The sequence below is a fragment of the Pseudomonas sp. FW300-N1A1 genome (genome assembly GCF_058789115.1).
The window spans coordinates 1-43874 of the sequence record NZ_JBYTBK010000041.1; the positions used below are offsets into that span (position 1 = coordinate 1).

The following is a 43874-nucleotide window of genomic DNA, read 5'->3' on the forward strand; positions in this document are numbered from 1 at the left end:
CCCAGGTTGTAGCTGAACTCGCGGGTCAGCTGGTCGATGCGTTTTTCTTCGATCAAGCGGTCCGACGCGTCGTAGGCGAACTGGTACGCCGCGTTGTTTTCGTTGACCAGCGCGGTCAGGCGAATGGCCTTGTCGTACTCGTAGCGGATGCGCTGGCCCTTGGCGTCCTGGCGGCTGCTCGGCAGGCCCCTTGCGGTGCGCAGCAGGCGCGTGGTCTGGCCTTTGCCGTCGGTGTGCGTCAGGACCTGACCGAGGGCGTTGTAGGTGAACGACTCGGCACTGCCGTCCGGGTGCTGGATGCGCAGCACTTCGCCATCGGGTTTGCGTTCCAGTGTGGTGACCTGGCCCAGCGCGTCGGTGACGGCAATCAGGTGCTGGCGCTCGTCGAAGCGGTAGGTGGTGTTTTTGCCCGAGCAATCCTGGAAGCGTTCGACCTGTGCCAGGGTGTTCCACCACAGGTATTTGGATTTGTGGCTGGCGTCGATGATGGTGTGTGGCAGGCCGTCGTCGCTGTTGAGGTATTCGGTTTTGTTGCCGAGGGCGTCGACCTCGGCGATGAGGTTGCCTTTGTCGTCGTAGCGGGCTTTCCAGGTGCTGCCGTCGGAGTAATCCACCTGGGTGACCAAGGTGGTCAGGTGATGATGCCGGTATTTGATCTTGCGCCCGAGCGGATCGGTTTCTTCGACCAGGCGCGAATATTCGTCGTACTTGAGCTTGACGGTATTGCCGTCTGACAGTGTCAGGCCGGTCATGTTGCCGGTGTCGTCAATCTCAATGGCGTAGTGCTCGCCACCGAAGTCGCGGCTTGACGTGACGCGATGATCGCCGTTGTAGTGAATCTCGGCTTCGCGCCCGAGCACGTCGGTGACCCAGGTGGTGCGGGCCTTCACGTCATAGCGAAAATGAAAGTGTTCACCATCGCTGGTCCAGTGCTCAACCACGCGGGGCTGGCCATTGATACCTTCCCAGCGGTAATGGCAGCTCAGGCCCAGGGCGTTGCTGTGACTGGCCATCACGCCGTCGCTGTAGCTGAAGCGCCGTATCGAGTCACCGTTGCGATTGATCACTTCGATCAACTGACCGTTATCGTCGTAGCGGTACTGCACCAGTGTTTCTACCGCCTGGTGGTCGACGACACGCTTGACATCGGTCAGCCGCCCCAGGGGGTTGTCGTAATGCAGGTGGACACGCACCCCACCGGTGGCGCTGATGTCGGTCAGCGTGCCTTCGGCCGTGCGGGTGAAGTGCAGGAAATGGCCGAGGGCGTTTTCCAGGCGCTGCAACGGGACAGGGACGTTGTCGTCCGGCACCTCGCCGAAATAGAAGAACAGGTTGTCGAGGGTTTGCAGGAGGTAGTGACCACCTTCGGTGCAGACCAGGTAGACCTGTTCGTGAGGGTTGTAGACGCGTTCGCCTGGTTGCAGGTCCACGAACGGCACACTGCGTCCCTGGTTGTCGGTGAGGTACACGAAGCGACCGCTGCGCCGCAGGCTTTGCTCCCAAGGCAATACCCAACCCTTGCCGAGCGCACTGTCGACGCTCAGGTCGCTGGCGTAGAAGCGTGACCATTGAATGGGCATCAGGCCAGGCAGGCTGAAGTCGGTTTCGTCAGTGATGACCTTGCGGCCGGTGGTGGTGTCGACGGGGTTGCCCACCAGGCCACCCACCGCACGCTCGATGGCCGGCCCCACGACGTAGCGGCTGGCGACCTCGCCGGCGACGAAGCCGGCCGTGAACTTCAAGGCACAGGGCATGACCGCCTTCATGCCTGCCTGGGTGCCGGCCTTGAGCAATTGGGCGATGCCGCCCGCCGCGCCCGCAACCGCCATGAGGATGTCGACGGTGGTACGCAGCCAGCCAGGAATCTCGTCGTCTACCGGCAGGTAGCGATGAGTACCGCCGCCGATGAACACATTCCCCGAGCCACTGGAGATGGTTGCCCCACAGGTGAGTTTGTCACCCTTGCGCGCGGCCGCCGTGCCGTTGATGAAGACGTTGGTCGAGCCCTCCGCGACTTGCACCGGCCCGGGGTGTTTGTCGCAGGCACCGATACTTTTTTCAACATGGGCCGCCTTGCGGCTGTTGATGAACACATTGCTCGACGCAATGACGAGGGTCCCGGAAGGCGAGGAAAACTTGCTTCCTATCGCCTCCCCGGCGGCGGTGAGCACGCTACCTCCGATGCCCGCCAGAAGACCTGCCAGCAATGCCACGCCGAAACCACAGGTGAACGTCGCGATTGCAACGGTGGCAATCAGCGCAATACCGAGCGCGGCGCCAATCAGGAACCCACCCAGGGCACTGGTATGCGAGATCTCATCGCCAAACCTGGCAGCTTCGAACATGATCGTTACTCCTGTGCGCTGGAGACGGTCGTGGTCGTACCCGGTTGGCGAGGCTGAAAGCTGGCCAGCAGGTCCATCCAGTTCTGATTCTGTTCAGGACTGAAGTCGGCCTGGGCCGTGGTGGAGAAAATGATCGCGCGGCCCGGTTCGATCAAAAATGCTGCCTGGCGTTGATAAAACGGCCGACCGTCGGTCATGTAGTACGCATCGATCTGGATACCTTCGATCGGCGCGGAGGTGGACAGTGAAACGGCTTTTTTGCCCAGCAGCGTGTAGCCGCGCAACTTGGAGGCGAGCATTTTGATCTGGCGATCGACATATGCCTTAAGGGCTTCGGCGGGCAGCAACATGTCCCTGGCGATGGTGATGCTCAACGGCGCTGGAACGCTTGCCCCCAGCACAAACATGTTCACCGTACGGTCCTGAAAACCTTGTGGCAGCGCGATGCTGCCTTCCTGCAACTCGTAGTCCATGTGGTGTACATTCCTGGAATCAAAAAAAGATAAACGTTCAGCCGATAACAAGACCGTCGAGCATGCTGTCGAAATCCAGCAGCCAGTGACTGAGGACGGGCCGGGTCGGATCAATCGCGCACGAAATACTCAGCCACTGCACGTCGTCATTCCCGGCAACCGGGACAATGGCGCCCACAAGACGTCCGTGACGATCGGCGTGACCCGTTTTGAAATGGAAATCCAGCGACTTCGCCGCGCTACCGGCCACGCGGCCATCGCGCTGGCGGATGATGCGCAACTCAGGATAAAGCGTGCGATACCCCTGCACCGAGGTCTCGAACAGTGCCTCCAGTGTTTGGCCGAGCTGCACATCACGACGATTGATCGTCAGGACGATCGGCTCCCCTTCGTGCTCGAGGGTGACCTGGATATCGCGGAACCTGTACCCCGCTGCAAAGGCCAGGTTGAACCCGCCGAAGGTGAAGCTGCTGGGAGTCTCTTGCAGCGGGACCACCGCTTCGGGTTCCGGCTCGGGCTCTGGCACGATGATGGACGCCGCCTGCTGCTCAAGGCGCGCCGCTTCCTCCCGCGCTATGCGCTTGGCGGAAATACGATCGTAGATGCAGGTTCTGGTCATGGGCGCGCGACCTCAGTCATTGACTCTGACCTCGGCACCGGTGATCTGGGTCGTGCCGGTGCTGTTGGTGTTGATCGTCTTGCCTCTGATCTCGATGCCGTCCGGAGTGAGGGTGATGCTGCTCTCCCCCACCTGAAGGATGATGTGCTGTTTGGCGCTGACCTGGATGAACTGGTTATCGACCTGAATCGTCAGCGAGCCTTCCTGGACGTTCATCACCGTGTCTTTCTTGATCATCTCGGTGTGCGTACCGCCGACCGTGATCGTGCGGTTGCTGCCGACACTGTGGGTCTCGTCGACCTCGATCTCGGTGTCCATGTTGCGCTCGGCATGCACGATGACCTGCTCGGCACCGGCCTTGTCTTCAAAGCGGAAGAAGTTTGCCGTACCGCCATCGCCCTTCATCGAGCGCGTCAGAAACCCGCTCTGGGTCTTGTTCGCCGGCAGCGACCACGGCGGGGTGTTCTGGCTGTTGTAGAGGCTGCCCATGATCAGCGGGCGGTCGGGGTTGCCATCAAGGAAGACCACGACGACCTCGTCTCCGACTCGAGGGATCAAGATACTGCCGAAGCCGCCGCTGGCACCGGACTGGGCGACACGGACCCAGCAGGAACTCTTGTCGTTGAACTCGCCGTAGCGGTCCCAGTGGAATTGCACTTTTATCCGGCCGAGTTCGTCGGTGTAGATTTCCTCTCCCGGCGGGCCGACGACAATGGCGGTTTGTGGGCCGGAAATCGTTGGCGTCAGAGTGTCGAGCTGCGGTCGGAACTTAATTTTTTTGCGTACACAAAAGAAGTTGTTTGCATAACCCGCCTGCCCACCCGACAGATAATTATTACTGCCCCGGTGCTGAATGCTCATCAACAAAAACTGGCGATCTTCGATTGAGCCACTGTCGTGTTCATAGTGCTGTGTGAGTTCGAATGTGTAGCCGGGCCGCATCGCACGGCAGTTACTCGCTCCTGCAAATTCCTTTCCCTTGAGCTCCAGAGCCTCTATACGATTTCGCACCAGCACTTCGCCGTCGTCGTAGTTCCCATGGGTGTACTGACCCATGAAATCGTAAATCTCGTAAGCCGGTACATCACCCTGCTGATTTAGGCTGTTCATGGCCACTGGAAGACGGTTTTGAGGCTGGCGGTAGTCGAAGGTCTGAACCGCTATCTTGCTCGACTGTAACTCCCGTTCTGCGTTCCAGTGGGTGATCGAATCCGCTGCTTCAGTAATGGACGCCGTATGAAAACGCACTTGCGGCTGCTCTGGCAGAGCAGGCAACTGGGTTGAGTCATCCATGATGATCAACGTATGACTGTCAGCGGTGTGCTCGAAGTAAAAGAACAGTCCTTCGTGCTCCAGCAGTCGCGTCACGAAATGGCGATCACTTTCCCGATATTGAGTGATGTAACTATGGGGTTTGAGCGTGCGGTTGATGCGAAACTCGAACTTGGCCAGCCCTTCATAACGACTGAACACTTTGGTAATCACTTGTTCGACCGTTTGGTCCTGGAAAATCTGCGAGTCGAACCGCTGCTCAAGCAAACTGAGCCAGGAGCCGATCAGCGCCGAATAACGACACATCCCACCGTCGCTGCCATTACTGCCGAAACGCAATACATGCCCGTTGATGTAGCGACTTGCGCCCGTAGACAGTTCGATCTCGATCGTCGCCGACTGCCCCATGGCGGTTTTGAGTTTTACGCTGGCATCATCGGACAACAGGTCCAACTGGAAGCCGAACTCCATCGACAAACCTTCGTGCCCGACGAAAGACTCAAGCAGCAGTTCCTGGCCACTTTTGAGCGGCATGTTCAGTTTGAACAGGCGCCGGTTCTGCGCGGTAAACAGGGATGAAAGGTCCATTGTCATGTGCAACTCCTGGAATCAATGTTCGAGCAACCGCCGCATTAACGTTTGGCCGTCAGGACCCTGTCGACTGGCGCAGGGAACCCACCCACTTAAATAACCGGCCCAGCCACCAGCGGCTGCGGGCTTCGCGTATTTCGTCTATTTGCATGAAGGTGTAGGGGGTGGGCATTTTGCGTTCCCGAATGCGTAGGGTACGTAGACCGCGGATGCTGTGGCGTAAGTAGAACAACATAAATAAAGAACCCCCCGTGCAGAGTACTATCGCAACCATGCCGCCCGTTTCTGCACCCACCGACTTCAGAAACATACTGCCTGTGAGCGTCGACACACCGGAAATTAATCCGAGATTATAATCCTTGTAGTTCACAGCTTTTTTTGGCCGGGCTGCAACCCTATTGCCTACGCATTCGAAAGGTAAAAACGATGCCTTACTATAAAAAATCACTAAAAACATCAGAAATACGATGGTGATCGGTGCTATCCCAACGGCTACAGACCTGAAGTCCCCCTTACCAAAAAAATCTGAAGCAATCAAGTATGCCAAATTGCCGGAAATATAAGGAAGAGCAAGCAACCCAGTTATAAATACCGTTGATAAAAATACAACAAACCTCTCACAGCTATAAATAAAATACAAACTAAAACCAAAATAAAAAACCACAACAACAAAATAACACCACCAAAAATACTCCAAAGCAAAGGGTCCAAAAGCGCCAAAAAAAGCAACCAGAAGAAACGTAAAAAATATTTGCTTTTTTATAATTTTCGCGTCAATCATGAAAATCTCACTCAATAGTGCCCGCCTACATCACACCGAAGAATGCAGGGAAGTCAGCCATTTTAACGACCTGGCAACCCACCATTGGTTTCGAGCTTCGCGAATCTCATCAATTCGCATGAAGGTGTAAGGAGTTAGCATCTGGCGCTCTTGGTTTCGGAGAACACAAAGGCCTCGAATGGATTTACGAAAATAAATGATCAGAGCTACACAGCCAGATGTACCTACCAAAACCCCAACAAACCCTCCATTTATTTGGCCTATTAAATTTAAAAGACCTCCGCCCGACAAGGTAATCAATCCCGCGACGAAACCACTGCTATAGTATTTTTGCTGTTTTGTTGGAAGTGCAACCCTATTATCTATTCTTTGAAAATCATTAACCGAGTCTTTACCCAAAAAAACCAAACCAATTGCTGCTACAACTAGAATTAATGGCAACAACCCAAGCACAATCGACTCAAAGGTACCGAGACCAAAAATATTCGACACCAACAGATACAACAAACTAGACATAAAAAACACCAAAGCACCAACAACACTAAAAAAAATCGACGCCACAAAAACCAAGTATCTTTCGCAAACTGCAACCAAGAAAACGGCCAACACAAAAAACAAAATCAGCACAGCAGCATATCCATACCAATAATACGAAACACCAGGAGGGCCAAACATTCCAAAAAAAGCAACCATAAAGAACATCATCCACGGCCCTTTTTTAACAGTATCTACAGCAGGATCAAAAAGCATAGATTTTCACTTCGTCCAATAATCGCCAATTTTTTTGCCAGTACCCGTTTCACTCATATATGCTTGCACACCTACGCCAAAACCCCAACCGACCAGTAACACAACTACTAACGGAGCCCCAACCAACGAACCCAAAACGATAGATACTGCTGCACCGGCTGTGAACGATGCAATGTTCGTGGGCTGGCTATAAACAGACTTTCTATAAAACTCATCCATAGATGCCGAACTTGTATAGTCGAAATAAGCCTGCGGCCCAACGGCCAAGGCAATGCCTACGGTATTACCTGTCATGAACTTTAGCCCGCGCGTTGCACCTTCGGCATGAAGCATCGCGCGTTGATTGAGCGCCCCCTTGGTCCCATAAGCCGGAAGATGAGCCACTTGCCCTCCAACCTGCCCCAGCACCTTATAACTTTGTGCCTGAGCAGTAATCGGCACTTCAAAATGCAATTGCCCCGCAACCCGAATCAGTTTTATCCGGCCCTTGAAGGCTTTTTTAGCCGAGGTCGAGCTCGCTGTTCCACGACTATTGGCCCACTTGATCAGCTTTTTCTTGTCGGCCGCGGAGAGATCCAGCAAGTCTACAACCGACTTCGACTTGGAAAATGCTGCCACGCTGGTACCGGCACTGACCAAGGTCCCAGGCAAGTTCGCCGGAGAAAACATCAAGTCCCCTATCTCCGGGATTGATTGGGCGGCTTTTTGCAGTTCTTTCAGCGCCTCAACGGAAACATTCGCTGCCGTACCCAGGTTCCTGATTAACGAACGCAGCAACTGTAAGGACTCTTGCGCCTCACTCGGCGACATGTCCAGTTCGGGCGAAGCCAGTTCATGGGCAAGAAACATCGCCGCGTTGTAATCGCTGGTTGCGTAGTAACCGGCAAAATTTTGTGGCGTCGGAAAAGACCGCGAGGCGATCTCGCTGGGAAATGAAAAATTGCCGCCAGCAATCAATCCGGCTTGCTGGCGCGTTCCACGAGGGTTGGCCACTGTGCAGGGTAAAAATCTTTCATCCATGTTCCTTTCTCCTGATACCGCCTTCCCGAAAAGACCTTCGGTAAAACCAGCTCCGTGCAACAACCAACCAACCTTTCATGGGCCATGCTCCATGCAAAGAGCATTACCCCACCAACTACCACGAAAAAACTGCCGTTGCGATTGTCTTCCTGAATCACAAACGGCGGAAAATTACCCGTGGGTGCGACAACCACCATGCGGAAAAAGTGCCGAAGGAATTCAACAAAAATAGATCTGCGTCACATTTTTTAATCGCCATCTGAGCACGTGCGAAAGGAAACACCTATGCAACACCAAGTGTCAAGCCGGTATTTTTATTCAGGAATCCATCATCTGCCGAAACCATTGAATTGGCTGAATTTCAGAACTACCCGACAGACGCACCCCACAAGCAGTGGCAAGTAGACATCATTATGGCAAGTAATAAACCCCGGAAAAATCCGTCCCATGGATACCGAAAAACTGAAAGAAAAAACCCTGAAGCTACGGTCGGCAATCGATGCATTGAAGGCAAAAGACCCTGCTGTAGCCAAGCTGGATCTAGAGCTGGCGCCCCTGATGGACCAGGCTGAACGTGGTCAAATCCGTACTCCTCTGGAGTGGCGAGATATTCCTGGACGCTATTTGTTCACTGAAGGCGGCTTGCAGCAATACGCAGAACTTGAGCTGGCTTTTGCCGAGTTTAAAATCGAACTGACCGGCGGAGAATCCCCGACGCTACTCCGACTGAAAGCCCAGATGGCTCCGTCGCCCGGAACAGCCTGACGAAATCCGCGAAAAGAACGCCTGCCGTATTCCCGACAAACGCCAATGCCATCATCCCCTCCCGATTAATATGACACTTGCACTGCAATAACTCCGTAACACCAATCAATCCGGATTTGGGTGAACCGTTTCACCTTTTTTAAATTATTTTCAATTAAAAATCGGATCCACTACGTACCTGAAACCATTGAACCGACTGGGTTTCAGAGCGCTCTGTAAGTAATATCCTACAAGTAATAGCATGTAGACATCATTGCGATATGTAACAAAAACGATAAAAAATCCGCATCCAACGGAACTTACCAGTCGATACGCTGCCATACAGGACATTGCTGGCTACTCGATATCTATATGCCAGCAACCCACTCCCACTTATCGTGGCAGTGTGATTTTTTTTGATTGCAAACATCAGCGGTCGCACACATAAACAGTGTGCAGTCGAGAAATTAGTGGCTCTTCGCCAGCCCTGTATTCGTTCGGGAAACAACCGCGAAGAGTTCAAGGACGATGTACCAATGACTCAGACGTTTGATGTTGAAGCCTTGATCAAATTGCGACGCCAGACCCGGGCCATTTCCGATGCGCTCAAGGCGCAGGCGGCGGATTATCTGTCGACCCTGGCGTTGCTGATTCGCCCGCAGGCGCTGTTTGGCGAATACCTGCAAGGCGCGCAACGCAGCAGCGGCCGTGAAACCCAGCACCATTTCAAGGAGCTCAAGGAGCTCTACGACCGCATTGGTTCGGCGGCCCCCTTTCAGTTGGTCAACGAACTGGAAGTGCCGCTCAACCTGATCAGCACGACACCGCAATTGTTCCCGCTGGAATACGACAAGGTGCTCTCCCAAAGCGGCCAGACCATTCGCATCACCAGCCCTGTGCGCTGGGTCGTGGGCTTCAGCTCGTTCGATCTGGCACGGTTTCGCAAAGTCATCAAAGACCCCAACCGCAGCAGCGCCGAGTTGTACCGCTTCGTGGTGCATTACCTGGTGTTGTTCTACTGCTTGAGCAAATCACCTGGATTGAGCCGCCTGCTCGAAGGCCTGCGATTTCCGGTCAGTTTCGAGCGCTTGAAGGATTTTGGTGACCTGCCCTTTTGCGTCATCAGTTCGCCGGTACGCTCTGAACTGCCTGACGAGTCTGTCATCCGCAGCAGTACGCAGATAGCCGGCAATACCAGCTTCGAAGAGTTGGTGGGGCGCGAGAACATCTTGGAAATGAACGATGAAATCCGTCAGCGCCTTCTGCTGACGATCGAAGGATTGTAACGCGCTCGGCCAACCGCAGCGCCGACCCGCAAATGACTTGCAGCGAATGGTTCGCACAGGAGATCACGATGGCGAAGAAGGAAAGTACCCAGCACAAACTCGACCGCGTTCGCGCGCCTCGAGTCCATATCACCTATGACGTGGATATCGGTGACGCTCAGGAAAAGAAAGAGCTGCCCTTTGTCGTCGGTGTGCTGGGCGATTTCTCCGGCAACCCGCTGGAGCCGCTGCCGAAGCTCAAGGACCGCAAGTTCATCTTCATCGACCGGGACAACTTCAACGGCGTGCTCAAGGGCATCAAGCCGCGCCTGACCTATCGGGTCGACAACACGCTGGCCAGGAACGGTACGCAACTGGGCGTCGAACTCAACTTCAACGCCCTTGAAGACTTCGAGCCGCAGAACGTGGTCAAGCAAGTCGAGCCGCTGCGCAAACTGCTCGAGGTGCGCAACAAGCTGGCTGACCTGCGCAACAAGATGGGCGGCAACGACAAGCTCGAAGAGCTGCTCATGGACGTGCTGCAGAACACCGAAAAGCTGAAAACGCTCGGCAAGGAATTCGGTCGTGAAGCCGCCGTTCCAGCCACCGCTGGCAAAGAACAAGCAGGAGCCTGACGATGAACGACAAGCAAACCGTGACTCAGCAGGACAGCAATCTGGTCGAAGTGGAAACGTTCGCTCCGCAATCCTCCCTGCTGGACAGCATTATTTCCGAGAGCCGCGTGGCCCGCTCCGAAACCGAGCGCAGCCGTACTCGCGACCTGATCGGTGAACTGGTCAGCCAGGTACTTGAAGGCGAACTGACGCCCAGCAAGGACCTGATCGCCGTGCTCGACGCGCGCATCGCCGAAATCGACGCGATGCTCTCCGAACAGATGAACGAGATCATGCATGCTCGTGAATTCCAGCAACTGGAAGCATCCTGGCGCGGCCTGAAGTACCAGGTAGACCAGACCGAGACCAGCACCACGCTGAAGATTCACCTGCTCAATGCGTCGAAGAAAGACTTGGTACGCGACCTCAAGGCCTCCTCCGAATTCGACCAGAGCGCCCTGTTCAAAAAGATCTACGAAGAAGAGTACGGCACCTTCGGTGGTGCGCCGTTCGGCATGTTGCTGGGTGACTACGAGTTCAACCGCAACCCGGAAGACATGTACTTGCTCGAAGAGATTTCCCATGTCGCCGCCGCGGCCCACGCGCCGTTCATCTCGGCGGCCTCGCCTGAGCTGTTCGGCTGGGATTCGTTTACCGACATGGCCGGCCCACGCGACCTGATGAAGATTTTCGACACCGTCGAGTACGCCAAGTGGAAGTCGTTCCGCAGCAGCGAAGACTCCCGCTATGTGGGCCTGACGCTACCGCATGTACTGGGTCGCCTGCCTTACGGTCCGGATACGACTCCGGTTGAGGAATTCAACTTTGTCGAGAGCGTCGATGGACGCGACCACAACAAATACTTGTGGATGAACGCCGCCTACGCGCTGGGCACCCGTGTTACCGACGCGTTTTCGCGTTACGGCTGGTGCGTGGCGATTCGCGGAGTCGAAGGTGGCGGCCTGGTTGAAGGCCTGCCGACCCACACGTTCAAGACCGATGACGGCGAAATCGCCCTCAAGTGCCCTACCGAGATTGCCATCACCGACCGTCGCGAAAAAGAGCTGTCGGACCTTGGCTTCATCCCGCTGGTGCACTGCAAAGGCACTGACTACGCCGCCTTCTTCGGCACGCAGTCGACGCAAAAGCAGAAGCACTACAACACCGATATCGCCAATGCCAATGCCCGGCTTTCCGCCCAGTTGCAATACATCTTCGCCACCTCGCGTATCGCTCACTACATGAAGGCGATCATGCGCGACAAGATCGGCAGTTTCGCGTCCCGCAAGGACGTCGAGCTGTTCCTCAACAAGTGGCTGTCGAGCTATGTACTGCTGGATGACACCGCCAGCCAGGAAGCCAAGGCCAAGTTCCCATTGCGCGAGGCGCGGGCCGAAGTGTTCGAAGTCCCGGGCAAGCCGGGCGTCTACAAGGCCGTGACGTACCTGCGTCCGCATTATCAACTGGACGAATTGACGGCTTCGTTGCGTCTGGTCGCTGAACTGCCGCAATCGACCCGCGGCTGACCAACACCATTGCCAGGGAGGCAATATGACCCGTCAACACAAGCTGTTGCCATCACTGCTGGACCGATTGCTGGACGATCGCCCTCATCAATCCCTGGAGGCGTCATCGCAGCGCTTGTGTTCGCTGGCTGATTACAAGGCCAGCATCGTTCGCGACCTGGAGGTTCTGGTCAACACCCGCCAGTCTCTGGTCGCCAACGAACTGGAGGGTTTCGCCAATCTGGGCGGAACCATCCTCGACTACGGCATGCCGGACTTCACCAGTAAAAGCGTGCTTGATCCGCAGGATCGCTTGCTGATCCAACGACAACTGGAGAAGGCGATCACGGTCGGGGACCGGCGCTTTCACAGCGTAAAAGTACAACTGCTCGCACAACAGACCGGCCAACGCATGCTGACCTTTCGCGTTGACGCGGTACTGCGCCTGCAAGACATCACCCGTCAGGTGTCCTTCGACGCGGTGCTGCAGGTCAACACTCAAGAATACAAAGTGCAGAACCTCAACTGATGCTCGACGATCTGCTGCCCTATTACGAAAAGGAACTGTCGCACCTGCGCTTTTTAGGGCAGGAGTTCGCGAGCCAGTACCCGAAAATCGCTTCGCGGTTGCTCATCGAGGGCGATAACTGCGAAGACCCACATACCGAGCGGTTGATCGAAGCCTTCTCGTTCCTCTCTGCACGGGTGCACAAGAAGCTCGACGATGAATTTCCCGAAATCGTCGAATCGTTTCTGGAAGTGCTTTATCCGCATTACCTGCGCCCTACCCCGTCGATGTCGATCGTCGAGTTCAACCTGGGCAAACAGGAAAAAGTCACCGAAGCGTATCGCGTGGCCCGGCACACCGGGCTCCATGCCAACCCGATCGATGGCGTGGTGTGCAAATTCCGTACGTGCTACCCGGTCGAGCTCTGGCCGATCGCGGTGCGACAGGCCTCGTTCGTTGAAATGGAGCGTTCGGCGTTCAACGGTCACAGCGCCGACCTGGTCGCGCGCCTGCGCATTGGCCTGGTGGCTACCTCCGATGTGATGTTCGGGAAGATGGAGCTGGACAGCCTGCGCTTTTTCCTCGACGGCGAAAGCACACTGATGCTGCAACTCTATGAGCTGCTGTTCAACAACCTGGCCAAGGCCACGTTGTCGTTCGAGGATCAGGGACGTACGCGTGAAGTCGCGTTGCCCGCGGGCGCATTGAAAGCCGTCGGCTATGGCCTGGACGAAGGCCTGGTGGACTACTCGGAGCGCTCGTTCCTGGGTTATCGATTACTGCACGAATATTTCACCTTCCCGGACAAGTTCATGTTCTTCGACCTGTCGGGTTTCGCTCGCATTCTGGCGGGCAAGGACATCGCCAATGTCGAGGTCAACTTCTACTTTTCCGATTACGACCTGACCGATCGCCTGGCCCGCCTGACACAAAACATCGGTCGCAATAACTTCAAGCTCAATTGCACGCCGATCATCAACCTGTTCCGCCAGCAGGCAGAGCCGATCAAGTTGACCCACGCCCAGCACGAGTACGCGGTGACGCCTGATGTGCGCCTGCAAGCTTCAGCCGAAGTGGTGTCGATCGATCGCGTTCGTCGTGTGAAGAAAGTCGGCGGCATTGATCAGGTTGGCACCTGCCATCCGTTTTTCGAACCGCGCGGCGACCAGGGCCCCGGCAACAGCTTCTGGATTGCCCGACGCCGTGCCGTACAGACCCGGCAGCGCGATGGCTCGCAGGTGTTTATTCGTGTCGTGGATCGCGAGCTGGAACTGATCGACGCCAACAACGACACCTTGAGCATTCGCCTGACGTGCAGCAATCGTGACCTGCCGACGTTGCTGCCGTTCGGCGGTGAGCGCGGCGACTTCCATATGCCGTCCAACTCGGTGATCAAGGACATCCGTTGCTTGCGCAAACCCACGGCAACGGTACGTGTCCCGCTCGGAAACGGCGTGATCTGGCGCCTGATTTCCCACCTCTCGCTCAACCATATGTCGCTGGTGTCGCAAGGCCGCGAAGTACTGCTGGAGCTGCTGTCGCTCTACAACTACCGCAACGTTTCGGCGATCCGCAAACAGATCAACGGCATCGTCTCGGTCAGCAGCGAGCCCGTGGTGGCGCGTATCGGCCACCCTCGCCCGAACTTCGTGCGCGGGGTTGGCATCACCCTGAATTTCGATGAAAGCCAGTACACCGGCAGTGGCGTGTTTTTGTTCGGCATGGTGCTGGACCACTTCTTTGGCCAGTACTGCACCATGAACAGTTTTACCCAATTAACCCTTCGCACCTTGCAGCGCGAAAAGAGAGTGGTCCAATGGCCCCCGCGAACCGGCGATCAACCCCTGGTCTGATTGACCAGGCAAGGGCTGAGCCGCACCGATTCGGGTTTTTCCAATTGGTGCGTTTGCTCCGCCTGCATTACAGCAGAACCGGGCGCATGGACCTGGAAACCCGACCGCATGAAGACCCTTTGCGTTTTCGTTCGCAGCTGTCGCTCAACTTTCCGGCCAGTGAAGTCAGCGATCTGCAGTTTGAGCGCGAAGGCAAGGTTTCCACGGCGGGCCTGCCGCTGTCTGAAGTGCAAGTGACGTTCATGGGGCTGGTCGGGCCATCCGGCGTTTTGCCGCGTCCGTACACTGAGTTGTTGATGGAGCGGCATATCCAGTACCGGGATGACGCGGCCCATGCCTTTCTCGACATTTTTTCCCATCGCATGACCACTCTGTTTTACGAGGCCTGGCAGAAATACAAGTTCTACATCGAGTACGAACGCAACGGCACATCGGATTTCGACCGCTATTTGCTCAATCTGGTGGGTTTCGGCCCTGAAGCGCAGAAACATAAATTCGACAAAAGCGGCTCGCCCCTGCGTCGCGAACTGTTCAGTTATTTTTCCGGCATGTTCGCCCAGAAGCCGCGCAATTCGCTGAACCTCGAAGTGATGCTGGGCTTCTATTTTTCGCTGCCGTTCAAGGTCAAGCCATTTGCCGGGCGCTGGCTGAAACTCGACGCCAGCCAATGCACCCGGTTGGGTCGCCAGAACGCGGTACTGGGGCAAAGCGCCGTCGCCGGGAACCGTGTCTGGGACTATCAGTCGTGCGTGCGCATCGAAATGGGTCCACTGGACCTGGTCGACTACCAGCGCTTCCAGCCGGGCACCGTGGATTACCAGAAGCTGGTGGAGCTGGTGCGTTTCTACGTCGGCGCGGAACTGGACTTCCAGTTGGCGCCCAGGCTCAAGCCTGACGCGGTACCCGTTGCCCGCCTGGGTCGCCAAGGCAATGTTTCCCTGGGCTGGCTGGGCTGGCTCAAACGCCCCGGCGTCGACGTGGAGCCTTCCCGTTGCGCCCTCTTCCAAATTCCTTTTGAAGGGGTCTCCCTGTGAACCTGAAGTCCCTGTTTGCCAAGTTGAACGACACCAGTCGCACTGCCACCGAAAGCGCCGCGGCCTTGTGCCTGTCGGAGCACCACTACGACGTCGAAGTCGAGCACCTGTTGCTGCAATTGCTGGACAACCACGACAACGACCTGCCGGCCATCCTGCGTCATTACGACGTGGTGCCTGATCGCCTGCAGGCTCAGTTGGTGACGGCGCTGGGGACCTTCAAAAAAGGCAATACCCGGACACCCGCGCTGTCCCCGCACATTACGCGAATGATCGAGCAAGCCTGGCTGCTGGCCTCTATCGAGTTCGGGCAGGGGCAGATACGTACGGGGTATCTGGTGCAGGCATTGCTGGATGACGACGAACTGCGCCGGGTAGTGGTGGCATCGGCCCCGGAGCTGGAGAAGATCAATGCCGACGATCTGCGCGTCAACCTGGCCGCGCTGGTCGAAAACAGCCCAGAGTCGAAGCTGGCCAAACCGCTGGGAACCGCGGACGCCGCCACCGGCAGCGCAGCCAAAGGCAACGGCAAGACCCCGGCCCTGGATCAATACACCATCAACCTCACGCAAAGTGCTCGCGAAGGCCGGATCGATCCTGTGCTGGGACGCGAGTTCGAAGTTCGGCAGATGGTCGACATCCTGACCCGCCGCCGCCAAAACAACCCGATCCTGACCGGTGAAGCCGGCGTGGGCAAAACCGCCGTGGTTGAAGGTCTGGCTCTGCGCATCATTCAAGGCGATGTGCCTTCAGTGCTCAAGGACGTGGCCATCCATACCCTGGACCTTGGCCTGCTGCAGGCCGGTGCCGGGGTGAAGGGTGAATTCGAAAACCGCCTCAAGTCCGTCATCGAAGAAACCAAACGCAGCCTGCACCCGATCATTCTGTTTATCGACGAAGCCCACACCTTGATCGGTTCGGGTGGCCAGGCCGGCCAGAACGATGCCGCCAACCTCCTCAAGCCGGCATTGGCCCGAGGGGAGTTGCGCACCATCGCGGCGACCACGTGGGCGGAGTACAAGAAGTATTTCGAGAAAGACGCCGCCCTGGCGCGTCGCTTCCAGGTGGTGAAGGTCGAAGAGCCGGATGAGGACAAGGCGATCCACATGCTTCGCGGCCTGTTGGCCAGGATGCAGGACCACCACAAGGTCACGGTGATGGATGAAGCCCTGATCCAGGCCGTGCGCTTGTCCAATCGCTACATCACCGGACGCCAACTGCCGGACAAGGCGGTCAGCGTGCTGGATACCGCCTGCGCGCGGGTCGCCCTGGGGCAATCGGCGCAGCCGGGGCCGCTGGAAGACTGCAAACGCCAGATCGATAACCTCCAGGCTGAAATAGGCGTGCTGGAACAGGAAGCGGCCAAAGGCAGTGACCATGCACGGCGCCTGATAACGCTCAATGAAGAGTTGCACGCACAACGGCAGGTCCGCGAAGCCCTGGAGCAACAGTGGCAGCGCGAGTTGCAACTGGTGGAAAAACTGGGTGCGCTCAGCACACCGGACAACGACGCGCCGGATGCCCGCGAGATTGCCGCCGTACGCGCCGAACTGGCCAGCGTCCAGGGTGAACAGCCCCTGGTGCACGCCCTGGTGGATGGCGGGACCATCGGTGAAGTGATTTCCGGCTGGACCGGCATCCCGTTGGGCAAGATGCTGCGCGACGAGATCGAAACCGTCCAGCGCCTGCCCGAGCTGTTGGGCGAACGCGTGCTGGGGCAAGACCATGCGCTGCATGAAATCGGCAAGCGCATCAAGATTTCGCGCGCCCGCATGGAAGACCCGAACAAGCCGATTGGCGTGTTCCTATTGCTCGGCCCGAGCGGCGTCGGCAAAACCGAAACCGCGCTGGCCCTGGCCGACACCCTGTACGGCGGCGAGCGTAACGTCATCACCATCAACATGTCCGAGTACCAGGAAGCCCACACGGTATCGAGCCTCAAGGGGTCTCCTCCGGGCTATGTCGGTTATGGCGAAGGCGGTGTACTGACTGAAGCGGTGCGACGCAAGCCGTACAGCGTGGTGTTGCTCGATGAAGTGGAAAAAGCCCACCCGGACGTACTCGAACTGTTCTTCCAGGTCTTCGACAAAGGCGTACTGGATGATGGCGAAGGACGGGAAATCAACTTCCGCAACACCGTGATCATCCTCACGTCCAACACCGGTACCGAGCGCATCATGCAGTGGTGCCTCGATACACCGCAGCCACCGGCTCCCGATGACATCGTTGATGGACTGCGAGACGAATTGAACCAGGTGTTCAAGCCCGCCTTCCTCGGCCGCCTGACGATCGTCCCGTATTACCCGGTCAAGGACGCCATTCTGGAGCGCATCGTCGCGCTCAAGCTGGAGCGTATCCGCCGGCGTTTCGAGCGCAACCATCAAGCCGTCCTGAGCTACGACGACGCCCTGGTCAAGGCCATTGCCTCGCGCTGCACGGAAGTCGACAGCGGCGCACGCAACATCGACAACATCCTGTCCAAAACCCTCATGCCGGAACTTGCCCAGCGGGTACTGGAACGGATGGCACAGGACAAACCGATTCAGAGTTTGAACATCGAGCTGGCCAGCGACGGCGATTTCGCCTATCGCCTGTGCTGATCGGGCACCTACAGGTAGCGGTCATGGAAAACAGACATAAAGGGAATTTTCCCGCGAAGCCGGCATTGGCAAAATGCCTGGGCGCGGTGGCAATGATGATGGTGCTGACGGCCTGTGGCGTCACCGAACGGGTCACCAAGCGGGTCGACGATACGTGGGCCGGCGACATGCTGTTCGGCGACAGCGAGAAAATCATCCTGACCTCCGACGGGGGCAATCAGCTCAACCCCGATGAGTCCGGCAAGCCGCTTTCGGTGGTGATCCGCGTGTACCAACTGACCTCGCTGGAACGCTTCGCCTCGATCGACACCGACACGCTCTGGGACGACCCGAAAAAAGCCCTTGGCAATACGTTGATCGAGAACCGTGAGATCACCCTGCTGCCGGGGATGGGGCAGATCGACCAGTGGCCGCTGAACAAGGCGGCCGGCTATGTGGGCGTCGCCGCTTTTTTCCGCTCGGACGAGAACAGCCGCTGGAAGGTCGCGTTCGACGCCGACTCGCTACGTAAAGACAGCATCTGGTTTTCCGCCAAGGGCCTTCGCGTGCTGGTGGACAACAACGCCGTGCTGGCAGTCGACGGTGTCGATGTACTGAACAAGCCAACGCCCGACGCACAGCTTGCCACCGCCGACGCCCTCCCCGACCCAGCGCCCGGCAAAACCCTCTCGCAACGCGTCCAGAACGCGGCCGTGCAGCAGGCCGAAGATACGGCGACGCAGTCCGCACAAAAAGCCGTGGACTCAAAACTCAACTCTCTATTGGAAGGCGTTCATGAGTAAGCAAAGCCGGGTGATGTGGTCAGAGGGGATGTTCCTTTTGCCACAACATTTCCAGTATCAGGACGAGTTCCACCAGCATCAGCTGGCAGAGTCGACGCTGCGCAACACGCCTTTCCATTGGGGCGTGCAGATACTGCACGTCGATGAAGAAGCCCTCGCAACCGGCTCTCTGCAGCTCAAGCGGCTGAAGCTGGTGTTTCCCGACGGCAGCCTGTTCGACGCGCCGCAGCATGATCCACTGCCCGCGGCCCGTGATTTGAAGGACCTGCTCAAGGGCAATGACCTCAAGGTCTACGCGGCACTCAAACTGCCTGAGCCCTTTGGCATGAATTACGTCGAGGACGGCCAGGAGCAAAAGAGCGCACGCCGTTTTCGCAAGCAGTTCGATACGCTGCCAGACCTTAACGAAGGTGACCTGGAGAACGAAATCACCAGCCTGCGGCTGAACGCCGTGATGCTGATTGACGGCGACAATCTGGACGGCTACACCTACTGCCCGATCGCCCGGTTGTCACGTAACAACATCGGCGGCTTCAACCTTGATTCGCAGTTCGTGCATCCGACGCTGCATGTGGGCACTCACGAAACCCTGATCGGTCTTGGCAAGCATTTGCTCGGCGCCTTGCAATCCAAGAGCAAGGCACTGTCGGGTCGCCGCCGCGAACGCGCGGACCAGATCGCCGAGTTCGGGTCCAGCGACGTGACCTTGTTCTGGTTGCTGAACACGGTGAATCGTGCGTACCCGAATCTGGCGCACCTGCTTGCGCACCCACGCTTGCACCCCGAACGCCTGTATCTGTTTCTTGCAGAACTTGCCGGCGGCCTGCTGACGTTCTCGCTGGACACCCAGCTCAACGACATTCCCGAGTACGACCACCACGACCCGGCGACCTCGCTGGTCAAGCTCGACGAAATGATTCGCGTGCTGCTCGACAACGTGATTCCCAACCAGTGCGTCGTGATCAACCTGATCCAGACCAAGCCTTCGTACTGGCAAGGGCAGTTGCTGGACCCGCGACTGGCCGAAGCGGATTTCTATATTTGCGTGCATGCCGACATGCCGGGCGCAAGCCTCCTGGAACTGGTGCCACGCGCCTTCAAAGTGGGCTCGCCGGAAGACATCGAAGTGGTGGTCAACAGCGCCATGCCCGGCGTCACGCTCAACCACTCGACCCGCCTGCCCAACGCGATTCCGGTACGACTGGACAATCACTACTTCTCCATCGAACCCCATGGCCGGGTCTATGAGCGAATGATGAGCGCTCAAGCGATCTCTTTCTACGCACCCAGCGCCTTTACCAACCTCAAGCTTGAACTGATGGCGGTGCTCAAATGACCGAAGCCGTAATGCAAGGCGCCGTGACGGCCGCCACCGAAAAACCGGTACTCAAGGACCTGGTGCAAGACTTCATCAGCATGGCACTGATCGTGCGCAGGGGTCGCCAAGTGACCTCGGTCAGCGCCTTCGAAGCCAGTGTCGACACCTTCTTCGCCCATCTGGAACGCGAGGCCCGCCTCGCCAACTACAGTGTCGAGCAGGTGAAAGACACCCAGTACGCCCTGTGTGCGTTTCTCGACGAAAGCGTGTTGCGCTCGGGAGATAACGAACTGCGTCGCCACTTTGAATTGCAGCCGCTGCAATTTCGCTATTTCGGTGTGCACCTGGCAGGTGAAGGGTTTTTCGAGAAAATCGATGCGTTGCGCAGTGACGTGAAACAGAACCTGGATGTGCTCGAGGTGTATCACCTGTGCCTGGCACTGGGTTTCGAAGGCAAATTCAGCCTCGGCCAGAAAGACCAGTTGCGCTATCTGGCCAATACCCTCGGCCAGGACATCGCCCGGTACCGCAAGACCCCCAAGGCTCTCTCGCCCGACTGGGCGTTGCCCGATCAGGTCTCGCAGATGCTCCGCCATGAAGTTCCCCTTTGGCTCTATCTGGCGCTCATTGCGCTGGTCTGCGCAGGTGTCTACCTGACGCTGGACTGGTTGCTGGCCAAGGATGTAGCCGCTTTGTCCGAACACATCAGCCAGCTGTTCAGTGCCTGAGCACAGGTCAGGTAACCGAGTCAGGAAGACATGAAGACATTATTGCGCTTGGTAAAAAGTTTCTGGTTCCTCATCCCCGTCCTGTGGCTGGCGAGCCTGGCGGTCTGCTGGTTGCTAGCCCCGCGGTTGAACTGGCTGCGTGGCCATACGCTGGAAGCGCTGGCGATCGTCTGTGCCTTCTACCTGCTGATCATTGTGCTGCGTCAGTACAAGCGTATCCGGGCGGAGCACAACCTTGAGAACCTGGTGCAGATCGAAGTGGATCGCTCACTGAAATCGACGGGCGAATTCCGCGACCAGCAAGTGCTGCGTGAACGGCTCAAGCATGCCATCGCGATGCTGCGCACCGATCGCTCGGCGGGCGGCGGCGGCTCCTCGGCACTGTACGATCTGCCGTGGTACCTGGTCATCGGCATGTCCGCCGCGGGCAAGACGTCGTTGCTGACCCGTTCCGGTCTTGGCGCGAGCATCGCCAACAGTGCCAACGACCATGAAGCCGGCACTCAGCATTGCGACTGGTACTTCAGCCCCGAGGCGGTGATGATCGACACGGCCGGCCGTTACCTTCGCGACGACCCATCGGCCAGCGAGTTCGCCGCGTTTCTGCGGGTGCTGAAAAAGCAACGCGGCAAGGCGGCCGTCAATGGCCTGGTGTTGGTGGTGAGCCTGCCTGAGTTGCTGGCCGCCAGTGCGACCGAACGTAACGAGCTCGCCGCCCAGTTGGTTTCACGCATAGAGGAATACACCGATTGCCTGGACGCTAACCCGCCTATCTACCTGATGTTGAGCAAGACCGATCAACTGCCGGGCTTCAACCAGGCGTTCGAAGGCCTGGATCTCAATGAGCGCCAACAACCACTGGGCATGACATTCGGTTTGTCAGAGATTCGCAATCAGGGCTTGCGTGCGGTACTGGACGCCAAGCTGGCCAACCTGCATGGCCATATTCGCCGTCACGTCGACGCGCAAATGATTGCCCTGGGGGCGGATGCCAACAACGCGCTGCTGAGCTTCCCGAACTACTTTGCCGAACTGTCGGTGGTACTGGAGCAATTTCTCCAGCACTTCGCCCAGACCCGTCACAACGGCACGCAACTGTTACTGCGCGGTCTTTACTTCACCAGCGCCCTGCAGACCGGCCAGCAACTTGGCCTAGTGTATGAAGATGACCTCGCCGAGTCGTTCGCGCTGAAACCTGAACCCGACCTCGATGAACAGGCGCAAAGCGACGGCAAGCACACCAGCGACCGCAGCTACTTCATCACCGATACGTTTCGCCGGGTCATTTTTCCCGATCGGGACCTGACGCTTTACCAGTCGCGCTCCGGACGCAACAAATCCCTCAACCCTGCGCTGATCGCCTTGGCGTTGTTGGCCGGGCTGGTGTTCGTTGGCTGGGAAGCCCTGTCATTCCAGAACAACCGTCAGTGGCTGGCATCGTTGCGCCAACAGTTGACCGAGCTGCAACAGTCCCCGGACCGTGCCCAATTGCTTGCCTCCGGCCAGGGCCTGGAACTGCTGCGCGACCAACTGACTGCCATCGAGAAGTACCGCGCCAAAGGCGTCCCCCTGCAACTCGGCGCCGGCCTCTATCGTGGCGACGATATCTACCTTGCGGTGCAGACGGCGTATTTGCAGCAGCTGCGCACACAGGCGCTCGAGCCGATTGCCCTGCAACTGCAGTTGCAGATGCGCGCCTTCAACGAGTTCGCCAAGACCATGGACGCGCAGAACAGCTTCGCGCCAGCGCCGTCAAAGGCACGAAACACATCCGCTCAAGCCCGCGTACAAGGGCAAAAACTCCTGGATCGCGGTGCCCAGGCCGTGGCGTCCGATACCCGCTTGAGCAGCCTCCCGCGCAGCCCGGGCGAGGTGGTCAATCGCTTGAGCGGTGCGGCAAAGGATGCCGCGAACAAGACTCGCGGCGATGCGCTGGCAGCCCTGCGCAATCCGGCGACCGTCAACGATGCGGCGCAGCTGTCGGCGACCACGGGCGGCCTTTCACTGTCCGAGGAAATGCTGGGGCGCCTGGATGAGCGGCAGGTCGCTTCCATCATCGAGTCCTATAACGCCCTGAAGCTCTACTTGATGCTGACTCAACCCCAGGCGCATCCAGAGCCGGAGTTCGTGGCTGCCGCATTACCGGTTGCCTGGGCCAACACCGCGACACTGGAAAACCCTGTCAGTGCCAGCGTTATCCAGGACAACTCGCCGGTCTACGTGCAACTGCTCAAGAATGGCCGCGCCCCGTCCCTGCCACGTAATGAACAGCTGATCAGCGAAACCCGCAATAGCCTGAAGTCCTTCATGATTTCCAGCTCGCTGGTCGATCGTGAGTACTTGCGCCTGCAACTGGAGTCCAGCCGGCAGTTTCCGGCCATGAACCTGAGCGACCTGGTGCCGCTGCCGGGACGCCAACTGTTGTACGGCACCGAAGCGGTCCCGGCGATCTTCACCCGCCAGGGCTGGGAAACGTTCGTCAAGCCCGAACTGATCAAACTGGTCTCGGGCAACCTGAACAACGAGTCGGATTGGGTGCTCGATGGCGACGGCGGTGACAGCATCGTGCAGAAAGCCAACTTCATCCGAGAGTTCATGACGCGTTACAAGCGCGACTACGCGCAGGCCTGGTACACCCTGATCGGCAGCGTTGGCATTCGCCATTTCACCGACATGGCCCATGCGACACAGCAATTGTCGCTGCTCAGTGACGTGCAGAACTCACCCGTGAAGATCTTGCTGGCTGCCGTCAACGACAACACTCAGTGGGATCTGCCTGCACCTCGTGAAACACCGCAACCGGGCGTCGCGCGCGATAACGGTATCTGGGGCAAGGTCAGGGGTAATTTCGACGAGCCTGATGCCTCGCCAAGTGCCCTGACCTCTCCGTTGCCGGCGGTCGATGACGGCAGTCTGGCGAAACGCTTCGAACCTGTCGCGCGGGTCTTCGCCGTGCAAAATGCCGAAGGCGCCGACAGCACGATCATGGACCGCTACTTGGCGGCGTTGCGCAAGCTCAAGGTCCGGATGAACAACATCCAGCGCTCTCAGGACGTCGGCAAAAGCAGCAAGCAACTGATCAGCGAGACCCTGGAAGGACAGCCGAGTGAAGTGACCAGCGTGCGCAATTATGTCGAGACCACCGTCGATACCAGCCAAGGTGGCTTGTCGACATCGCTGCAGGGGCTCTTCAGCGCGCCGATCCAGTTTGCCTGGGAAACCCTACGCGATCCCGCCGGCCAGCAGATTGCCAAGGCCTGGGCGCAACAGATTGCCAAGCCTTGGGAACAAGTCATGGCGCACCGTTACCCCATCGCGGCCGGCAGTCGCAATGAAGCTTCGGTCAAGGACCTGCAACGCTTCGTGGACCCCGAGTCGGGGCTGCTGCCCAACTTCAAGCGCAACGAAATCGGCAACCTTTCCGGTGGCGAAGGGCTGGGCATGAGCAGTGGCAGCAAAACCCCGCCGCTGGTCAATCCGAGCATGGTCAACAGCATCGACAAGGCCAGCTCGTTGGGCCAGGTGATTGCCAGCTTGTCGGATCGCGACAACGGCTTCGAGATCATGCTGGAACCCTCGGCCTACTTCACCGACATCATCTTCACGCTCGATGGCCAGGTGCAGCACTACCGTAACGGCAAGACCAGCTGGAGCCGCTTCTCCTGGCCGGGCACGACCACGACCCCAGGCGCACGCCTGGACGTGGTCACGCTGAGCGGTGAACGGGTCACGGTGTTCGACTACCCAGGACGCTGGGGTCTGTTGCGCATGAACGACAGCGCGCGCGTCAGTGATCTGGACGGTATCCAGCAACGCTTCAGCTGGAACACCGCCAAGGGTCAGGTCAGCCTCGCGGTTCGCAACTACGGTGGCGTCAAGCTGACCGACCTGGCCAACGTCAAGGCTCTGAGCGCGCTGAACAGCACAGACGGGCGGACCCAGTGAGCATGCACGCAGTGATTCAGGGGGCTGGCCGATGATTGGCTGTTTCGGAAAGATCCCCGCGAGCCCGGACTTTATCAGCCTGCACGGCGCAGCCGACGACGTCTGTGAGTTTGACGCCTGGCTGCAAGGTGCACTGGCCTCCTTGCAGCATCGCGACGACTGGCGGGAGTTGTTCGACCGCTTGCCGGTGTGTTTTTTCTGCTACCGCGCACGCAGCGGCAACTGGTTGCTGGGCGGGCTGATCAGCTCGAGGGACTCGAGCCTGCGACGCTATCCGTTGTTCATTTTCCAGACGCTCAAAGCCAGCGAAGCCGAGCCATTGGTCAACCCCTTCACGCTGGGCGAACTGTTCAGCGCGCAAATCAAGCCATTGCTGCACAGGGCTGTCCAGGGCGAAAGCACAGCAGTCCTGTTCGAACGCATCAAGGCCTTGCGCCCGTTGCAAGGGCAGGACTTCGAGTTGTTTCGACGCGTACATGACAAATTCCTCGTGAACTTCAACCTTCGCGACATAGTCGAGGCGCTCGAAAGTTCATACCCGGAATTCGTCACTAACGCCGTGCTGACCCGGCTGCAGGCATTGCAAGGAAACCTGCACCACGCCACGCCGATCGGTATCGCCCTGCCCTTGCCGGCGCAAAGGGGGTTGAAGAATCCGACAGCCGATTTATGGATCACCTGGCTGGCGCGCATGACCGCTGGCCGTGGCGCACCGCACATCAGCCTGCTGGCCGACGATTTCATGCGCCCCCGGCTGTTCTGCTTTGCATCACGCCATGCCAACGACGCCTATCGCGTGCTGACCGACATGGACGACCGTTCGCAAAGCTATGACGTGCTGGCGCCCTTCGATGCGTTTGACGAACACCACCGTGTACCTGATTTCCCCGAAATCGACCGCCCTCTTTATGACGTAATCGACCGATTTGTCGACGCGCTGGATGCGAAGTCTGTATGAACAAGATCAAGTATTACTGCTTGCGCTATCAACCCTACCTGCTTGGGGTGTGTTTTTTCCTGACGATCTTCGTCGTCTGGGGCATCGGACGTGCATTTGACTTCAGCTCGCTCAACAGCCTGCTGAGCGGCATTGGCGTGTTCCTGCTGCTCTCGGCGGGCTACGTGCTGTTGCTTTATCGGGGCGTGTCCCGCCATCACAACCTCGAAGGGCTGTTGCGCGACGATGCCGATCAGGCGGTGCTGAACGCAAGCCCGGCGGACCGCGAGGAAGTCAGCCTGTTGCGAGAGCGCCTGCTGCAGAGCATTGAACGGCTGCACAGCAACAAGCCCCACGGCGGCAACCCCAAGGATGCGCTGTACGCCCTTCCCTGGTATCTGGTAATCGGCCAGCCAGCCGCGGGCAAAAGCACCATGCTGTATCAATCGGGCCTCAGCTTCCCCTATGCGGAGCGTGAAGGCGCACGTGTCGCCGGCCTGGGCGGAACCCGCAATTGCGACTGGTTCTTCAGTTCCGAGGCCGTTCTGCTGGATACGGCCGGTCGCTACATGAACAATCAGGAAGAGGCCGGAAAATGGCGGGCATTCCTCCAACTGCTGCGCCAACACCGCCAGCGCCGGCCGCTCAATGGCTTGATCGTCACTGTCAGCATCCACGACATCCTGCAAGCATCGCTGGAAGATCAGGAGCGTATTGCCAAACGCCTGCGCGAACGCATCCAGGAAACCCATGCGTTGCTGGAAGTACGCCTGCCGGTCTACCTGGTATTCACCAAGTGCGATCTGGTACCGGGTTTCACCCACTTCTATCGCCAACTGGACGATGTTGCCCGCGGCGAAGTCATGGGCAAGACGTTTGCCCATAAAGGCTACGAGCAGGCGGACTGGGGTCAGCGATTCGGCGTGGCAATGGACGAGTTGGTCAACTATTGGCAACACGTGGCGAACCAGCAACTGGTGCTGCAAGACATCCAGATCACCCGTCAGGACTCGGCGGTGTATCGCTTCCCTCTGGAGCTGGCGGCGCTCAAGCCCAGACTCCTGTTGTTCGTCGACGCCCTATTGCGCGCCAACCCTTATCAGAACGCGGAACTGCTGCGCGGTTTCTATTTCACCAGTGCCCTGGACGCGGACCAGCCGGAAATGGGTGGGCACGCGCGACAGGTGAGTGAGCGCTTCGCACTGGAAACCGATCAGGAACGGGTCAGTGCCAATGCCCAGCCACGGCCGCTGTTCATCAACAGCCTGTTTCGCAAAGTCATCATTCCTGACCAGCATCTGGTGGCGCTGTACACCACCAACCATCGCGAACGTCGGCGCAAGACGGCATGGGTCGGGGGCGCCGGACTGGTCGCGGTCGTGCTGTGCAGCCTGTGGGGTTGGTCCTGGTGGAACAACACGCACACGATCCAGACGATCTCTGGCGAACTGGCCAAAGCCGCCGCCGATGACCGCTCGGCGACAGGGCAATACACCGCCTGGCAAACACTGGACCGGATGCGCGTCTGGACCGCTCACTATTACGCACAGCACCACGACGAAGGTGTGCCGCTGCGCATGCGCCTGGGGCTTTATCAGGGTCACAATGTCGAGCCCCTGCTGCGTAGCCCGTATTTGGCCCGGCTGGAGAGCGTGATGCTCAAGCCAACGGCAGATAACCTGACCCGCTCGCTCTATCTGCTGACCACCCTCAAAGTGTACCAGCGCAACACCAAGGAGTTGATGCCGGTGACCGGCGTGGACAGTGTCGAACCCAAGGCGCTGCCTGCCGACAACCGGGCACAATCGATCGCCGCTTTCGGCAAGGCGACGCTGGACACCTACCTCATGCTTTCGCGGTCGCAGCGGGAAAAGGCCGACCCGGCCTTCCTGAAAGCAAGGATCCCGGACTACTGGTACCCGGCGATCGCCCGCCAGACCGGCAAGACCCTCGCGGCCACCCACAGCGGCTCGGGCTCGAACCAGGACTACGAGTTTGCCAGCCGGCAGATCGAGTTCTACAGCGACCAGATTCACGAACCAGACGTGCCGCGGATACTCGACAACGCGTTCCTGACCTCCAGTTCTCGCAACTACATCAACAGTCTGTTGACGCAATCGTTGCGCTCGATCGAGACCATTACGCTGGAGTCGGACACCTTGTTCGCCTTTGCTCGTGCCGATTTCCAGAGCCTGAAAACAGAAGGCCAGCGCCAGTTGAGCGCGATCGCCGGCAAGCTGCTAAGCACCCCCAACATCGGAAAAGTCATCATCGCCGGACACGCCGACCAGTTGGGCGATCCGCAGGGCAACCTGCAGGTTTCCAGACAGCGGGCACAAACCATCAAGACCTATCTGGTGGGCAAAGGCGTACCCGCCGAGCTGGTGGAAGCCGTCGGCGAAGGCAGCACCAAGCCCTTGGTCAAATGCAATATGCAACTGCCAAGAGCCCAGCTCATTGACTGCCTGGAGCCTAACCGGCGTGTAGAAATCGAAGTGCGGGCACTCAACTGAGGCCGTCCCGCAGCTTGAAGCAAACCGGCGCCTGGGCCGTCTCAACGTGAGGCCGAGGCAGCGGTAAGACACCTCTCTTGATCGTTTCAAAGAGGTTAATACGAAGGGTTGTGATCTGTTCGCAGGTTGATGCACCCCTTAAATGAAGGAATGGAGAGTTTAGAAATGGCATTTGACGCATACATTCAGATCGAAGGTATTCCAGGTGAAGTACTGGACGACAAGCACAAGGACTGGATCGAAGTGCTGGGGTACGAGTTCAGCGCAACCCAGGCGACCTCCATGACGGCGAGCTCTTCGGGCGGTGCTTCCTCCGAGCGCGTGGCATTGAGCGATTTCAGCATTCGCAAAGCTGTGGACAAGGCTTCTGCAAAGCTGTTCGAAGCCTGCTGCAAAGGCACTCACATTTCCAATATTCAGCTGAACGTCAACCGCGCGGGTGGTGACAAGGTGACCTACCTGACCATCAACCTGGAAGAAGTCGTGGTGTCTTCCGTCAAGGCCGTTGCCGGCGGCAGCCAGACGGGTGAAGACAAAGCGGTCGGCGATCTGCCAATCGAAGAAATCAGCTTCAACTTCGCTCGCATCAAAACCACTTACACCCAACAGAGCCGCGGCGATGGCCAAGGCGGCGGTAACGTCACCGGCGGCTGGGATCGCGCTGCCAACAAGGTGTTCGCTTAAATCTTTGGCGATAACGGACCGCGCACGCGGTCCGTTCCAGGCACCGTGCTGGCAACACAGGCACGGTGTTCTTTTATCCTGATCAGAGTTCCCTATGTCTGAATTTCTCAACGACCTTTCACTGGCCGACCTGACATCCCCCATCAATGGGGGGAGCGGCGAAGACTTGAGCTTTTCCACCTTGTTCGACCAGGTCAAGGAAGCGCGTCGAGCAGACCCCGATTATCTTACCCAAGGTGACTGGCAAACCGATCTCAAATCCTCCGATTGGGACCTGACCATCACGTTGGCGGCACAAGGCCTCGCTCAGCAGAGCAAAGACTTGATGCTCGTCGCCTGGCTCAGTGAGGGCCTGGCGCATAAGTACCATTTCACCGGTATCACGTTCGGTCTCACGCTGACCGAACGCATTCTGGACAGATTCTGGGACGGCCTTCACCCTTCGCTCGAAGACGGCGCGGAAGAGCGTGCAGCACGATTGGCCTGGCTCAAGACGACCCTTGCCGATGTGGTTGGCGGGCTGCCCATTACCCAGGGCCAGCACTTGGGCCTGCTTCGCTATGACGAATCACGTCACGTGGAAAACCTGGCCCTGCAAAATCCCAAGGCCATGCAGACGGCCGTAGAAGAAGGCAAGATCAACGCGGAGATCTTCCAGCGTTCGGTAGTGCTGACCGACTCGGATCACCTTCGCCTCAAAGCCACGGAAATCGCCGCGAGCCTGGCGGCGTGCCAACAGCTGCAAGGCACCGCTGACCGGTTCTTTGGGGCGGACGCGCCTAGCTTCGCGGCGCTCACTGACATCTTGTCCCGTGCCGGGCAACTGGCTGAAAAACTGCTCAAGGATCGGGGTATCGAACTGAACCCGCCCCCTGTTGCACCCACCCAGGCCGCCCCCGATAACGCCAGCGAACAACCAGCAGGTTCCGCGATGACCCAGCCCCGTCAAGACACTCCGTCCGCGCAACTACGAACCACGCCGATCACCCGCGATGAAGCGTTCACCCTGCTGGCGGGCGTCGCGCAGTTCTTCAAACAGACCGAACCCCAGAGCCCCGTCCCTTACCTGATCGAGCGCGCAATCAAATGGGGCAACATGCCGCTCGAGGGTTGGCTGAACGATGTGATCAAAGACAGTCATGTCGTGGACACTATTCGCGACGTGCTCGGGACCAGGGAACCGAAGTCCTGATGCGGTGTGACTGATCGACCGGTGTGTTGTCTGACACTGCGCAGCGCTTTCGGACTCATTCCAGGCAGGCCCTAATGCTGTTCAGTTAAGGAACTGTTCTGCTTTTTTAGGAGCGCCGGTCGACGCTCGAGTGCCAGCGATGGACTCAAAAACGTCGCGCTTACTCGGGAAACACGCGTCATCGTTGACGACCATCGCTGCGGTGCGGCGGTCCGACAAGCCAGATTCCTACAGTGTTTGCGTCATCCCTGAATCCCAACAATCCCCACTCTCCAGACCACTCCCAACCTCTGTCTGCAACAGCGCTACAAACGCCTCTCGAGCGGGGTGCCGACCCGCGTTTTCATGCCAATAAAACAGGTTGTCGATACTTGTCAATTCTGGGAATTCATACCCTTGCCAACCGGCGCCCTGGTGGTATTGCTCATAGATCCCACGGGGCACCAGTGAGACGCCCGCACCAGCACTGACACAGCCGACGATGGCGCCATAGCTGGCGATGCTGACGATCGATTGCACCTGATCATGGCGCAACAGCCACTGCTCCAGCGCGAAACGGTACGGACAGCCTGGGGGCCACATGAAAATTGCTTTGCCTTGCAGATCCGCCGCCTTGCGTATCGGCCCATGGGACGGGGATGCGATGAGGATTAAATCTTCGCTGTACATCACTGCCCGCTTGAGCCCGGGGCGTTCAATGTTCACCGCCACGATCACCCCATCAAGGCGATGATGCTGAGTATCGTCCAGTAATTGAGCCCAGGTACCGGTGCTCAACTCCAGAGACACCTGCGGGTACAGCGCGTGGTACTTAGCGAGTAACCGTGGCAGCCGTCCCGTAGCACTGGACTCGATGGCGCCGATGCGCAGAGGGCCGCACGGTGCTCTGGTGGGCACTACCGCGTGTCGAGATTCTTCGGCCAGGTCCAGGATTTTCGTCGCGTAATCAAGAAACACCTCCCCAGCAGGGCTGATCCGCAATCCTCGACCGTCTCGAAAAAACAGGGGGGTGCCGAGCTCGCGCTCCAGAGATTTGAGGCGCGCAGTTATGTTGGATGGCACGCAATGCAATACCTGCGCAGCGCGCGCGATGCTCCCAATGTCGTAAACCGTCTTGAACATGCGCAACTGGGACAGTTCCATAGCTCACCCAAAGTGAATGGTTGACTCACTTTAAGTCACTTGTAGTGAACTTGCGTTTTTTTTGATACTTCCATGTGTCTCCCCCCCGAATCCCTTTTATGCCGCCCGATAAGCAGGAGTATTGAAATGGAGTTGGTTCTGCACAAAATACAGTCCCTCGCTGAAAGCGTGTTTACCCACAACGCCTTGAATAACGCGTTCTACCAACGGTGGATGGGAGACACACTCTCCCTCGGCGACGTTGAAGTGTTTGCCCGAAACTACCTGGCCCGTACCACACAGACCTCTCGTATGGTCGCGCTGTCATTTCTAGGTACTGACGACCTGCATGATCTGTATTCCGAGATGGGCCACGGCAACCCGGGAAAAGCACACCTCGTCCTGCTCGAAAGCTACCTGATCGACCTTCTCAGCCGCCTCGCCGGTCGGCCGTACAGCATGGACGAACTCATGGCTCTGCCTGTACTGCAGAGCACCCGTACGTTCAGCCGCGAACAGTTGAATCTGTACACCGGCGATGGATATAACAACAATCCTCGCCATGTTCTCGGTACTTTGCTGGCTCAGGAGTGGTTGGCCTATTCGATGCTTACCCGCCTGTACGAAGGGGCGCGTAATTACCAGCACCTCTACGCCAATAACGACGACTTTCATGAGCACTGCGAGTATTTCTACATCCACATCGGTGATGCGGAAAAAGAACACAAAATCCAGGCCGTGAAAGCTGTCACCCAGGAATGCACCACCGACCAGCATATAGAGGAGGTCAGCGCTTCGTTCAACCGCTTCCTGGTCATCACCGAGCAGTACTGGAACGGCATAGCCCATGCCATGCCCTGCGAGCAAAACCGTGTCGCGTCCAGGGTGACGACGTGACGAACACAAGACCTGACGTCAAAATCGCCTTGGCGGCGTTTTTCGTAATCCTTTGCTGGGCCTACTCCCCGATTGGTATCCACATCGGGCTACAAGCCTACGAGCCTGGTCATCTGGCGCTGATGCGATTTCTCATCGCCTCAACGTTCATGGCCGGGGTCGCATTGGTGATGCGTATTTCCCTGCCGCGCCTAAAAGACCTGCCGCTGCTGGTGGTACTGGGGCTCTTTGCCGTCAGCCTGCACCACATAGCCCTTAACTACGGCCAACGGGGCGTCAGCGCCGGAGCCGCCAGTGTACTGGCACAATCCACGCCGCTGTTCAGCACACTGCTAGCACATTATGTGTTCAAGGACCGGGTCAACGGCTGGCAATGGATCTGCGTGCTGTGTGGCCTGATCGGCACCGCTGTCGTAGTCACCGGTGATGAGGGGTTCGGCGAGATGGGTGCCCACGGGTTGCTGATCCTGCTGGCAGCATTGTCCTGGAGCGTGTATTTCGCACTGCAAAAACGCCATTCCCATCGCTACGACGGGCTGACGACAGTGTGTTACACCGTCTGGTCAGGTACCGCACTGCTGCTTATATACGTGCCAGGCTTGTGGAGCGAAGCGCAAAACGCTTCAGCTTCGGCCAACTTGGCGGTGCTCATCCTGGGTATCTTCCCCAGCGCCCTTGCATACCTGGCCTGGGCATACGTGCTGGCCCACAGCAATGTGAGCCGAGCTTCCATTTCGCTTTATCTGATACCGCCCACCGCCATGTTGATGGCCTCGGTGGTCTTGGCCGAACGCCCTTCGATCATGGTCATCATCGGAACGATCATCGTGCTGACGAGCGTACTCGCCCTCAATCTGGAACCATCGAAAGTCGTCGTTCCTGCCGAAAAAGTTTGAACAGAGGTCGTGACCACTATGGATAACGCAGCGAATCCGACTCTGACTTACGAACACCATGTGTTGATTTGCACCCACTTGCGTCCCGATGGTCGCCGCAGTTGCTCGGGCGCAGGCGCTCATGAACTGCTCAGCGCAGCCAAACGCAAGCTCGCCAAAATGAGCAAGCCGGGCATATTGCGCGCCAACGCAACGGGCTGCCTGGGCCGCTGCGACCACGGCCCGGTCATGGTGATCTACCCGGCGAACCTGTGGTTCTCATGCAGGACACCGCAACAGGTTGAACACATCCTCGATCAACACCTCTCCCGGCCCGATCAGTAATCGTGCCCCAAAAAACTTCAATGGGATTCCACGGCATGACTTGGACAGATGAAGATATGCGTATCGCTCAATGGATGTTGGCCGAATACCGTAAACAAGACTGTCTGCCGCAATCCCTCGCTGCACGGGAGATCCGTCTGATGTTCGGCGAAGCTCACGTGTACCGAAATCGTCACGGCAACTGGGCCGTGAACAAGCCGATTCTCGAATCCTTTAAAGCATTGACTGCCGAATACATAGTATGGAGCCGAGGCTTTCAACTGTGGAGGCCGAGAACGGCACAAGACCCGACGGACATACGCGTGAGCCGCTGACAAGGCGCCCGCTCCCACAGCGATGGGTGACCGATCCAAGATCGCCATCATTGGCAAGCCCTGCACCTGCAGGCTCAATGAAAATCCCGACTGTGCACGCTGACACCGTCCAGCAGCGCACTGAGGTCACTCAGGCGTCCGGCGATCAGGTGGCGGACTTCGCCGACTTTCTCCCAGCGCCCGTCGACCTTGAGCAGTTGCGAGCCCACCAGGGCTTTGCGCTGGCGTTCAGCGAGGTCGCGCCAGACCACCACGTTGATGTTGCCGAACTCGTCCTCCAGGGTCACGAAGGTCACGCCGCTGGCGGTGCCCGGGCGCTGGCGGCCGGTGACCAGGCCGGCGACGCTGACATTGCGTCCATGCTCGACATCCATCAGTTCCCGGGAGCTGCGGCAACGCCGGGCCCGCAACGCATCGCGCAATAACGCCAGTGGGTGCGGGCCGAGGGTGGTGCCAACGCTCTGGTAGTCAGCCCGCAGGTCTTCACTCACGGTAGGTTTTGGCAACACCACGCAAGGTTCCTCCTGGCTCGGCAAGCCGGCAAACAGCCCCAACTGTGTCTGCACCCCCGCCACTTCCCAGCGCGCGCGATGACGATCGCCGGCCAGAGGGCGCAAGGCGCCGGCGTCGGCCAGTTGCTCCTGGGCACGGGCATCGAGCCGGGCACGTTCGCCCAGGTCAGCGATGTCAATGAACGCCCCGCGCGTGCGGGCCACCTCGATACGCCGGGCGTCGTCCTCGCGAAACCCCTTGATCATCCGCAGCCCCAGGCGGATGGCCGGCTGCTCGCCGGCAATCGGTTCCAGGTTGCAATCCCAGTCACTGGCGGTCACGTCCACCGGGCGGATCTGCAAATGGTGCCGACGCGCGTCCTGAAGAATCTGGTCCGGGCTGTAGAACCCCATCGGCCAGCTGTTGATCAACGCACAGGCAAACGCCGCCGGCTCATGGCATTTCAACCAGCAACTGGCATAGGTCAGCAAGGCAAAACTGGCGGCGTGGGACTCGGGAAAACCGTAGCTGCCAAAGCCCTTGATCTGCTCGAAGATCTGCGCGGCAAACGCTTCTGAATAACCGTTTTTCAACATGCCTGCGCGCAGTCGCGCCTGGTGCGGCTCCAGCCCGCCGTGACGCTTCCAGGCGGCCATGGAGCGGCGCAACTGATCGGCCTCGCCGGGAGTGTAGTCGGCGGCCACGATGGCGATCTGCATGACCTGTTCCTGAAACAACGGCACGCCCAGGGTGCGCTTGAGGACGGCCTCCAGCGCGACGGAGGGATAGGTCTCGGGCTCTTCCTTGTTACGTCGCCGCAGGTACGGATGGACCATCCCGCCCTGAATCGGGCCGGGCCGGACGATGGCCACTTCGATCACCAGGTCATAGAAGGTGCGGGGTTTGAGCCGGGGCAGCATCGACATCTGCGCCCGGGACTCGATCTGGAAGACCCCGATGGTGTCGGCGCGGCTGATCATCTCGTAGGTGCACCGGTCTTCGGACGGGATGCTGGCCAGGCTCAATTCCAGCCCGCGATGGTGACGCAGCAGATCGAAGCAACGACGGATAGCACTGAGCATGCCCAGGGCCAGAATGTCGACCTTGAGCAGGCCGACCATGTCCAGGTCGTCCTTGTCCCACTGGATGATCGTGCGCTCGGCCATGGCGGCGTTTTCCACCGGCACCAGGCTGTCCAGCGGCTGCTCGGAAATCACGAACCCACCCGGATGCTGGGACAGGTGCCGGGGGAAGCCAATCAGCTGCCGGGTCAGGCTCAACACCCGGCGCAGCACCGGGCTGTCGGGGTCGAAGCCCCCTTCGCGCAGGCGCTCCAGGGGCGGCGCGTCGTCGCTCCAATGGCCGCAGCAATCGGCCAGGGCGTTGACCTGGTCCGGCGGCAAACCGAGGGCCTTGGCCACATCGCGTATGGCGCCGGCACCGTGGTAGGTGCTGACCACCGCGGTCAGCGCCGCCCGGCGCCGGCCGTAGCGCTGGAACACGTACTGCAAGACTTCTTCGCGGCGTTCGTGCTCGAAATCCACGTCGATGTCCGGTGGCTCATTGCGCTCTCTGGAGAGAAAACGTTCGAACAGCATGTTCATCCGGCTCGGATCGATTTCGGTGATCCCCAAGGCGTAACACACCGCCGAGTTGGCCGCCGAACCGCGCCCCTGGCACAGGATGCGTTGGCGACGGGCGAAGCTGACAATGTCCTCGACGGTGAGGAAGTAACTCTCGTAGCCGAGGTCGGCGATCAGTTCCAGCTCCTTGTCGACCAGCGCCACCACCGCGCGGTCCGGCCCTTGCGGCCAACGCCGGCACAGGCCCTGCTCGGTCAGCCGGCGCAGCCAGGTCGTCGGGGTCTGCCCTTGCGGCACCAGTTCCCGGGGATATTGATAACGCAGCTGGCCGAGATCAAAGGTGCAACGCCGGGCAATGACCAGGGTCTGCTCCAGCAGCGCGGACGGATACAGCGCGCCGAGCGCCTCCAGGCTGCGCAGGTGTCGCTCGCCATTGGGATGCAGGCGCTGCCCGGCTTCGGCCACCGGCACATGCAGGCGAATCGCCGTCATGGTGTCCTGCAACGCGCGGCGACCCCGGCTGTGCATGTGCACGTCGCCACTGGCCACGGCCGGAATCCGCAAGCGGCCCGCCAGGGCCTGCAAACCCGCCAGGCGCCGGGTGTCGTTCTGCCCGCAATGCAACTCGACCGCCAGCCACAGCCGCTCGCCGAACCGTTGTTGCAGCCAGGCGCCCTGCTCCGGCTCATCGAGCGTATCCGGCACCCACAACGCCAGCAGCCCGGGCATGGGCCTGTCGAAGTCTTCGCGCAGCACCCGGTACTGGCCTTTTTCGCTGCGCCGCCGCGCCTCGGTGATCAGCCGGCACAGGGCCTGATAGCCCTCGAGGTTTTCCACCAGCAACACCAGTTTCGGGCCATTTTCGACACGTATTTCACTGCCGATGATCAGCGGCAACGACTGCGCCCTGGCCGCTTGCCAGGCGCGAACAATGCCGGCCAGGGTGCACTCGTCGGTAATCGCCAGGGCCTGGTAGCCCTGCTGCCTGGCCCGCTCGAACAACTCGCGGGCGCTCGAGGCGCCGCGCTGGAAACTGAAATTCGACAGGCAGTGCAACTCGGCATAGTCGAACATCATGCAAACCAGCCTTGCAGCCACAGCGGCCCGGCTTCGCCCACCGTACGATAAGCCCAGGCCTGCTGGCCGGAACGGGTTTCGATCAGGTAGTAATCGCGGCGCACGTCGGCGCCATCCCACCAGCCGGACTCGATGCGCTCCGGCCCCATGAGGATGCGCGCCGCGCCTTCCTGCACCGGCAATGGCTCGGTCAACAACCAGCCGGGACGCTGCACATCAGGCAACACCGGGCTGGCCTGAGGCTGCGCGGTCGACTGCCAGGCGCACTCCGGTCGGTGATCGGCCGCAAACCCCAGGCCCTGCACCGCCTCGTCCCCCAACCTGGCACGCAGGCGCTCGCGTAGTTGCTCCCAGGGCAAGGATTGCTGCGGGCGTTCATCGAACAGCTCGCGGCGCTGGGGGACGAAGCCTGGCAGGTCCTGCGCCGACAAACGAAAAGCGCGCACCGGGGCCTCGACCTGCACCTGCTCCAGGCGCCCGCGGGCCAGTTCAAACAGCATCGCTGGATCCCGTTCGGCGCTCAGCAGCCCGACCTTGACCAGGGTGTCCGGCAGGCCGACGTGCTCCAGGTGCAGGTCAAAGCGCTGCACGCCGCTGTCCCGGCCACACAGGAACGCCGCAAGATCGCCGGTCAGGCGGCGTAGCGGGAACAGCAGGGCCTGATGGGAGTGCACATCGAAATTCAGCTCGATGCGCACATCGAAACGGTCCGGCGGCAAGTAAAACGCCAGGGCCAGCGGCCGCTCGCCCAGCAAGGTGTCCAGGTGCTTGAGTACCTGGGCCTCGAAGCGCCGGGCCAGGGTCTGGCGTGGCAGCGCCTGGACCTGGCTCAAGGTGCGCAGGCCCATGCGCGACAGTGCGGTGGCGACCGTTGGCGCAAGGCCGATGCGCTCGACCGGCATCTGCCCGAGCAGGGGCCGCAGGGTCGCCAGGTCCGGCACCGCCAGGCCGTTGTAGGCATTGGCCAGGATCCGTGCGGCCAGCGGATTGGGGGCCGCCACCAGGCGATGACGAAACCCCAGCGCCGTGAGCTCCGCACGCAACCGCGCCTCGAACTGCGGCCAGGGGCCAAACAGGCCCAGGCTCGACTCGATTTCGAACAGCACGGCGCGCGGGAAATGCACGCTGACCTGGGAACTGAAGCGGTAGGCCCAGGCCGCGAGAAACTGCTGCCAGTGTTCGACCTCGGCCAGGTCATAGTCCACGCTGGCAAAGGCCTTGCTCAGCGCCTGGGCGGCGGTCATCGACTGGCCCGGGCGCAACCCCAGCGCCCGCGCCGACTCATTGACCGCCTGCAACACGCGGCGCTGGGCCGGACCGCTCAGCAGCGCCAGCGGTGCGTCAGGGTCGCTGCGCTGACGCAATACCGCGTCCAGCGCCAGTTGCGGGAACAGGATACAGACCCAGCGCATGCCAACCTCACTGCCCCATGGCAAAGGCAATCGGCGCGGTACGGGCCAGCCCGCCCCGGCACTTGAGCACCCTTAACTGCGCAGGTCGCGAATCGATGGCAATGCGCAGGGCGGCCGGCGAAGGGTTGAGCGCGTCCTTGAGCGAGCGGTAGGCGAACGCCAGGCTCTGCCCGGTTTCGGCGGCCACCTGCAAACGACGCAAGGCGCGGTCATCGGCCTGTTTCGGCCAACACAGCACCGCGGCGCAACTGCCCGAGCGCAAGCATTGCTCCGCCGCCCACAGTGCCTCGCGGTCACTGGCCTGGATGATCGACAACTGCCGCAGGTCCACCCCGGCACTCAGCCACGCCTGGGGATACGGCACATACGGCGGCGCCACCAGCACCACCCGCTCACCGGCAGTGGTCAGCCGCGCCAGGGCCGGCCAGACCAGTTGCAATTCACCGACGCCCTGCCCGGCAATGAGAATTTCGCTCAGCGCCGCTTCCGGCCAGCCCCCCGTGGGCAATGCCGCATCCAGGGCCGCATGCCCGGTGGGTTGCGGACTGCCACTGGGAGCCGCCGGCCGGCCTTTCCAGACCTGACCGCCATTGAACAGCGTGTCCAGCGCAACCACGGCGCCCATCACCCTTGCCTCACCAGGCCGCAGAACACCCCTTCAATCGCCAGGTCCTGATCGGCGTTGACCACGATGGGGCTGTAGGCCGGATTGCGCGGCAGCAAGCGCACATGGTCCCCGGCCCGCTCAAAACGCTTGATGGTGACCTCGCCTTCCAGGCGTGCGACGACGATCTGGCCGTTCTGTACGTCGACACTGCGGCGTACGCCCACCAGGTCACCGTCGAGGATGCCATCGCCAATCATCGAGTCACCCTGAACCCGCAAAAGGTAGTCGGGTGTGCGCGAGAACATCGACGGATCCAGCCAGAGGCGGCTGTGCACCTCGGCGTCGACGCCCATCGGCGCGCCGGCGGCCACCCGCCCGAGGACCGGGATGTCCAGCAACTCGGGACGACGGGGTTGATTGAGCAGGCGAATACCCCGGGCCTGATGCGGGTTGACCTCGATAAAGCCGGCCTCGGTCAGCGCCAGCACATGCTTGCGCGCCACGCTGCGCGAGGCAAAGCCAAAGGCCTCGCTGATTTCAGCGAGGCTCGGAGGCTGGCCCTGTTGCGCGATACGGTCGCTAATGAAGGTCAGGATGGCGGCACGGCGGGGAGTTAAAGTGGTCATGGAGTACATTTGTACTCCTCTCGGATTTTTCTGACAAGGACTTGCTCGCGATGAACGCAAGAGCGGCGCGTTTATCCGACAAAATGGATGAGCACACTCACCCCGGTGGTGGACCCACAAGGGGTGGATGCTGCGTGAGTCTGTGTGTGCCGCCTGGACAGGCGGCGCCGGGTCAGAGGCTGTCGCGCTTGAGGATGCGGTCCATCACCCAGTCGGTTTTCAACGCCTGGTCCGCGGTCGCTGGGTGCTGCGATTGGCCGCGAATGTGTGCATTCATGCCGAGCACGTGATGCCACTGGATGTGTTCGTGGTGGGCAATGTGCAGGCTCTGGGGGTGTTCACCGTGCAATTGCACCGGGTGCTCATCAAACACCGAGAAGCTGATGCGACCCAGGCTGCCGATCAGCTCGACACGGTCTTCACGACGATCGGCGACGAAGTTCCAGCAACCCATGCCGGTGGCGCCCGAAGCAAAGCGCCAGCTGGCGGTCACGGCATCCTCGGCGGCGTACAACCCGGCCTGCCGCGCGGTGAACCCGGCGACCTCGACAATGTCGCCCAGCAGGTACTGGAACAGGTCAAGGCCGTGGCTGGCCAGGTCGACGAAATAACCGCCACCGGCAATCCGCGGGTCGGTGCGCCAGTTGGCGCTGCCATCCCGATCCGCTGGCGAAGGCGCCTTGGTCAGGGTCCAGGTCAGGTGCCGGACCTCGCCAATGCGTCCGTCCTGCAACCATTGACGCACCTGCTGAAAACGCGGCAACGAACGCCGGTAGTAGGACACGAACAGGTGCAGGCCCGCGTCGGCAAAGGCCTGTTGCATCGCCTGGCTTTGCCGGAAGTGCAACCCCATGGGCTTTTCGACACAGCAATGCTTGCCGGCCGCCGCCACCATGAGGCTATAGGCGTGGTGGCTGTCAGGGGGCGTGGCGATATACACCGCGTCCACCTCGGGGTCGGCAATCAGTGCCCGAGCGTCGGTGTACACCCGCTCGATGCCATGGCGCGCGGCATAATCCCGGACCGCGTCATGCCGGCGCCCCATCACCGCCACCAGTGCCGACCCCGGCGCCTTGTAGAACGCCGGGCCACTCTTGCGCTCGGCGACGCTGCCGCAGCCGATCATTGCCCAGCGCACCACGCTCATCCGCCTCTCCCTGCCCCGGTGCCCAGCGCTTAACCGATGTTCAGGGCGCGCAAGTCCAGATGCCCGTCCTTGAGCGGCGGGCACCAGTAGTAGCCGCCGGTGATCGGCCGGCTGATGCGGTACAGGGCGTCCGTGATGCCGTCTTCCAGGCCACTCATGCGGCGCAACTGGGCTTCGAAGGCGTTGAAGGAATGACCGAAGGCCAGGAACATCAGGCCCGCTCGATCACCTTCGATCCACGGCATCGAACGGCGCACGATGAAGGCCTCGGGGCTGAAGCTTTCCTGAGCGGTGCGTTTGACGTGGGCACAAACCGGCGCGTCGTCGAGCTCTTCGTTGTCGCTCTTGCGACGACCCATGATGTTGTCCTGCTCATGGGACGCCAGCCCATGGAAGCCGCTCAGGTCATGCTGCCACTGCTGGATCGCGGCAAAGCTGCCACCGACCATGCCGTCGTCGCCCTCGGCTACCAGCGCGGCGGCAACGGCCGCTTCGTCATGGGGGTTTTCAGTGCCGTCTTCGTAGCCGGTCAGGTCGTGGCCGTCCATGTGGCGGAATGCTTCGTTCATCTGCACCAGGCGCAGCGCCGGAGCCAGCGCCGCTTCGAACGCGTGGCTGCGGTTGAGCAGTTCGCCACGGTCTTCACCGTGCAACCAGAGCCACAGCGCGTGCTGGGTCGAAGGGTTATCAACGCCCACACCGATCATCGCCGGAAATGGCCGCAGCCCTGCCACTTTCGCCCCCAGGGCATTGACCAGCGACTTGCCAAAACCGACCACCGCCGACGTGCCGTCCACCTGTTGCATCAGTTTCTCGAGTACCGCCGGCAGAGCCTCGACGGATTCGAGTGCAAAAAACAGATGACGTGCCTGAGACGGAACAGGGGTGGCAAGAATGCCCGGCTGGTAGTAAGTCATGAGAACTCCTCTGGAAAGCTGCGCAGTTTACCCGGCACACCCGGGTTTGTGTCGGTTGAACGGTATAACAGCGGTGCACAGGCGAACTGTGCTGTTGCCGGACTCTACCCCTGGAAAACCACAGCACAGGGTTTACGAGCGCACCGAGTCGATGAGCGGTGGTGCTCTTCGAAAAAATAAATTTCACCGGCCTCGGTGAAATGAATCACTTATGGCTCAACAAGATAGCTGTCATTTTTTAGCCATTGGCCACTATCGATGGGCGATCGGGGGCGTTTTCCGTCGCTAGCGCGGGTCACCGGATGAATTCCTTTGCTAACATCCTGTAACAACACACAAGGAGGTGGCAGTTGGTTATCACCGCCTTCCCTTTATCGACATCCGCATCCTCTCGGGAGGGCATGGGCATGGTCGTGCAGGAACTGCTCCAGAAAAGCCAGACGAAAATTCGCCAGAACGGCTTGTTCAACACCCTGCTCCAGATGCTGTTGAAACTGATCAACACCTTCACCCTGTTCAAGATCCTGCGCGGTTTGACCCTGCAAAAAGTCGACCCCAGGTTCCTCGACTACCCGCCACACTTCACGCCGATGTTTCTCAGCGAACAGCTGCTCCGCCACTACGCCCTCGATCCCGTGAACGAGCTGCCCGGACACTTCATCGATCAAGCCATGGCCAGGGGCGACCAGTGTTTTGGCATCTTCGATGGAGAGAGACTGGCCTCCTACGGCTGGTACTCGCGACAACCTACGCCTATCGACCCACCGGAACTGCTCCTGCATTTCAGCTCGTCCTTCGTGTACATGTACAAGGGCTTTACCCATCACGACTATCGCGGCCAGCGCCTGCACGCGATCGGCATGAACCTTGCGCTCAAGCACTACCTGGAGCAAGGGTATCAAGGGCTGGTCTCGTACGTTGAGTCAGGCAACTTCGACTCGTTGAAGTCCTGCTACCGCCTGGGCTACCTGAACATTGGCTCGATCTATCTGTTCCGGTTGTTCGGCCGCTACCGAAGCGTCGCCAGCCGGGACTGTGAACCCTACCAACTGGGTTTGAAGCCCCTCGCCTGAACCCTTGGTTCGCCAACCCCGGCCCCCTTCGAGGTGCCGGGGATCACTCGTTGCAATGGCTCTCGCCCCGATACGCACTCGGGCTCTGCCCGGTCCAGCGCCGGAAGGCTCGGCGAAAGCTGCGCACGTCGCTGTAACCGACTTCCTCGGTGATACGCTCGATGGACATCTCGGGGTTGGCCAGCAGGCTCATGGTCCGCGCCTGGCGCACTTGCTCGAGCAAGGCTTCAAAGGTCAGGGCGTGCTCGGTCAGACGACGGCGCAAGGTACGGCCGCTCATGTTCAGGTCGCCGGCAATTTTCTCGAGATGGCTGCCCTGGGCCAGGTCGCGCGCAATGGCCCGCTCCACAGCCTGGATCAGGTCGATTTTCTGATGAACCTGGGCGCCCTCCAGCTCCAGCAGCGTGACCGCCTGGCGCAACGCCAGCGAGTGGTGATTGGGCAACCGCACATCGAGCCAGCGGGCCTCCAGCACCAGGCGGTTGTGCAGGCAGCCAAAGCGCACGTCAGGTCCCACCAGGCGGTGATACTCGGCCACGTACTCAGGGGCCGCGTGCATGAACTCCACCCGTACACAGTCGAAATCGCCGCCGACCAATGCACGGCCGTACACCAGCAGGCTGGCAAAAAATTCTTCGACGGCGAACCTCTGCACATCGGCAAACGGCAGGCGACATTCCGCGTCGACAAACACCTGGCCGGCCACCTCCCGGACACTGGACACCACAATCCCGCCCGAGGTGTGCTGATGACGCATGCCCAGTTCGAACGCATCGCGCAGGGTCTTGCACAACGACAGCACATGCCCCAGCAACCCCAGGGTACCCAACACATTCTGGCTGCCTACCCAGAGCCCAAGGCCCTGATTGGGAATCACCCTGAGCGCGCGCTGAATCATCGCCACGGCCTGACGATAGGAAATGCGCTGCGCGGGATCCTGCAGGTCATCGAGGCTGAAACCCAGGCCGCGGCACAGGCTCTGGGGGTCGATCCCTTTTTCCCCCGCCACCTCGGCCAGGGTCTGCAGCAAGAAAGGTGAAACCAGCGCCAGTTCGTAGTGGGGATCGATGACTTTGATTGGCATGGACGATAGGTTCCGGATCAGGTTCAGTTCTTATTTTTGTAACCGATTATGTCGCAGAACGTTAGCACGCTTGGCCGCGTCACTGCCAACCCGATGCGCGTGGCATCGATCACGGCCAACCCCAGGGTCTGTTGACGTTTGGTGGCGGCCGCTACGGATGCCCGCTTGGTGCAGGGCAAGGCGCGAGGAACGCGGTTTGGTTGTTCCAAATAAGTTCCGAGCAACGCAGC

At 59.6% G+C, this 43874-nt stretch carries 37 protein-coding genes; 21 read left to right on the top strand and 16 right to left on the bottom strand.

Features of this window, described 5'->3' with window-relative positions; all coding sequences use genetic code 11:
- From AC3WQN_RS21570 to AC3WQN_RS21600, 7 genes are all read right to left on the bottom strand, one after another.
- Positions 1-2345: DUF6531 domain-containing protein (locus tag AC3WQN_RS21570; protein WP_492606955.1), on the bottom strand; the 2345-nt coding region annotated here is incomplete at its 3' end.
- Positions 2346-2350: 5 nt separating this feature from the next.
- Complete coding sequence (locus tag AC3WQN_RS21575) at positions 2351-2818, bottom strand: DcrB-related protein (RefSeq protein WP_103401745.1); 468 nt, start codon at positions 2816-2818, stop codon at positions 2351-2353.
- 37 nt (positions 2819-2855) lie between these two features.
- Positions 2856-3437 carry a hypothetical protein gene (locus tag AC3WQN_RS21580; RefSeq protein WP_103401744.1) on the bottom strand — a complete coding sequence of 194 codons (582 nt, stop codon included), beginning with the start codon at positions 3435-3437 and terminating at the stop codon, positions 2856-2858.
- A 12-nt stretch (positions 3438-3449) separates the two neighbouring features.
- Positions 3450-5303 carry a type VI secretion system Vgr family protein gene (locus AC3WQN_RS21585; protein ID WP_178081945.1) on the bottom strand — a complete coding sequence of 618 codons (1854 nt, stop codon included), beginning with the start codon at positions 5301-5303 and terminating at the stop codon, positions 3450-3452.
- Positions 5304-5355: 52 nt separating this feature from the next.
- Entirely contained in the window at positions 5356-6081 is a 726-nt protein-coding gene (locus AC3WQN_RS21590) for a hypothetical protein (RefSeq protein WP_103401743.1), read from the bottom strand.
- 30 nt (positions 6082-6111) lie between these two features.
- Positions 6112-6831, bottom strand: coding sequence for a hypothetical protein (locus tag AC3WQN_RS21595; RefSeq protein WP_103401742.1), 720 nt, complete (start codon positions 6829-6831; stop codon positions 6112-6114).
- A gap of 6 nt (positions 6832-6837) precedes the next feature.
- A complete protein-coding gene (locus AC3WQN_RS21600) occupies positions 6838-7851 on the bottom strand; it encodes a hypothetical protein (RefSeq protein WP_103401741.1) in 1014 nt (337 codons plus the stop codon).
- Positions 7852-8298: 447 nt separating this feature from the next.
- On the opposite strand from AC3WQN_RS21600, the gene AC3WQN_RS21605 reads away from it, so the two are divergent.
- From AC3WQN_RS21605 to tssA, 16 genes are all read left to right on the top strand, one after another.
- Complete coding sequence (locus AC3WQN_RS21605) at positions 8299-8616, top strand: hypothetical protein (RefSeq protein WP_103401740.1); 318 nt, start codon at positions 8299-8301, stop codon at positions 8614-8616.
- 515 nt (positions 8617-9131) lie between these two features.
- Positions 9132-9881: a hypothetical protein gene (locus AC3WQN_RS21610; protein ID WP_103401739.1), complete on the top strand. Its 750-nt coding sequence runs from the start codon at positions 9132-9134 to the stop codon at positions 9879-9881.
- Positions 9882-9949: 68 nt separating this feature from the next.
- Positions 9950-10495 carry a type VI secretion system contractile sheath small subunit gene (gene tssB / locus AC3WQN_RS21615; RefSeq protein WP_103401738.1) on the top strand — a complete coding sequence of 182 codons (546 nt, stop codon included), beginning with the start codon at positions 9950-9952 and terminating at the stop codon, positions 10493-10495.
- Positions 10496-10497: 2 nt separating this feature from the next.
- Positions 10498-12000 carry a type VI secretion system contractile sheath large subunit gene (tssC, locus tag AC3WQN_RS21620; RefSeq protein WP_103401737.1) on the top strand — a complete coding sequence of 501 codons (1503 nt, stop codon included), beginning with the start codon at positions 10498-10500 and terminating at the stop codon, positions 11998-12000.
- Positions 12001-12025: 25 nt separating this feature from the next.
- Positions 12026-12508, top strand: a complete 483-nt coding sequence (gene tssE, locus AC3WQN_RS21625; RefSeq protein ID WP_103401736.1) for a type VI secretion system baseplate subunit TssE — start codon at positions 12026-12028, stop codon at positions 12506-12508.
- Positions 12508-14340, top strand: a complete 1833-nt coding sequence (tssF, locus tag AC3WQN_RS21630) for a type VI secretion system baseplate subunit TssF (protein WP_103401735.1) — start codon at positions 12508-12510, stop codon at positions 14338-14340. The genes tssE and tssF overlap by 1 nt, the downstream gene beginning before the upstream one ends.
- Complete coding sequence (gene tssG / locus AC3WQN_RS21635; protein WP_103401734.1) at positions 14304-15374, top strand: type VI secretion system baseplate subunit TssG; 1071 nt, start codon at positions 14304-14306, stop codon at positions 15372-15374. Before tssF ends, tssG begins: the two co-directional genes overlap by 37 nt.
- Positions 15371-17974, top strand: coding sequence for a type VI secretion system ATPase TssH (gene tssH / locus AC3WQN_RS21640; RefSeq protein ID WP_103401733.1), 2604 nt, complete (start codon positions 15371-15373; stop codon positions 17972-17974). The genes tssG and tssH overlap by 4 nt, the downstream gene beginning before the upstream one ends.
- A gap of 23 nt (positions 17975-17997) precedes the next feature.
- Complete coding sequence (gene tssJ / locus AC3WQN_RS21645) at positions 17998-18756, top strand: type VI secretion system lipoprotein TssJ (protein ID WP_103401732.1); 759 nt, start codon at positions 17998-18000, stop codon at positions 18754-18756.
- Positions 18749-20092, top strand: coding sequence for a type VI secretion system baseplate subunit TssK (gene tssK / locus AC3WQN_RS21650; protein WP_103401731.1), 1344 nt, complete (start codon positions 18749-18751; stop codon positions 20090-20092). Before tssJ ends, tssK begins: the two co-directional genes overlap by 8 nt.
- Complete coding sequence (gene icmH / locus AC3WQN_RS21655; RefSeq protein WP_103401730.1) at positions 20089-20802, top strand: type IVB secretion system protein IcmH/DotU; 714 nt, start codon at positions 20089-20091, stop codon at positions 20800-20802. The genes tssK and icmH overlap by 4 nt, the downstream gene beginning before the upstream one ends.
- Positions 20803-20832: 30 nt before the next feature.
- The gene (locus AC3WQN_RS21660; protein WP_103401729.1) at positions 20833-24747 is read left to right on the top strand and encodes a type VI secretion protein IcmF/TssM N-terminal domain-containing protein; all 3915 of its coding nucleotides are present in this window, start codon (positions 20833-20835) and stop codon (positions 24745-24747) included.
- A gap of 31 nt (positions 24748-24778) precedes the next feature.
- On the top strand, positions 24779-25705 hold the full coding sequence (gene tagF, locus AC3WQN_RS21665) for a type VI secretion system-associated protein TagF (protein WP_103401728.1): 927 nt from the start codon (positions 24779-24781) through the stop codon (positions 25703-25705).
- Positions 25702-28197 carry a type VI secretion system membrane subunit TssM gene (tssM, locus tag AC3WQN_RS21670; protein WP_103401727.1) on the top strand — a complete coding sequence of 832 codons (2496 nt, stop codon included), beginning with the start codon at positions 25702-25704 and terminating at the stop codon, positions 28195-28197. The genes tagF and tssM overlap by 4 nt, the downstream gene beginning before the upstream one ends.
- Before the next feature lie 165 nt (positions 28198-28362).
- Positions 28363-28881 (top strand): Hcp family type VI secretion system effector, encoded by a 519-nt coding sequence (locus AC3WQN_RS21675; protein WP_103401726.1) that lies wholly within the window; start codon positions 28363-28365, stop codon positions 28879-28881.
- Between the two features lie 94 nt (positions 28882-28975).
- Complete coding sequence (gene tssA / locus AC3WQN_RS21680) at positions 28976-30073, top strand: type VI secretion system protein TssA (RefSeq protein ID WP_492589220.1); 1098 nt, start codon at positions 28976-28978, stop codon at positions 30071-30073.
- A gap of 228 nt (positions 30074-30301) precedes the next feature.
- On the opposite strand, the gene AC3WQN_RS21685 is transcribed toward tssA, so the two are convergent.
- Positions 30302-31216: a LysR family transcriptional regulator gene (locus AC3WQN_RS21685; RefSeq protein ID WP_103402203.1), complete on the bottom strand. Its 915-nt coding sequence runs from the start codon at positions 31214-31216 to the stop codon at positions 30302-30304.
- A 126-nt stretch (positions 31217-31342) separates the two neighbouring features.
- Here AC3WQN_RS21685 and AC3WQN_RS21690 point away from each other — a divergent pair, with 126 nt between their 5' ends.
- The 4 genes from AC3WQN_RS21690 to AC3WQN_RS21705 are packed head-to-tail and all read left to right on the top strand — an operon-like array spanning position 31343 to position 33626.
- Positions 31343-32092, top strand: coding sequence for an iron-containing redox enzyme family protein (locus AC3WQN_RS21690; RefSeq protein ID WP_103402202.1), 750 nt, complete (start codon positions 31343-31345; stop codon positions 32090-32092).
- Positions 32089-32988 carry a DMT family transporter gene (locus tag AC3WQN_RS21695; protein WP_256587350.1) on the top strand — a complete coding sequence of 300 codons (900 nt, stop codon included), beginning with the start codon at positions 32089-32091 and terminating at the stop codon, positions 32986-32988. Before AC3WQN_RS21690 ends, AC3WQN_RS21695 begins: the two co-directional genes overlap by 4 nt.
- An 18-nt stretch (positions 32989-33006) precedes the next feature.
- Positions 33007-33312: a (2Fe-2S) ferredoxin domain-containing protein gene (locus AC3WQN_RS21700; RefSeq protein WP_103402201.1), complete on the top strand. Its 306-nt coding sequence runs from the start codon at positions 33007-33009 to the stop codon at positions 33310-33312.
- A 35-nt stretch (positions 33313-33347) separates the two neighbouring features.
- Positions 33348-33626: a DUF6953 family protein gene (locus tag AC3WQN_RS21705; protein WP_103402200.1), complete on the top strand. Its 279-nt coding sequence runs from the start codon at positions 33348-33350 to the stop codon at positions 33624-33626.
- Positions 33627-33700: 74 nt separating this feature from the next.
- On the opposite strand, the gene AC3WQN_RS21710 is transcribed toward AC3WQN_RS21705, so the two are convergent.
- The 6 genes from AC3WQN_RS21710 to AC3WQN_RS21735 all read right to left on the bottom strand — a co-directional run bounded on the left by AC3WQN_RS21710 (position 33701) and on the right by AC3WQN_RS21735 (position 41487).
- Positions 33701-36799 (bottom strand): error-prone DNA polymerase, encoded by a 3099-nt coding sequence (locus AC3WQN_RS21710; RefSeq protein WP_218277372.1) that lies wholly within the window; start codon positions 36797-36799, stop codon positions 33701-33703.
- On the bottom strand, positions 36775-38190 hold the full coding sequence (locus AC3WQN_RS21715) for a Y-family DNA polymerase (RefSeq protein ID WP_103402198.1): 1416 nt from the start codon (positions 38188-38190) through the stop codon (positions 36775-36777). Before AC3WQN_RS21715 ends, AC3WQN_RS21710 begins: the two co-directional genes overlap by 25 nt.
- 7 nt (positions 38191-38197) lie before the next feature.
- The gene (gene imuA / locus AC3WQN_RS21720) at positions 38198-38815 is read right to left on the bottom strand and encodes a translesion DNA synthesis-associated protein ImuA (protein WP_103402197.1); all 618 of its coding nucleotides are present in this window, start codon (positions 38813-38815) and stop codon (positions 38198-38200) included.
- Positions 38815-39432, bottom strand: a complete 618-nt coding sequence (gene lexA, locus AC3WQN_RS21725) for a transcriptional repressor LexA (RefSeq protein WP_095083086.1) — start codon at positions 39430-39432, stop codon at positions 38815-38817. The genes imuA and lexA overlap by 1 nt, the downstream gene beginning before the upstream one ends.
- 163 nt (positions 39433-39595) lie before the next feature.
- Complete coding sequence (locus tag AC3WQN_RS21730; protein WP_103402196.1) at positions 39596-40570, bottom strand: Gfo/Idh/MocA family protein; 975 nt, start codon at positions 40568-40570, stop codon at positions 39596-39598.
- A 29-nt stretch (positions 40571-40599) separates the two neighbouring features.
- On the bottom strand, positions 40600-41487 hold the full coding sequence (locus tag AC3WQN_RS21735; RefSeq protein ID WP_103402195.1) for a Dyp-type peroxidase: 888 nt from the start codon (positions 41485-41487) through the stop codon (positions 40600-40602).
- Positions 41488-41894: 407 nt separating this feature from the next.
- Between AC3WQN_RS21735 and AC3WQN_RS21740 the strand changes: the two genes are divergently transcribed.
- Positions 41895-42560 (top strand): GNAT family N-acetyltransferase, encoded by a 666-nt coding sequence (locus AC3WQN_RS21740; RefSeq protein ID WP_103402194.1) that lies wholly within the window; start codon positions 41895-41897, stop codon positions 42558-42560.
- Positions 42561-42603: 43 nt separating this feature from the next.
- On the opposite strand, the gene AC3WQN_RS21745 is transcribed toward AC3WQN_RS21740, so the two are convergent.
- Together AC3WQN_RS21745 and AC3WQN_RS21750 are read right to left on the bottom strand one after the other, a co-directional pair.
- Complete coding sequence (locus AC3WQN_RS21745; RefSeq protein ID WP_103402193.1) at positions 42604-43644, bottom strand: AraC family transcriptional regulator; 1041 nt, start codon at positions 43642-43644, stop codon at positions 42604-42606.
- Positions 43645-43667: 23 nt separating this feature from the next.
- The coding region (locus AC3WQN_RS21750) for a hypothetical protein (RefSeq protein ID WP_218277371.1) at positions 43668-43874 on the bottom strand (207 nt) is incomplete at its 5' end.

Bases quoted from the DNA above. Each gene is read 5' to 3' on its own strand.
- AC3WQN_RS21580 (WP_103401744.1), bottom strand. From the start codon at position 3,437: ATGACCAGAACCTGCATCTACGATCGTATTTCCGCCAAGCGCATAGCG.
- AC3WQN_RS21605 (WP_103401740.1), top strand. From the start codon at position 8,299: ATGGATACCGAAAAACTGAAAGAAAAAACCCTGAAGCTACGGTCGGCA.
- imuA (WP_103402197.1), bottom strand. From the start codon at position 38,815: ATGGGCGCCGTGGTTGCGCTGGACACGCTGTTCAATGGCGGTCAGGTC.
- AC3WQN_RS21585 (WP_178081945.1), bottom strand. From the start codon at position 5,303: ATGACAATGGACCTTTCATCCCTGTTTACCGCGCAGAACCGGCGCCTG.
- tssE (WP_103401736.1), top strand. From the start codon at position 12,026: ATGACCCGTCAACACAAGCTGTTGCCATCACTGCTGGACCGATTGCTG.
- tssA (WP_492589220.1), top strand. From the start codon at position 28,976: ATGTCTGAATTTCTCAACGACCTTTCACTGGCCGACCTGACATCCCCC.
- AC3WQN_RS21660 (WP_103401729.1), top strand. From the start codon at position 20,833: ATGAAGACATTATTGCGCTTGGTAAAAAGTTTCTGGTTCCTCATCCCC.
- AC3WQN_RS21600 (WP_103401741.1), bottom strand. From the start codon at position 7,851: ATGGATGAAAGATTTTTACCCTGCACAGTGGCCAACCCTCGTGGAACG.
- tagF (WP_103401728.1), top strand. From the start codon at position 24,779: ATGATTGGCTGTTTCGGAAAGATCCCCGCGAGCCCGGACTTTATCAGC.
- AC3WQN_RS21690 (WP_103402202.1), top strand. From the start codon at position 31,343: ATGGAGTTGGTTCTGCACAAAATACAGTCCCTCGCTGAAAGCGTGTTT.
- AC3WQN_RS21715 (WP_103402198.1), bottom strand. From the start codon at position 38,190: ATGCGCTGGGTCTGTATCCTGTTCCCGCAACTGGCGCTGGACGCGGTA.
- AC3WQN_RS21740 (WP_103402194.1), top strand. From the start codon at position 41,895: ATGGTCGTGCAGGAACTGCTCCAGAAAAGCCAGACGAAAATTCGCCAG.
- tssG (WP_103401734.1), top strand. From the start codon at position 14,304: ATGGCCCCCGCGAACCGGCGATCAACCCCTGGTCTGATTGACCAGGCA.
- lexA (WP_095083086.1), bottom strand. From the start codon at position 39,432: ATGTACTCCATGACCACTTTAACTCCCCGCCGTGCCGCCATCCTGACC.
- AC3WQN_RS21590 (WP_103401743.1), bottom strand. From the start codon at position 6,081: ATGATTGACGCGAAAATTATAAAAAAGCAAATATTTTTTACGTTTCTT.
- tssJ (WP_103401732.1), top strand. From the start codon at position 17,998: ATGGAAAACAGACATAAAGGGAATTTTCCCGCGAAGCCGGCATTGGCA.
- tssM (WP_103401727.1), top strand. From the start codon at position 25,702: ATGAACAAGATCAAGTATTACTGCTTGCGCTATCAACCCTACCTGCTT.
- AC3WQN_RS21705 (WP_103402200.1), top strand. From the start codon at position 33,348: ATGACTTGGACAGATGAAGATATGCGTATCGCTCAATGGATGTTGGCC.
- AC3WQN_RS21675 (WP_103401726.1), top strand. From the start codon at position 28,363: ATGGCATTTGACGCATACATTCAGATCGAAGGTATTCCAGGTGAAGTA.
- tssC (WP_103401737.1), top strand. From the start codon at position 10,498: ATGAACGACAAGCAAACCGTGACTCAGCAGGACAGCAATCTGGTCGAA.
- AC3WQN_RS21575 (WP_103401745.1), bottom strand. From the start codon at position 2,818: ATGGACTACGAGTTGCAGGAAGGCAGCATCGCGCTGCCACAAGGTTTT.
- AC3WQN_RS21745 (WP_103402193.1), bottom strand. From the start codon at position 43,644: ATGCCAATCAAAGTCATCGATCCCCACTACGAACTGGCGCTGGTTTCA.
- icmH (WP_103401730.1), top strand. From the start codon at position 20,089: ATGACCGAAGCCGTAATGCAAGGCGCCGTGACGGCCGCCACCGAAAAA.
- AC3WQN_RS21700 (WP_103402201.1), top strand. From the start codon at position 33,007: ATGGATAACGCAGCGAATCCGACTCTGACTTACGAACACCATGTGTTG.
- AC3WQN_RS21595 (WP_103401742.1), bottom strand. From the start codon at position 6,831: ATGCTTTTTGATCCTGCTGTAGATACTGTTAAAAAAGGGCCGTGGATG.
- tssB (WP_103401738.1), top strand. From the start codon at position 9,950: ATGGCGAAGAAGGAAAGTACCCAGCACAAACTCGACCGCGTTCGCGCG.
- tssK (WP_103401731.1), top strand. From the start codon at position 18,749: ATGAGTAAGCAAAGCCGGGTGATGTGGTCAGAGGGGATGTTCCTTTTG.
- AC3WQN_RS21735 (WP_103402195.1), bottom strand. From the start codon at position 41,487: ATGACTTACTACCAGCCGGGCATTCTTGCCACCCCTGTTCCGTCTCAG.
- AC3WQN_RS21685 (WP_103402203.1), bottom strand. From the start codon at position 31,216: ATGGAACTGTCCCAGTTGCGCATGTTCAAGACGGTTTACGACATTGGG.
- AC3WQN_RS21610 (WP_103401739.1), top strand. From the start codon at position 9,132: ATGACTCAGACGTTTGATGTTGAAGCCTTGATCAAATTGCGACGCCAG.
- AC3WQN_RS21730 (WP_103402196.1), bottom strand. From the start codon at position 40,570: ATGAGCGTGGTGCGCTGGGCAATGATCGGCTGCGGCAGCGTCGCCGAG.
- tssF (WP_103401735.1), top strand. From the start codon at position 12,508: ATGCTCGACGATCTGCTGCCCTATTACGAAAAGGAACTGTCGCACCTG.